Genomic DNA, 56283 nt, shown 5'->3' on the forward strand with positions numbered 1-56283 from the left:
CCCTTCCACGCCGAAGACACCCCGTCGTTCACGATCTTCGCCGGCCAGGATGGGATCGAGCGTTTCCAGTGCTTCGGCTGCGGCAGGAAAGGCGATGTCCTCGACTTGGTGCAGGAGGTCAGAGGCGTCGATCTTCAGGGAGCGATCCGCATTCTCGGCGGCCGCGACGACATCAGGCCGAACGTTCCCGCTCGGCATGTCCAGGCGGGGAACATCTATGAGGGGCTGGTGCCCCTTCCGCCGCCGGCCGGTCTGCTTCAGGCCGGCCGGCGCATCACGCTCTATAATCCGAAACGCCGGGGGACGCCCTCGGAATGGGGCACCTTCGCCCCATCGATGGTCTTTCCCTATCGAAAGGCCGATGGCTCGCTGTCAGGTTATGTCCTGCGCCGGGATCTGCCTGATGGCGGCAAGGAGACGCCGATGGTCATGTTCGTTCGCCTCCCCGATGGCAAAGAGACCTGGTCGCGCTTCCCCTTCCCGAAGCCGCGGCCGCTCTACGGGCTGGAAACGATCGGCGACGGCAAGCAGGTGGTGATCGTCGAGGGCGAGAAGTGCCGCGACCGGCTCAGCCAGGCGAGCGGGCGAACCGTCGTCTCCTGGCCGGGCGGAACCCAAGGCGCAAAGCACACGGACTGGTCGCCGCTCTCGGGTCGGCACGTGCTGATCTGGCCGGATTTCGACGGTCCGGGCCTGGCGGCTGCCGATGATATCGCCGCCCGCCTGACCGCGGTCGGCGCGCATGTCCAATGCGTCGCCTTCACGGATGCGGCGCACGGGTCCGATATCGAGCGCTACCGTTTCGACGATTGGCGGGCCGGCCGTTTTCCACGCCGCGGCTGGGACAGCGCCGATGCCGTCGATGCCGGATGGACGCAAAGCCAGCTCGACGCCTTCATGAGCGCCACGCTTCGCGACTGGAGGCCAGAGCCGCTTGCTGAGATGCCCGCTGCCGAGATGGAGCCCGTTTCTGAGATGGAGGAGCGGCGCGTCGTGCAGTTCAATCGGACAATTTCTGTGCAGGCCTCCATAAGCGCACGTCCCGAGCCGGTCCCGGATGCGTTCGCCCAAGACCCATATGCGTTCGAAGGCCCAGATGCGTTCGTCCAAGACGATGAGCCGACGCGGGCGATCACGCCTGCCGGGGATGCGCCCCGGAATTTCGGCCGCCTGATGGGCATCGCGCGCTTCGATATCGAACTCGAACAATGGTTGGTCGATCGCCAATGGTTCATCAAGCTCAACCTGCTTTCGGGCGAGTTGGAGATCCATCGTGACAGCGGCATCGTTCCCATGAGCGACGCGCGGCTGGCGGAAATTCGCTTCGAGCTCGCCCGCGCGGCCCGGGGCAGGGAGTCGTCCAAGGACAACATTGTCGATGCCCTGGTGCTGATCGGCGAGCGGCGAGCCTACCATCCGGTGCACGACTATCTCGCCCGTGTCAAATGGGATGGAAAGCCGCGCATCGACACCTGGCTCGTCGATTATTTCGGCGCTGAGGACTCGGCCCTCAACCGCGCCTTCGGCCGCAAGATCCTCTGCGCCGCCGTTCGCCGCGTCAGGCATCCGGGCTGCAAATTCGATCATATGCTTGTCGTCGAAGGCCCTCAGGACATCGGCAAATCCTCCGCCGTCCTGGCGCTCTGCCATGACGGCGACTGGTTCACCGACCAGCTCGAAATCGGCGCCGATGCCAAAGTGACCATCGAAAAAACTGCCGGCCACTGGATCCTGGAAATGCCCGAACTCGACGGCCTGAGCCGCCGCGACATCAACCGCGTCAAATCCTTCATCCCCGCGCGGAAAGATGTCGCCAGGCTCTCCTATGGCCGCTTTGCGACCAAACGCCCACGGCAATTCGTCCTCTTCGGCACCACCAACGAAAGCCGCTATCTGACCGACACCACCGGCAACCGCCGCTTCTGGATCGTCCGCGCCAAGGCTGCTGATCCCACGGGCATCGCGGCGGCGCGAGACCAGCTATGGGCGGAGGCTGCGGAGAGGGAGGCGGATGAGAACCTGTGGCTCGATGACCCGGCATTGCGGAATGCAGCGGCTGGTGTTGCGCATGAGGCATCGGATTTCGGGCCTTGGCTGGAAATCCTTCGCGAGCGCATTCCGGAAGGTCCGCTGAAGATCAAGGCCACGGATGCCTGGAAGCTCGTCGGCTTCGACGGGCCGGAGACCATCAATAAGCTGACGAAGGCTCATCACGCCCATATGCGTGCGGCGATGGTCGGCCTTGGGTTCGAGAAGAAGGATAAAGGCATCCGCTTTCGCGACGGCGAGAGAAAGACGGCCTATCTTCGCGGCGATCCGGACGACGCCCGGGAATGGAGCCCTCACAGTCACGCGCCGGCATATGGCGACGATCCTTTCTAACGCGCACCGACCCTGACAACCCGGCCATCGAGCCGGGTTTTTTGTTTCCCTGGGAATGCGAACCTCCGCCAGGCAACCTCCTCCAGGCATGGAACCTCCGCCAGCGAAGGCAGGTTTTGGCGGAGGTTCGTGGAGGTGGAGGAGGTTATGGAGGAGGTAACCTCCGCCGGGGTAAGTAATTGATCGTAAATTGTTATCACCTGCTGGAGGAGGTGGAGGAGGTTGTTTGCTGAAAGGTACCGCAAGCTGGGTTTTGCCGGCTTTATTGGGCGAAATATAGGGTGCTTCCGGCTACTCTTGGAAAACGCGCTTTAACCTACGCCACCTCCGCCGCGGATCGATGGCGCGGCTTGTCGGCCCACGCGGGGACATCTACAAGGGATAGAGAAACACATGGGTGAGCTTACACGATTGACTATCGAGGGGAAGGATTACGTTCTTCTCCCTGAACCGGACTATCAGGACATGATCGACATCAGGGACGCAGCCGCCGCACAAGCCAGGATCGCGGCCGGCGAGGAAACCTGGCCCGAAGAAGTCGTCGGCGCTCTCGTTGCCGGCAAGCATCCGGTCAAGGTCTTCCGCAAATATCGCGGCATGACGATGGCCGAGCTTGCGGCGGCGGCGACCCTATCGCAGCCCTATGTTTCCGAAATCGAAAGCGGCAAGAAGAGCGGATCGATCGACGCGATGAAGGCGATCGCGGTCGCGCTGAACGTCGACCTGAATGACCTAGTTTGATGCCGATCTTTGCGATCAGGAAGGGGAACCACCGCATCCGGCTACTCTTAGAACAATTCGTTCTCCGCCGCCGTTGCCTTTTCACGACGCAATCGCGGCTTTTGATGATCCGAGCCGATGTGTGTTCGAACGGCTGGATCGAAGGTGAGTTTTGGCCGCGTCGCCCCTATATCCCGCTTTATCCGAATCTCTTCTTTTGAGAGAATGTAGGAGTTGGGCACGGGGGCTATGCTGGGCGGCGGATCAAAATCCAGAGAACATCACTGGTGGCCTGTGGGGCTACAAAAATTTTGGGCAGATAAAAACGGCGATCTAGCTTGGATATCACCGCAAGGAAAGATCGACAGAAAGCGCGTTCGAAACCGCAAGATTGCCAAGAAGGCCCACGGGCACACCATCTTTCATGGTCAGGTTTGGGAAACCAATTTCGAGGGTGACTTTCAATCCGTCGATGATGCCGCGCCCCAAATTGTCGAGACGTTGCTGGGCTTCAAACCGTTCGGCCTAACACCTAGCGAAGCCCTGCATATGTTTCGGCTCCTATTCAAGCGTGATCGGCATCTTAGGGATACATGTCGATTTTACAACCTTGACGAAAATACAAACCGGAAGCTTTTGCTACTTATCCTATCGCTATTGATTAGGGGTCCAGGCAATCGTTTCCGATACGAAAACTACCCCCAGCTGGTCGGCTTGCCGCCTAATGAGAACGTTGGCAAGTTGAATATGCGGCAAGCCTATTCGCTTGCTAAGCGGCAGTGTGAGACTGGTTCCCTCTCAAATCGCTATTACGTTTTGCTCCATTCGCCTTGGAAGCGGTTTGTTTTCGGCGACGGACAATTTGATTGGCTATCTCAAGGGCTCAACGGCTATCGGATTGATGGCCGAGCGCTGATGCCGCTCACGCCTCATTTGTGCATATATGTTTGCACGCCCAGATCTATGCGGGTCACGCCGAATTGCGCCTCGTTCCTGGCCCCGCCATGGATGGTGGATGAGGTGAACGAGATGATCCAAGCCTGTTCGAAGGACGCAATTTACTTCATGGGATCGCAGCCAAAGTTGATGCCTGCCTTCATTGAAGGGCAATTTCTTCGGCACAATCGTCCGAACAATTACCTGATAGACCTCCTGGACGAAGTTGCCGGAAACACAAGGCCGCTGTCATCTTTGATAAGTTGGACGGCCTAGCCAAAACGGCCGCCAAGGGCAATCATCTGCAGGACCTGGCGGACCGCCGGTTCATAGACTTCATACTAGGCAGCCCGCCAAGGTCGCTTATCAGTTTCAGCTACCACTTTCTTATTTGTTCAGCGTGATGTAATTAAATCGACCATTCCCGTTTCGAGTGCAACGCTAATGGCAATTACATATCTTCTACCTCTTGCAACTTTTACCGCCGTTGCGTATTTAGGTTTCGGAGTTGCGGAACAAACGCCGCGCTCATTCAGGGGCCCGTGCTTTTCTAGGTGCGGGCTTCCGCGTTTATGATATTTGCCTATCTCGATGAGTTTGGCCACGCTGGGCCGTATTACGGGCGAAACCATCCTCGTTTCAACACCAGTCCTGTTTTTGGCCTCGGTGGATTTCTCCTTCCTGAGAATGCGATCCGCCCATTTGCAACGCGGTTCCTAAAACTGAAAACTGCACTGTTGGCGCCCGAAATAGAGAAATCAGACAAGCAAGCTTATGAGTGGGAAAAAAAGGGCTCAAATCTTTTTACCGCCAACTCGATCGTAAGATACCCACACATTCGCGCTGCAATGTTCCGGTTGATCAACGAGATAAGGAATTCATCCGGCAAAGTTTTCTACTCAGGTCGGGAGAAGATCCGCGACACTGAGGACGTCCGCGCAAATGGCCTTTATACTACGGTTTTTGCGAACGCCATCAGGCAGATCGATGCGTATTGCGAAAGCATTGACGAGAGCTTTGTTTTGATCGTGGACGAACACTCTTCGAGAAAAGAACTCCTGGAAACAGCGGCCAAGACAATGTTTGGTCACACACCGGTAAGGCGACTATTGAGCCCGCCTTTTGAGGTCGAGAGCTACCTCAATCAGAATATCCAAGCCGCTGATTGGGTTGCGACAATCGTGGGTCGCATGTGGAACCACAAGATTGACGCCGATTTCGACAACTATGCTCTTTACGAAAAGTACTTCTGGACACGTATCCATTCAGTGGCGACGCACAGCACCGTCATGCAGCGTCCCAAGAAGAATCCGCTCCCCGACACCTCGTCGGAGGGGGCGCTCGCTTCTGCACTAAAGAAAGCACTTAAAGAGAAAGCGGGATCTAAGGTCACTTCTGTTGAAGCCGATCTTGTCCACGTCTCAATCAAAACCGCAACGCTGGACTAGTATTTAGTCCTGATTCAAAGCGCCATTTATAAGTGATTATAAGAAGCTAGCGAGAGAAGAAATGGTGCCGCTTACGTGACTCGAACACGTGACCCCATCATTACGAATGATGTGCTCTACCGACTGAGCTAAAGCGGCAATCCGGCGGGAGAAGCTTGTCGCCCGCGATTTGCATGGGGCTGATACAGGCATTGTCTGAAGATTTCAAGCACCCTCTTAGGCCCCCGGGCAAAAAAGCTGAAGCTTGTGGAAAGGCCGGCGGTTAGAGCGCCAGCCGGGCGCGGGCGGCATGATATTCCGCTTCCAGCCGGTCGACCAGCTTTGCGACCGGCTCCACGGCCTTGATTGCGCCGATGCCCTGGCCGCTGCCCCAGATGTCCTTCCAGGCTTTTGCGCCGCCGGTTGCCTGTTCGAAATCCATCTTCGAAGGATCGGCTTCGGGAAGGTTATCAGGGTCGAGGCCGGCGGCGCGGATGGAGGGTTTCAGGTAGTTGCCGTGTACGCCGGTGAAATAGTTGGAATAGACGATATCGGCCGCCGCTCCTTCGACGATCGCCTGCTTGTAGGCATCGGCGGCGCGGGCCTCTTCGGTTGCGATGAAGGGGGTGCCGATATAGGCCATGTCGGCGCCCATCGCCTCTGCGGCCAGAATGGCGCCGCCGGTCGCAATCGAGCCTGCGAGCAGCAGCGGGCCGTCGAACCAGGAGCGGATCTCCTGCACCAATGCGAAGGGGGAAAGCGTGCCCGCATGACCGCCGGCGCCCGCCGCAACGGCGATCAGTCCGTCCGCACCCTTGCGGATCGCCGAATTGGCATGGCGGTTGTTGATGATGTCGTGCAGCACGATGCCGCCATAGGAATGCACCGCCGCATTCACCTCAGGCACCGCGCCGAGCGAGGAAATGACGATTGGCACCTTATATTTCACGCAGAGCATCAGATCGTGCTCCAGCCGCTTGTTCGACATATGGACGATCTGGTTGACCGCGAAGGGGGCGGCCGGCCGCTCCGGATGCCTGGCATTATAATGGGCGAGATCTTCTGACATCATCGCCAGCCACTCGTCGAGCTGGCTTTCCGGCCGCGCGTTGAGCGCCGGAAAGGCGCCGATCACGCCGGCCTTGCATTGCGCGAGCGTCAGCGCCGGATGGGAGACGATGAAAAGCGGCGAGCCGATAACAGGCAGTCTCAGATTGTCCTTGAGGATCGCGGGCAGGGCCATGCTTTCACCATTTTTTGACGTTTACGAAAACGTCAATTGATTATCAGAGCCAGCGCCCGAGGAAAAGGGAGCCCCAGGAAAAGAGCAAGAGGAAAAGAGCAAGAGGGGAACGCGCTCTCTTTTCCGTAATCCTGTCCAGTTTCAGATTATCTAATCCAGATCTGGAGCATTGCGTGGCGCCTATCCCCCGCCGATGCGCTCCGCAAGGGCTGCGAGGCTTGCGGTTTGCCGCACTTGCCGCTACCCAATTTCGATGGGCATTTTATCTTTTGCGGTGAATGTCGCTGGAAACGTGAAGGACTTGACGTGAGCGGACTAGAAACGGCCATCAGAACTGCCCTCGATAGTTCCGACCGCGACAATGCGGAAGTCCGCGCACGTATCTATCAGTCTGCGCGTCAGGCGCTGGAAGCTGGTCTGCGCAAGCAGGATATCACCGATGCCGATGTCGTGGCCTATCACCGCCATCGTTTGGAAACCACAATCCATACGATCGAGAGCGAGGAGCGCGCCCGTCTGCATCCGCGTCAGGGGCCTCCGGAGGTTCCGGTCCCGCCCATCGTCGAGATGCCCGAGCCCGCGCATCGCGCCGAAGAGCCCGCGCATCATAGAGAAGAGCCTGCCTTTCGCGCCGAAGAGCCCGCTTATCGCGAGCATGAGGATGACAATCTCGCCGTCGTCGGCGAAACCCGCGGCTACCATGCCGCTCATGTGGACGATGCACGCCTGGATGATGTGCATGCCAGAAGCGCCGATCACCTGGGGGCGGCGCCCGATCGAGAGATGCGCGGAGAGATGCGCGGGGCGCCGGACAGGCGCGGCGGCATGGATTTTCGCCCCGAACGGGCTGCTGTCCGCCGCAAGCCGCGCAAGTTCTTCTCGCGCCTGCTCGTCTGGTGCGTGTTGCTCGCCTTCATCGGCACGGGTGCCTGGTGGGTCTATAGTTCCGGTCTGCTGAAGACGGCGGCGGAGCGAGACACGAGCGTCGCCAACCCGCCCGCCAGCACCCAGCCGGAAGATTTCAACGGCGAGGAAAGTGCCGGCGACCGCGCGTCGCATAGTGATCAACCGGTCACCATCGATCCGCAGAATGGTTTCTCCGCGGACTGGATCGAGATCTTCAAGCCTTCCGATGCCGACAAGATCCAGGCCGGGCCGCGCGCCCGTGTGGAAAATGTCACCGAGACCGAAGGCCCGGCCGTCCGCCTGACCTCGCAGAGCGGCAATGCCGATGGCAATGTCTCGATCAGCATTCCCGCCAACGTGCTGCAGCAGCTCGCCGGTAAGTCCTCGACCGTGGCACTCACCCTGCAGTCGACCACGGACGAGCCCACGCAGATCACCGTCGAGTGCGATTTCCAGTCGCTCGGCAATTGTGCCCGCCATCGTTTCAATGTCACGCGCGAAAAATCCGACGCCCTGCTGCAGGTGCGCTTCGACCGCTCGCTGGCGCCGAATTCCCCCGGCAAGCTGATGATCAATGGCGATGTCGACGGCAAGGCCCGCGGCATCAATCTCTTTGCGGTGCGCATCCTGCCGGGCCAATAAGCGGTCCGGCTATTCGCGAGAGTCTATTTCAGGAAGCCGGGACCGGAGCCGATGATCTTGTCGTCGAGCGTGCCGATTGCCTCCTTGTTCTTGCCGTCATAGTCGATGGTCTTGAGCATGTGGCGGATGAGGTTGAGCCGCGCCCGGTGCTTGTCATTCGCATGGATCACCGTCCAGGGCGCAAATTCCGTGTGGGTCTCCTTCAGCATGCGGTCGCGCTTCTCGCTGTAATCGTCCCATTTGGTCAATGCGGCTATATCCATCGAGGAAAGCTTCCAGACGGCGAGCGGGTCATGCCGCCGGTCATGGAACCGCTTGATCTGCATTTCCCGGCCGATATCAAGATAGAATTTGAAGAAGAATATGCCTTCGTGAGCGATGATCTTTTCGAGCTGCGGCGCCTGGTGCAGGAAATCTTCATATTGCCTCAGTGTGCAGAAGCCCATGACCGGCTCGACCCCGGCGCGATTGTACCAGGAGCGGTCGAAGAGCACGAACTCGCCCGATGTCGGAAACTGCGCGATATAGCGCTGGAAATACCATTGGCCCTGTTCCCGGTCGGTCGGCTTGGCGAGCGCCACCACGCGGGCAAGGCGCGGGTTCATATGGGCTGAAGATGCCTGGATCGCGCCGCCCTTGCCGGCCGCATCGCGCCCTTCGAAGAGCGCCATCACCCGCTTGCCCGTCGCCTGCAGCCAGAACTGCACCTTCACGAGCTCGGCCTGCAACGTCTTGAGCTCGTCGAGATACTCGTCGTCCTTCAGCTTCTTCTTGTAGGGATAGCCGCCGGATTCCAGCGCATGCTCGTCCACCCAGTCGGGCAAGACGGGATCGTCGATATCGAAGACGCGCTTCTTGCCCCCGATCTCCAGTTCCACGGTTCTGCGTTCGACATCCTCGGCCATCGCTCCCTCCGGTGCTTGATCGTTTCGTTTTTCAGCAGGCGAACATATTTATCATTGAAAATCAAATCCGCTGGGTAAGCGAAGCGCAATCGCCATCGTGCGGCCGCGGCTTTTCGCGCAAGTTTCTCAAATGGAAAACTTCTGTCATGAAAGGCGGCTATCAGGCAGAGTTTGAATATAAAGAAAACGAATCGATGCCGTGAGGGGCGCTTTGGAAGACGAAAGATCGTGGACGAAAAGCCTGTTGGCGCGTATCCGGCGCGAGCGCCCGGTTCTGCTGGCGGCGCTGCTGAGCGCGCTGGTGGCGCTTGCCGCGGGCATGAACAAATGGATCGTGTTTGCCCTGCTGCTCGCCATGATCGTCACCGCGCTCTTCCACGAGGCGCCGGTTATCAAGCCCGATGTCGTCGAGCCGGCCGAGCCGGAGCCTGAAGAGCTCCCGAGCCGTCTGCCGGAGGTCTCCGCCACGCTGGCCGGTCTCGATATCCCCGTCATGGTGCTGTCGGAAGATGCCTCGGTGCTCTTTCAGAACCGTGCGGCTGAAAAAGCCTTCGGCGAGGTGACGCCCGGCTCGCATATATCGGCAAGGCTGCGTTCGCCCGGCGTGCTCGACATGGTGCGTGAAACCATTGCCACCAACGCCCCGAACCAGATCGAACATTCCGAGCGGCTTCCCTCCGAGCGTGTCTATATCGTTCGCAGCGCCCCGATCGAATTCGTGGAGGATGACGGCCGCCAAGAGCGCTATTACATCCTCTCCTTCCGCGATATTTCCGAGGTCCGCCGCATCGACCGCATGCGCTCGGATTTCGTCGCCAATGCCAGCCATGAGCTGCGCACGCCGCTTGCCTCGCTGCGCGGCTTCATCGAAACCATCCAGGGGCCGGCCAAGAACGATCCGAAGGCGCAGGCGCGCTTTCTCGGCATCATGTTCGACCAGACGACGCGCATGAGCAGGCTGGTCGACGATCTCCTGTCTCTGTCAAGGCTCGAGCTCAAGTCGCATATCGCCCCCGATGAAAAGGTGGATTTGGTGCCGCTCCTCGGCCATGTCAGGGATTCGCTCGTACCGCTTGCAAGGGATGTCGGCGTCTCGATCAACCTGCATCTGCCCGACGGCAAGGTCGAAGTGCTGGGAGACCGCGACGAACTCGTCCAGGTCTTCGAGAACCTGATGGAAAACGCCTGCAAATACGGCCAGGAAGGCGAGACCGTCGATGTCTGGCTGCGGAACGGGTCGGGCCAGCCGGTGGAAGTCAGCGTCATAGACAAAGGTCCCGGCATTCCGGCCGAACATGTGCCGCGCCTGACGGAGCGCTTTTATCGCGTCAGCATCGAAGACAGCCGTTCGAAGAAGGGCACCGGCCTCGGGCTTGCCATCGTCAAGCATATTCTCACACGCCATCGCGCACGCCTGATCGTCAAATCCGAGGTCGGCAAAGGAACCGAGTTTACGGTACGCTTCTGACGCAATATTTCGCACCTTATTTAACGGACAAAAATTTTTAGCTTAAGAATCAATAGTTTAAGCTGTCATAAATGTTTCACCGATCTGACATAAAAGGACGGTGCTTAAGGCGCTAAGAGAGTCCTGCCGATGAAAAAAGGCAATGCGGGGGCCTCTTCGAGGCCGCACTCACACAAGCCCAAATGCCCGGGAGATTCTAATGAACACCTTTAAACTCACTGTTGCCGCGCTCGCTGCAACCGCCGCTTTCGCTGGCGTTGCCGTCGCCCGCGACCAGATCCAGGTTGCTGGTTCCTCCACCGTCCTGCCCTACGCCAAGATCGTCGCTGAATCCTTCGGCGAGACCTTCACCAACTTCAAGACGCCGGTCGTCGAATCCGGCGGCACGGGCGCCGGCCTGAAGGAATTCTGCAAGGGCGTCGGTGAAGACACGATCGACGTCGCCAATGCTTCGCGTCCGATCAACAAGAGCGAGCTGGAAGCCTGCAAGGCAGCCGGCGTGACGGACATCCAGGAAGTCAAGATCGGCTACGACGGCATCGTCTTCGCAACCGACGCTTCCAACCCGGATGTCGCCTACGTTCCGGCCGACATCTACAAGGCCCTCGCTGCCCAGGTCGTCGTCGACGGCAAGCTCGTCGCCAATCCCTACAAGAAGTGGTCGGAAGTCAACCCGAAGCTCCCGGCTGTTGATATCGCTGCCTACATCCCCGGCGAAAAGCACGGCACCCGCGAAGTCTTCGAACAGAACGTTCTCGCCGCCGGCTGCAAGGCCTCCGGCGCTCTCGATGTCATCGCCAAGGAAATCACCGACAAGGCTGCCCAGACCAAGGCTTGCGTCGCAGTCCGCAAGGACGGCGCTGCAGTCGATATCGACGGCGACTATCCGGAAACCCTGGCACGCATCGCTGCCAACAAGACCGGCGTTGGCGTATTCGGCCTCTCCTTCTACGAAAACAATGCCGACAAGCTCAAGGTTGCGACCATGAGCGGCATCGTTCCGTCGACGGAAACCATCGCCAACGGCACCTACCCGGTTTCCCGTCCGCTGTTCTTCTACGTCAAGAAGGCGCATCTCGGCGCCGTTCCGGGCCTGAAGGAATATGTCAACTTCTTCGTATCCGACCAGATGATCGGCCCTGACGGCCCGCTCGCCGAATACGGCCTGGTTGCCGCTCCGGACGCAGAGCGCGACGCGATCCGCAAGGACGTCGAGGCTGGCAAGACCATGTAATGACTTTACCGGCGCGGCGCTTGGGGCGTCGCGCCGGTATCGCCTTATCCGCTCGGCGCACCTGGCGCCGGGCGGATCATTCTTCTCCATGATATCGAAGCCGACGGCACGCTCCCGGAGCTGCCGGGCTCTTTTGGGGCTGTGGGGCCTGGGGACGTAACGAATGAGCACATCCATGATACTCTTGTGCCTGCTGGTGATCGGCGCCGTTGCCTATGTGGCCGCGCGCAGCCGCGCCGGGGCACTTGCCGGCGGCAGGTCTTCCGTCCTGCATTCGCGGCCGGCCTATTACGGTTCCTACGCTGCGATCTGGGCCGTTCTGCCTTCCTTGATCGTCCTGTGCATCTGGTTGGCCGTCAGCCCGGGCATCATCTCGTCCTCCGTTCGCGGCGCCTTTCCCGACGACGTGAAGGCTCAGCCCGCCGCCCAGCAGGACCTCGCCTATGGCATGGTCGCCACGGTCGCCCGCGGCATGAACCTCCTGACCGCCGACGAGCTTTCGTCGCTGTCCGGCAATCCCGCCGGTCTGCAGGCAAAGCTCAATGAAAAGGGCGTGCCGCTCGCCGGCGAACCGCAGCCCTTCATGATCGATGCTGCCAAGACCCTGAATGCGAAAAGCATGACGAGCCGCATGATAATGACGGCCATCGTGCTGGTCCTGTCCGTTGCCGGCGCCTTCTACGCCCTGCGCTCGGTCGCACCCCGTTTCCGCGCCCGCAACCGTGTCGAACGCGTCATGCTCTGGGCGCTGCTCCTCGCCTCCTCCATCGCCATCCTGACGACGATCGGCATCGTGCTTTCGATGCTGTCGGAAGCAGCCCGCTTCTTCTCGGTCGTTCCCTTCGCCGACTTCTTTTTCGGAACGGTCTGGGATCCGCGCTTTGCAGGTGCAGGCGGCTCCTCCTTCGGCCAGTTCGGCCTAGTTCCCCTGCTGCTCGGCACGCTCTATATCGGCCTGGTCGCCATGCTGGTTGCCGTTCCCGTCGGCCTCTTCGCTGCCATTTATATGGCCGAATACGCTTCGCCCCGGGTTCGCTCGCTCGCCAAGCCGCTTCTCGAAGTGCTGGCCGGCATTCCGACCATCGTTTACGGCTTCTTCGCCCTCGTCACGGTCGGCCCGTTCCTGCGCGATTTCTCATCGCAGATCAATGGGTTGCTGACCGGCAACTACACCAACTTCATCCAGGCGCAGAGCGTGATCACCGCCGGTATCGTCATGGGCATCATGCTGATCCCCTACGTTTCCTCGCTCTCGGATGACATCATCACCGCCGTGCCGCGTGCGTTGCGCGACGGTTCCCTCGGTCTCGGTGCCACCCGTTCCGAAACCATCAAGAAAGTGGTCCTGCCAGCCGCACTTCCCGGCATCGTCGGTGCATTGCTCATGACGGCATCCCGCGCCATCGGCGAAACCATGATCGTGGTTCTCGCGGCCGGTGTCGCCGCCCGCATCCAGATCAACCCCTTCGAACCGATGACGACCGTGACCGTCAAGATCGTCAACCAGCTGACCGGCGACCTCGAGTTCACCTCGCCGCAGACGCTGGTGGCCTTCGCACTCGGCATCACACTGTTCTGCATCACGCTTTGCCTCAACATCTACGCACTTTATATCGTGCGCAAATACCGGGAGCAGTACGAATGACGAATATTGTTTCTCCCGTCGCCGGCGTCACCGTTTCCAAGGCGCCCGCGCGCCGCGATATCGGTATCAAGCGCCGCTATGCCGCCGAGCGCCGGTTCCAGGCCTATGGCATCGCCGCTATCGCCTTCGGCCTCGTCTTCCTCTTCATTCTGCTCTGGACCGTCATCAGCAACGGCTATACCGCCTTCCAGCAGACGGCGATCACGCTGCCGATCGAGTTCACCGAAAAGACCATCGACCCCGACAACAAGCGCGCGACCGATCCCTCGGTTCTGATCGCCGCCAATTATCCGGTCCTGCTGCGTGACGCGATCGTCAAGCAGCTCGGCATCAACCCCTCGAGCCGTTCGGATGTGCGTGACGCGTCCGCCATGATTTCGAAGGGTGCGCCGATCCAGCTGCGTGACATGGTCGTTGCAGATCCGTCGATCATCGGCAAAACCGTCAACGTCACCGTTCTCGCCGATGCGAATATCGACAGCGCCAACAAGGGCCAGATCGATCTGCGCGTCGATGAGAAGAACCGCAAGGTCAACGACAAGCAGGTCGGCTGGATGAACCAGCTGAAGGCGAGCGGCGCGCTGCACAAGCAGTTCAACACCGGCCTCTTCGTCAACGGCAACTCCAGCCGTCCCGAAGCGGCAGGCCTCGGCGTCGCCTTGATCGGCTCGCTCTACCTCATGCTGATCGTTCTCGCGCTTGCGTTGCCGATCGGCGTCGCCGCCTCGATCTACCTCGAGGAGTTTGCGCCGAAGAACAGGCTGACGGACCTGATCGAGGTCAACATCAACAACCTCGCAGCCGTTCCCTCGATCGTCTACGGTCTGCTCGGCCTCTCGGTCTTCATCAACTTCGCCGGCATGCCGCGTTCGGCATCGCTGGTCGGCGGCCTGGTGCTGACGCTCATGACGCTGCCGACGATCATCATCGCGACGCGTGCAGCACTTCGCGCCGTGCCGCCGTCGATCCGTTCGGCCGCTCTCGGCCTCGGCGCCTCGAAGATGCAGATGGTGTTCCACCACGTGCTGCCGCTCGCCATGCCGGGCATCCTCACCGGCACGATCATCGGCCTTGCCCACGCACTCGGCGAAACCGCGCCGCTGCTCTTGATCGGCATGGTCGCTTTCGTGGCCCAGGCGCCGGCCACGCCGCTCGATCCTTCCACCGCACTTCCGGTCCAGGTCTACATGTGGGCCAACGAAGCCGAGCGCGCATTCGTGGAAAGAACCTCGGGTGCCATCATCGTCCTGCTCCTGTTCCTGATCGTCATGAACATTGGGGCTATCCTCTTGCGTCGTCGCTTTGAGCGCCGCTGGTAAACGGAGTAGAGATCATGAATATGTTGACGGAAGCAGCAGTCGAGAAAGCGCTGGACCAGAAAATGAGCAATGTCCCGTTTAAGATGATCGGTCAGGACGTCTCCGTTTATTACGGCGAGAAGCGCGCGCTTTTCGATGTCAATCTGAACATCCGCGAAAACACCGTGACCGCGCTCATCGGTCCGTCCGGCTGCGGCAAGTCCACCTTCCTGCGTTCCCTGAACCGCATGAACGATACGATCGACGGCTGCCGCGTCACCGGCAAGATCACGCTCGACGGCGATGACATCTACGATCCCGATATCGACGTCGTGGAACTGCGCGCCCGCGTCGGCATGGTCTTCCAGAAGCCGAACCCGTTCCCGAAGTCGATCTACGAGAACGTCTCCTACGGACCGCGTATCCACGGCCTGGCCAAGTCGAAGGCAGACCTCGACCAGATCGTCGAGTCGAGCCTGCAGCGCGCCGGCCTCTGGAACGAGGTCAAGGATCGTGTGCATGAATCCGGCACCGGCCTTTCCGGCGGTCAGCAGCAGCGTCTGTGTATTGCGCGCGCCGTTGCCGTCAGCCCGGAAGTCATCCTGATGGACGAGCCGTGCTCGGCCCTCGACCCGATCGCGACCGCCAAGGTCGAAGAGCTGATCCACGAACTGCGTGAAAACTACACGATCGTCATCGTGACGCATTCCATGCAGCAGGCCGCCCGCGTCTCGCAGCGCACCGCCATGTTCCATCTCGGCAACCTTGTCGAGGAAAACGATACCGACAAGATGTTCACCAATCCCGACGATCCGCGCACCCAGGATTATATCATGGGCCGGTTCGGCTGATTTTGGCGTTGTGAACTTTCCCGTTTTGCAAGGACAAAGCCCCATGGCATCGACACATATTTTTTCCGCCTATGACGACGATCTGAAATTCCTGTCCCGGCGCATTTCCGAGATGGGCGGCCTTGCCGAACAGATGGGCGCCGACGCCGTCCGCGCGCTGGTCAATGGTGACACCGCGCTCGCCCAGAAGGTCATTTCCGACGACGTGATCCTCGATCACGCCGAACGCGAGATCAACGACAAGGCGATCGTCACGATCGCCCGCCGTCAGCCGATGGCCGCCGACCTTCGCGAGATCATGGGCTCGATCCGCATCGCCGCCGACCTCGAGCGCGTCGGCGATCTCGGCAAGAACACCGCAAAGCGCGTCATCGCCGTCCAAAGCACCGGCGTTCCGCGCAAGCTCGCCCGTGGTCTTGAGCATCTGTCCGAACTGGCGCTCGTCCAGCTCAAGGAAGTGCTCGACGTCTACACCAACCGGTCTGCCGACAAGGCCAAGTCCATCCGCGAGCGAGACGACGAGATCGACGCGATGTACACCTCGCTGTTCCGCGAGCTCCTGACCTACATGATGGAGGATCCGCGCAACATCACGAGCTGCACCCATCTTCTCTTCTGCGCCAAGAACATCGAGCGCATCGGCGACCATGCGACCAATATCGCCGAGACCATCTACTATATGGCGACCGGCGCCCAGCCGGAGGGCGAGCGTCCGAAGGACGACAGTTCCAACACCGTCGGCGCCGTGACGGAGTAATCCGGACCGGCCCATTGCATGCGCGCCCGCGCCGGGCGCGCAAGGTGCAGCCAATTCCGAATTCCTGCATGATCCCCTGCCTAAATCACCCCCGGTTTAAGGATCATGCATTAGGAGACTGACACGCATGATCCCAAGAGTTGCAGTTGTTGAAGATGAAGAGGCGCTGAGCGTGCTTCTCCGCTACAATCTCGAAGCCGAAGGTTTCGAGGTGGATACGATTCTGCGTGGCGACGAGGCCGAAATCCGGCTTCAGGAGCGCACGCCGGACCTGCTCATCCTGGACTGGATGTTGCCGGGCGTTTCTGGCATCGAGCTCTGCCGCAGGCTGCGCATGCGGCCGGAGACCGAGCGCCTGCCGATCATCATGCTGACGGCGCGCGGCGAAGAGAGCGAGCGCGTTCGCGGTCTCTCGACCGGCGCAGACGACTACGTCGTCAAGCCCTTCTCCACGCCGGAACTCGTCGCCCGCGTCAAGGCGATGCTGCGCCGCGCCCGCCCGGAGGTACTCTCCACCGTTCTGAAATGCGGCGATATCGAGCTCGATCGCGAAACCCATCGCGTCCACCGCAAGAGCCGCGAAGTCCGCCTCGGCCCGACCGAGTTCCGTCTGCTGGAATTCCTGATGTCGTCGCCCGGCAGGGTCTTCTCCCGCTCGCAGCTTCTCGACGGCGTCTGGGGCCACGATATCTATGTGGACGAACGTACCGTCGACGTCCATGTCGGTCGCCTCCGCAAGGCGCTGAACTTTTCCAACATGCAGGATGTCATCCGCACCGTCCGCGGCGCCGGATATTCCATGGAAGCTTAATCCGAGTGATCGGAGGTCCAGACGGGTCGCTCGCTTGCCGGGCGGCCCGTTTGCGTAACTGATCGGCAAGCTTCAATTTGCTTAGCTCGCTCGGGCAAGACGTTCTCAAGCAAGCTGTTATGCCGGCTAAAAATATTGCCCCTCCTCGCGTCGGCGAGGAGGGGCAACGGAATGCTGCATATTATGAAAAGCGCGGATCAGGCGACCCGGACAGCCTTGCGACGTTCGCTCACCGGCTGGTAGGCGAGGCGCTGGTGGTAGCTGCAGTAGGGCGACGAGTCCGACGAGTCGCAGCCGCAGAAGTAGAAGTCGTCCTTCAGCGGATCGCCGACCGGCCACTTGCAGGTGCGCTCCGTCAGCTCCGTCAGGCCGAGGCGGCGGGAGATCGGCACGACCACATTCTTGGCCGGCACGTATTCCATTTCCTCGGCGGTTTCGATCTCGATCTCTTCCTTCAGCATCGTTGCGCCCTGCTGGCGTGCCACGGTGCGAGTAGCGATACGAGATGCATAATTCGGGGCACGGGGCGCCGAAGTCGTGCGCTTCGGTGCGCGCGCCGCGGTTGCCGTGCCGCCGGCCTTGGCGCGACCGGGAAGACTGAGCCGGTGAACCTTGCCGATAACAGCGTTTCTGCTCACTCCGCCAAGCTGCGCAGCGATTTGGCTGGCGCTCAGCCCCTCCGACCAAAGCTTCTTGAGCTTCTCGACACGCTCGTCTGTCCAGTTCATTGCCCTGTCTCCACCTTTCGCGTTGGTGATGGCAGAATCCCTCACCGTTGCCTCGGAGGTCTCCGAAGCAAGAAACGCCTGATCAATTTTGGTGACTAGTTCCGCCGCATGCAGTCTAGTAATTGAACTTTAACCTAGTGTGAGGCTGACTCTGTGACAAGAGTCGCAGGAATCCGATGAATCCGAATTCGTAGTTTTCCCCAACTTGCTTCCCGGGAGAGTCATTTCTGCAACATTAGCTGTTGATAGACCTGTAAAGCCGATTACAGGCTTGACGCATGCGCTAAATCCTCAGTTTTGTTGACATTGCAGTGCGAAAAGTAAATAGTGCTCCAGGCCGCCGAAAGGCGGCATTTTTAATTTTTCGGACCTGGTTTTCTTAGCCGGAGTCCGGTGCCTCAGAATCTGATCAGGAGATCGCGCCATGGCTGAAGCCTCGCCGCTTTATGACACCTATTCTCGTGCCCCATTGCGGTTCGAGCGAGGTGAAGGCGTCTGGCTGATCACCGAAACCGGCGAGCGATATCTGGATTTTGGCGCAGGCGTTGCCGTCACGTCGGTGGGTCACGGCAACCCGCATGTCGTAGCGGCCCTCAAGGATCAGGCTGACAAGGTCTGGCACCTGTCCAACGTCTATGAGATCCCCGGCCAGGAAAAGCTTGCCAATCGTCTGACCGAAGCCACTTTCGCCGACAAGGTGTTCTTCACCAATTCCGGCGCCGAGGCTCTTGAGTGCGCTATCAAGACGGCGCGCCGCTACCAGTTCTCCAAGGGCCATCCGGAGCGCTTCCACATCATTACCTTCGAAGGCGCCTTCCATGGCCGCACGCTGGCGACGATCGCCGCCGGCGGCCAGGAGAAGTATCTCGAAGGTTTCGGCCCGAAGACCCCTGGTTTCGACCAGGTGCCCTTCGGCGATGTCGAGGCCGTGCGTGCCGCGATTACCGACAAGACGGCCGGCATTCTCATCGAGCCGGTGCAGGGTGAGGGCGGCGTCCGCCCGGCGACATCAGAATTCATGAAGGCGCTCCGTCAGCTTTGCGATGAGCACGGCCTGCTCCTCATCCTCGACGAAGTCCAGACCGGCGTCGGCCGTACCGGCAAACTCTTCGCCCATGAATGGTCGGGTATAACGCCCGATATCATGGCGGTTGCCAAGGGTATCGGCGGCGGCTTCCCGCTTGGCGCCTGCCTTGCAACGGCAGAAGCCGCCTCGGGCATGAAGGCCGGCACGCATGGCTCCACCTATGGCGGCAACCCGCTGGCCATGGCTGTCGGTAACGCGGTCCTCGACGTCATCCTGGCTGAAGGCTTCCTGCAGCATGTCCGCGATGTCGCCCTCGTCTTCCGCCAGGGCCTTGCCTCGCTCAAGGATCGTTATCCCGATGTGATCGAAGATATCAGGGGCGAAGGCCTGCTGCTCGGCATCAAGGCTGCCATTCCATCGGCTGAACTGCTGAAGGAAATCCGCGCAGCACACCTTCTGGCGATCCCCGCAGGCGACAACGTTATCCGCCTGCTGCCGCCGCTGGTCGTAACCGCCGAGGAGGCGCGCGAGGGTCTTTCCCGCCTCGAACGCGCTGCCGAAAGCATCCGTGCCGCCAAGGTAAAGAAGAGCGCTTGATAGAATATTGCCCCGCCCGCTGGCGGGCGTAGCAGGTAAAGAACAATGGCTTCCCCGAAACATTTCCTCGATCTCTCCGCAGTCACCGCATCCGACCTCAGAACCATCATGGACGATGCCAAGCTGCGAAAGCAGGCATTCAAGGCCGGCACCGCGGACAAGCCGCTCGCCGGCAAGATGCTTGCCATGATCTTCGAAAAGCCGTCCACCCGAACCCGTGTCTCCTTCGATGTCGGCATGCGCCAGCTCGGCGGCGAGACTTTGTTCCTGTCGGGCACCGAAATGCAGCTCGGCCGCGCCGAGACGATCGGTGATACGGCGAAGGTTCTGTCGCGTTATGTCGATGCGATCATGATCCGCACGACCGAGCACAGCCGTATGCTGGAACTCGCCGAACACGCGACCGTACCCGTCATCAACGCGCTGACGGACGACACCCATCCCTGCCAGATCATGGCCGATATCATGACCTTCGAAGAGCATCGCGGCCCGATCAAGGGAAAGACGATCGCCTGGACGGGCGACGGCAACAACGTGTTGCATTCGCTGGTGGAGGGGGCTGCCCGTTTCGGCTATCGTATGAACATGGCCGTACCCCTTGGTTCCGAGCCTAAGGATCACTATCTGAACTGGGCCCGCAATGAGGGCGCCGAAATCATGCTTTACCATGATGCTGACCGTGCGGTCGCCGGCGTCGATTGTGTGGTGACCGATACCTGGGTCTCCATGAATCAGGAACATCGGGCCCGCGGTCACAATGTCTTCCAGCCTTATCAGGTCAACGCGCATTTGATGGCGCAGGCCGGCAAAGACGCATTGTTCATGCACTGCCTTCCCGCTCATCGCGGTGAGGAGGTGACGGATGAGGTGATCGACGGCCCGCAATCCGTGGTCTTCGATGAAGCGGAAAACCGTCTTCATGCGCAGAAGTCGATTCTTGCTTGGTGCCTGGGCGCGATCTGAACCATAATCGGATGTCGCGAGTTCAAAACTCGCGGCTGCGCAAGCAGCCGGTGCGCTAGCCGGCTGCTCTGACAGAACAGGAGTGAAAGCCATGGCAGAAGCTGCCGCCGCCCTCGGCGAGTTCGATTTCGCCGGCGATGATCATGTCGTCCCCTTCCAGGTGGAAGGGCTGGATGTGCGCGGTCGCGCCGTCCAGCTCGGCCCGATGCTGGATTCTATCCTCGAGCGCCATCACTATCCGGCACCCGTCGCCCGCCTTCTGGCGGAAGTGGTGGTGCTCACGGTGCTGCTCGGCACTTCGCTGAAATTCGAGGGCAAATTCACGGTCCAGACCAAGAGCGACGGTCCTGTCGATCTCCTGGTTGCCGATTTCTCGACACCGGAAAATGTCCGGGCCTATGCCCGTTTCGACCGGGGGCTGCTCGATAAGGCGATCGCGGCAGGCGAAACCGAGCCCGAGCAGCTTCTCGGCAAGGGTATACTGGCCTTCACCATCGATCAGGGCAAGTTCAGCCAGCCCTATCAGGGCATTGTCGCGCTCGATGGTACCTCGCTCGAAGACATTGCCGGCGTCTATTTCCGCCAGTCGGAACAGATCCCGACGCGCGTGCGCCTCGCAGCCGCCGAGCTTTTTGATCGCGATGAGAATGGCAAGCCGCGTCATCGCTGGCGGGCAGGGGGCCTCGTCGCCCAGTTCCTGCCGGAAGCGCCGGAGCGCATGCGCCAGCCCGACCTTCATGGCGGTGATGGCGATACGGAGACCCGCGCCAATGTCGAGGACGATGCCTGGACCGAAGCCCGCTCGCTCGTCGAAACCGTAGATGCGGACGAACTGACCGATCCGCAGGTCGGAACGGAACGCCTGCTTTTCCGCCTTTTCCACGAGCGCGGTGTGCGCGTCTACGATCCGCGCGCCGTCTTCGACCGCTGCAGCTGTTCGCGCGAAAAGATCGGTGGCGTGCTGAAGGGCTTCAGCGCCGAGGAGATCGAGGCGAGCCAAGAAAACGGGGAGATCTCGGTTACCTGCGAGTTCTGCTCCACGACCTATCGCTTCCCGGTGCATGAGGTAGCACCGGCGGAGTGATCAGTTCAGCACTCTGAGCAGGCCGGGGGAATCCAGCGAGAAGGCGGGTATGTCGACATCGAACAGCTCGCCTTCGTCCGTCTCCATCTGGTAATGCCCGAACATCAGGCCGGATGGCGTATCGAGCGGGCAACCGGAAGAATATTCGTAAGTGTCGCCCGGCTGCAGCCGCGGCTGCTCGCCCACGACGCCGGGGCCGCTGACCTCGTCGATCTGCCCGTTCTGGTCGGTAATGTTCCAGTAGCGGTTGACGAGACGTACGGCGATCTTGGAATTGTTGCTGATGACCACACGATACCCCCAGACATAGCGGTCGTCGTCCGGATCGGATTGCTCCTCCAGATAAAAGGGTTCGACAACCACTTCGATGTCTCGTGTGAGGGCGCGATACATGCCTTACACCTTAGTCAAGATAAGTTACCCGTATCTTATAAGAGGCCCCATCCGTCAAGAAATGGTACAGTGATCACCGCCCTGCCACTCCCGGCTGGGCGGCCTTTCGTTCATTAAGCCTAACTCTCGGTGTTAATTTCAAGGCAAATGCCACGGTCGCGGGATGATCCCTCCCGCTCTACACTTGAAGCGCACGCATCGGCTCGAAAATCGATCCCGATCTTCAGAGCCGATACTGGAGAAGATCAGGCCGAAACCTTCGACAGCGCGCGGGCAAAATCCTCGACGAGATCATCCGTGTCTTCGATGCCGGCCGAGAAACGGACGGTTCCCGGCGAAATGCCGAGTTCGGCGCGGGCCTCGTCCGTCAGGTTCTTGTGCGTCGTCGTAGCCGGATGAGTGATCAGGCTCTTGGAGTCGCCGAGATTGTTGGAGATATTCACGATCTCGAGCGCATTCTGCAGAGCGAAGGCCGCTTCCTTGCCGCCCTTCAGTTCGAAGCACACGAGGGTGGAGCCGCCCGACATCTGCTTGGCGATGATATCGGCCTGCGGATGATCCTTGCGGCCGGGATAGATGACCTTGGCGACCTTGCCTTGATCGGCGAGGAAATCGGCGATCTTTGCGGCATTCTGCGTCTGCTGCTTGACGCGCAGCGGCAGCGTCTCGATGCCCTTCAGGAGCGTCCAGGCATTGAACGGCGACATGGCCGGGCCGGTATGGCGGAAATAGTCGTGCAGGTTCTCGTCGATCCATTCCTTGTCCGACAGCACCACGCCGCCGAGGCAGCGGCCCTGGCCGTCGATATGCTTAGTCGCGGAATAGACGACGATATGGGCGCCGAGCTCCAGCGGCTTCTGGAAGAGCGGCGTCGCAAACACATTGTCGACGACGACCTTTGCGCCGATCTGATTGGCGAGCTTGGCGACACCCGAGATATCGACGACTTCCAGCGTGGGGTTGGTCGGGCTTTCCAGGAAGAAGACCTTGGTCTTCGGTGTAACAGCCCTTTCCCAGTTCTCCAGATAGCGGCCGTCAACCAGCGTGCAGTCGATGCCGTATTTCGGCGCCAGCGTTTCGACCACCCAGCGGCAGGAGCCGAAGAGCGCACGCGCTGCAACGATATGATCGCCGGCCTTCAACTGGCAGAGGATGGCAGCGGTAACAGCGGCCATGCCGGAGGCGGTGGCGCGGGCATCTTCGGCGCCTTCCAGCATGCACATGCGCTTTTCGAACATGTCATTGGTGGGGCTGCCGTAGCGCGCGTAGATAAACCCGTCCGTTTCGCCCTTGAAGCGCGCTTCCGCTGCTTCTGAAGTATCGTAGACGAAGCCCTGCGTGAGATAGATTGCTTCCGAAGTCTCGCCATATTGCGAGCGCAGCGTACCACCGTGGACGAGTTGGGTTGCCGGGCGCCAAGTCTTGCTCATGCCATCACCACTTTCAAACAACAAAAAAACCGGCCGCAAATGCAGACCGGTTTCAACCCGGTCTTTTTAGCCACTTGTTTAACGTGGCTGCAAGCCGACCGGCCAAATCACCACGGGATAAAATTGCAATACTGCCGTTCTGCGCTTGCGTCAATTCCCCGACTTTGGTTTTGTCGGCAGCAAATTATGGATGGAGCATGATGGCTCGCGACACTGGAATTCTGGCCGACCGCGCGATAGCAGCGCTGTTTGAAACGGGGCGTCTTCAAAGCGAACGTGAGCTCGATCGCGATCAGATCCAGCCCGCAAGCCTGGACCTGCGGCTGGGCGCCAAGGCTTTCCGTGTGCGCGCCAGCTTCATGCCGGGCCCGTCCCATCTCGTTTCCGACAAGCTCGACCGGCTGAGCCTGCATGTCATCGATCTCGGCGAAGGCGCGGTGCTGGAAACCGGCTGCGTCTACATCGTGCCGCTGATGGAGCATCTCGACTTGCCGGCCGATATGTCGGCCTCGGCCAATCCGAAGAGCTCGACCGGCCGCCTCGATATTTTCACGCGTGTCATCACTGACTATGCACAGGAATTCGACAAGATCCCGGCGGGCTATTCCGGCCCGCTTTATCTCGAAATCAGCCCGCGCACCTTCCCGATCGTCGTGCGCCGCGGCTCTCGCCTGTCGCAGATCCGCTTCCGCGTCGGCCATTCGGTTCTCAGCGAACCGGATCTTCTGAAGCTGCACGAAGCGGAAACGCTGGTCGCTGCCAAGCAGCCGAATATCTCCGGCGGCGGCATCGCATTGTCCATCGATCTGACGGGCGACAAGGATGGCCTGATCGGCTATCGCGGCAAGCACCACACCGCCGTCGTCGATGTCGACAAGAAGGATCAGCACGATATCTACGATTTCTGGGAGCCGCTCTACAGCCGCGGCCGCAACGAGCTGATTCTCGATCCGGATGAGTTCTACATCCTCGTCTCACGCGAGGCGGTGCATGTCCCGCCCGACTACGCGGCCGAAATGACGCCCTTCGATCCGCTGGTCGGCGAATTCCGCGTCCACTACGCCGGCTTCTTCGACCCTGGCTTCGGCCATGCCCCGGCCGGCGGGCGCGGCAGCCGCGCGGTGCTTGAAGTGCGCAGCCACGAAGTCCCCTTCATCCTCGAAGACGGCCAGATCGTCGGCCGCCTGATCTATGAGCACATGCAGGAGCAACCGTCGAGCCTCTACGGCTCAGGCCTCGGTTCCAACTATCAGGCCCAGGGCCTGAAGCTCTCGAAGCATTTCCGCATCTGATATGCGGTGATGCCGCGACTTGACAGCGACGGCCATCTGTTGGAAGTCTCAAGTGGTTGGCGGGTGTAGCTCAATGGTAGAGCAGCAGCTTCCCAAGCTGAATACGAGGGTTCGATTCCCTTCACCCGCTCCAGCTACCTCTCAATCTCTTCCGAAAATATTGATCGGCCGGTACCGGCGATGAGCGATTGCCAGCGTGCGATCCGGGCGGATGATATAGATCTCCTCGACCTGGCGGCCATACTGATCGATGAAATCATGCGGGAAAGTCGAGCCGACAGGCGATTTCGTCAGTTTCGTGCGCGGCTGGCCATTATAGGTGATGCTGCCGGGGATGGGCTCGATGCCGGGCCCGGTATATTCGACAGTCGTGCAGCCGGCGAGCGTCAGCGCGCCAAAGAGGCCAAGTGCAATAAGTTTCATGTCCAGAGCCTTTCCTTCCGCTGCACGGTGGCATTGTACCGCAATTCGCGGAAAGCTCACGATGGAAACGGAGCGATCACTTCGATCTGATCTCGTCACCAGCTTTCTGTAGAGGCCGCCGGCGTCACGATGCCGCTCGATTGACCTGCGTTTGCCACTCGTGGTGCGATCTGCTAAATCGGCACTGTCGAAAAAGGCAGGACCGGATAAGGTAAGCCCGGTCCCTCCCATCATGGGAAGCTCTGCTCCGTGTTTCACACGAGAACCCGCGACGTGGCCCGCATGCGAATGCGGGGTCCCGGCGGCATGCGGAGCGTATAGGAACGCACTCCTCCGGGATTTCATTTTCGAAGGAGACTTTCATGCGCTTGAACCATTTTGATTTCTACGTCCCCGATATCGCCGCCACGGCCGATTTCTTCCTGCGTTATTTTGGCCTGTCATTGCAGGAGATGAACGAGCGGATCGGTCGGGCGATCCTTCATGACGGTGAGGGCGCCGAGATCGTCTTGAGTCGCCCGCACCCGAAATTCGGCGGTGCCGATCAGGTCGAACTGCAAAAGCAGACCTATCATATCGGCTTCATTCTTTCCGAAAGATCTGACGTCGACCGGCTCTATGGCCGCTTGGTGGCAGATGACGCCGTCCTCTCGGGACCGCCGGCCGCCATCCGCGGCGGTTGGCTGTTCTACTGCACGGCCCCCGGCAATATTCTTGTCGAGATTGGCTGGCGTCCGCCAGTCTGAATAGGGCTCGAAACGAGAATGGGCGGCCGAAGCCGCCCATTTGTCACTCACTTCGATCTCGAGCTCAGAATTCCGTCCAGTCCGCTTCCTGGCTGCTGGACGGGGCGGCGGCATTGCTCGCGCCAAAGGCGCTGGCGAGCTTCTGGCCAAGTGCGCGGGCCGGGGAAGCCTTCGGGCGTGCGGTGCTTTCGGCAACGCGAACCGGGGCTCTGGCGGCTGGGCGTGAGGCAGTGCGCTGCCCGGCCGGCGCCGTCGGGATCGGCGCGGCGGCAACGAAGCCGCCGGTGCCCGTCAGGCGGAACTGGCCGAGCAGGTTGTTGAGCGCCGTCGCCTCCGTGGCAAGGCCGTGGCTTGCCGCCGTCGATTCCTCGACCATGGCTGCATTCTGCTGCGTGCTCTGATCCATCGTATTGACGGCGGTGTTGATCTCCTGCAGTCCAATCGACTGCTCGCGCGCAGCTTCGGCGATCGCGTGGACGTGCTGGTTGATTTCCTGCACCTCGTGGACGATCGCATCGAGCGCTTTGCCCGTTTCGCCCACCAACGAGACGCCGGTTTGCACATGCGTGCCTGATGTGGTGATCAGCGCCTTGATCTCCTTGGCGGCGTTTGCAGAGCGCTGGGCAAGCTCACGCACTTCCTGCGCCACGACAGCAAAGCCCTTGCCGGCTTCACCGGCGCGCGCAGCTTCAACGCCGGCGTTGAGCGCCAAGAGGTTCGTCTGGAAGGCGATATCGTCGATGACGCCGATGATATTGCCAATCTCGACGGAAGACTGCTCGATCTGATGCATAGCAGCGACCGCCTTACGGACGATGTCACCGGATTTCTCTGCACCAAGACGAGTACGGGCAACGAGTTGGCTTGCCTCTTCGGCGCGCTTTGCTGCGTCTTTCACTGTCGTCGTGATCTCTTCAAGCGCTGCTGCCGTCTCTTCGACGGAGGCTGCCTGCTGTTCGGTACGCTTCGAAAGCTCGTCGGCAGACGACCGGATCTCGTTGGCGCCGGCGCCGATCGCCCGCGCATTCGAGCCGACCGTGTGCATGGTCTCGTTGAGCTTCTCGACCGAATTGTTGAAGTCCTGGCGCAGTGCATCGAGATGCGCGACGAAGGGCGTGTCGATATGCGAGACGAGGTCGCCGGCCGAGAGCCTGCGCAGGCCGTCGCCGAGCGCATTGACCGCACGTTCGAGATCGGCGGCTTCGGCGGCCTTCTGCGCTTCGCGTTCGCGGCGCTCGCTGTCGCTGAGGCTGCGATCGGCTTCGGCGCGGGCTTCGAGCTGCACGCGCGCGATTGCGTTGTCACGGAAGACGGAGACGGCCTCCGCCATCTTGCCGATTTCGTCGTGACGGTCGAGCCCGGCGATGTCACTGTCCGTGTCACCCTCGGCGAGACTCGTCATGCGCTCGCGCAGCTTTGCCATAGGGCTGGTGATGCCGATCTGGGCGACGACGATGCTGAGACCGATGGCACCGACGACGGCCAGGCCGATCAATGCGAAGCAGAGGTTGATGCGTTCGTTGACGGAAGCCGAAAGAGCGTCGCCGCCGTCATTGAGCATCGCCATCATCGCATCGTTGTTGGCGATCATCTTCGGCGTCAGCGCGTTGAGCTTGGCATTGATCAGGCCGACATTCGCCAGTGCGCCGGTGCTGTCTTTAGCTTTGCTCTGGTCGACGATCTTGTTCGCCAGGGCTTCGATTTCATCAATGGCAACCAGGATTTCTTCGATCGCCGCCTTGCGGCTGGGCACAAGCGCCAACGCCTGGTTCATGCGGTCGCGTGCCTGCGGCAGCTTGCTCGGTGTGGCAAGCGCCGTCTGGAATGCCGGCGTATCGGGCTTCATGTCGGCAAGCAGGCTCACCTGCAGCACCGAGGCGACGACTGAAGCGCTGGCGCGCGCGCTCTGCATCGAAGCCAGCGCCTCATGATCGATGAAGGCGCTGTAGGCGACGTCCGCGCGACGAAATTCGGAGATGACATAGATCAGTCCGGCTATCGTGATCAGCCCCAGCAGCGCCACGACCGATATGATTTTTGTGCGGATTTTCAGATGTTTCAGCATGAGCTCACCCGATTGCCCGGGCGTGTTGCAAACCCGGTGCTTTTGAAATCATTTGTTGCAGAACAATTCTTTGGTATTTGCGCCAGTGGGATACCCTAAGAGGCTCGACATGCGCGTCATGCAGTCGGCCGGTGAGGCCGATGTCGTCGCGTCAAATAAGACGGGATATTGCTTAATTCCGCGCTAACGGCCCGGCGATTGCCCATGAATTTTGGGGGCGCGGTTGCCGTTCGTGCCGGGCGCCAAAAAAATGCAACTTATGCGGAAGTCTCTGTGGCCGGCGCAAAGCCGCGTCTTCTGAAAGTGCCAAGGCCGGCGGCATGGATGGTATTCCGTTCGGTAGCCATCTACCACTCCACCATACCGTATTCCCCGATAGATATGATTCTGTTACATCTCGGCTGTGGCCGAGCGCCGCTCTCAATCCCGAGGCAGGTTATAATGGTGCGATCTAAACCGGCGTTTCCGGCTCCCGGAGGAATGTTCATCCTCTGCCTGTTTTCGGTTGTACTGCTGTCGGCCTTTTCCGTTTTTGCTCAGCAGGCAGGTCCGTCCCTGCCGTTGCTTTTCGATTCTCGCGAGCGCCTGGCAAAGCCTGATCTCTCCTCGCTCGTGCGCTTGCGCTTCCTGACTTCGGTGGATTTCCCGCCCTTCAATTTCACCGATCAGAACGGCAAGCTCGCAGGCTTCAACGTCGATCTCGCCCGCGAGATCTGCAGCGAGCTTGAGATTGCCGACAAATGCCAGATTCAGGCGCTGCCCTTTGCCGACCTGCAGAAGGCGCTTGCCGGCTCGCAGGGTGATGCGGTCATCGCCGGCCTTGCCGTCACGCCCGAGCTGCGCCGCGAATTCCTCTTCTCCCGCCCCTATTTGATGCTGCCGGCCCGCTTCGTCCGCAACGTGAGCGCGTCCGTGACCGGAACGACGGCTGCTGGCCTCGCCGGCCATTCCGTCGGTGTCGTCAAAGGTACTGTGCACGAGGCAATGCTGGCGGCCTTCTTCCCCGCCATCAAGGCTCAGTCCTTCGATACCAAGGACGCGCTGCTGACGGCCTTGAAGGAACGCAAGGTCGATGCCGCCTTTGCAGACGCGTTGCAACTTTCCTTCTGGGTAGCTTCGCCGGCTTCCGGCAAATGCTGCGCCTTATTCGACGGCCCCTATATGTCCGAGCATTTCCTGGGCGAGGGCATGACAATCATGCTGCGCCAGAACGACAGCGTGCTGACGGCAGCGATCGACCACGCGCTGGCAACACTCTCGCGCAACGGTCGCCTACAGGAAATCTATCTGCGTTATTTCCCTAACGGGCTCTACTAGCAAATCCAGCAAAAGTGCCTAACGGTTCTGCGTCCGGAATTGCGTAAAGAAAAGCTGAAACCTCAGCCCTTGCGGAAACGGGCAATCGCGCTGCGCTCGATGGCCGCACAGGTCAGCTTGTCGAGTCCGAGACGATCGCGCAGCAGGCTGAGCAGCCGCAATTCTTCCGCCTTGACGGAAAGGTCGGCCGAGGCGACTTCGACCGCCAGCGCATAGGCCGTGTCGTAGAGGCGGGCAGGCAATGTGTCGCGAACGGTCTCCAGCACCACGTCCAGTCCTTCCGGTCCGGCCAGCAGCGAGGCGCAGTCGCGGGCGATGGAAATCAGATTGTCGTCGTCGAAATCGCGAAACACCGGCAGGAATCCGATGAGCTGGCCAATCCTTTCCATTTCCCGGTCGTTCATAGTGCTGTCGACGGCGGATGCCATCACCATCACATAGATCAGCGCGTCATGGGCGGAAAGCGGCTTGTTCATGTCTGATTCCCTCTTCGATGAGCGGAGATTAGGAATTGGCGGTCTCAATTACAAGGGAGCGGCCGCTTCGGGCCGGCGCGTAGACGCCGGTCTGCGGCGCGGATCCTCGCCGTGAATGCCTTGTTTTGCCTGTTTTGCCTTTTCGCCGGCAGCGGCAAGCGGCGAGCCCGGCTGCGCCTCCACCCAGCCGTTTTCAACCAGCCATGTGCCGATATCCTGCTGCCCCAGCCGGCAGGCAGCCTTTGCCATATCCTCCCACGCATCGGAAGGCAGGTCGCAATCGATCGTGCGGTTGCGCAGGTAGAGCCGCAGTGCAGTTTTCGCCATCATGCCGCACGGCCACTGCTTGCCGCCCGAACCACAGCTCTTGTCGGCAGGCGTCTCGATGACATTGGCAATCTGCAGCCTGCGCTTGCCGAAGGAGAGAATGCCGGCGCTCTCCACCGCCGGCCGCAGCAGTTCCACGCTGCCCTTTCCGACGGGCGCAGCTGATGACGCCTCAGCCGGCGCAACCGCACCTGCATCCGCTGGTGCCTTTTCGGAAAGAGGGCCTGCAGCATTTTCGGATCGAGCCGCCGTTCCCTCTGCCGGCGCAGGCGCCGTTGCCCGTGCGATCAGTTCAGCATCTTCGTCCGTGAGCGGTGCAGGCGGTTCTGCCATATCGGGCGCCGCCGCGACGGCGTTTCCGGCATTAGCGTCAGATGACGGGCTTTCGCTTCCGTTGAGCCGCGCTTGTCCTGCCAAAAGCAGGCCGACCACCACCGCTACCCCCGCGATACCTGTGATAAAGGCTGCAGGGCGCATGATTATTTTCCTATTGGCTGGCCCAGATGATACGGGCAATCCATTCGACGTCTGAAAGCTCGATCGTCCGGTTAGGATGTTCGGGATTAAGCGACAAAAGTTCGATGGAGCGTGGGCTTTGGCGCAGGAGCACCTTGGCCATGACCTCACCCTCACGCGTCTTGACGACGACGCGGTCGTTGCGGCGCACCTGAGCGCCAGGCTCAACGATCAGCACATCGCCGTCGCGATAAAGCGGCATCATGCTTTCGCCCTGCACCTCAAGCGCATAGACACCGGCCTTCTGCGAGGGGCCGGCCGGAAATTCCACCACATCCCAGCCCTGGCCCGCAGGAAAGCCGCCATCGTCGAAAAAGCCGCCGGCGCCCGCCTGCGCAAAGCCGAGCAGTGGAATTGAACTCCGCTGCGAGGCAAAAATACCCTCCGGCAGGCTGGTGGCGGCAGCACCTACCGGCCGCATGAAGCCGAGGAACTGTTCCATGCTTGCGCCCGTCGCCTCCAGCACCTTGGCGATGGATTCCGTCGACGGCCAGCGCAGGCGCCCGTCTGCCGAGAGCCGCTTGGATTTGTTGAAGGAGGTCGGATCAAGCCCCGCCCGCCGCGCAAGACCAGACGGCGTCAGGTCATGCCCTTCGGCAAGCCTGTCAATCGCTCCCCAGATCTGATCATGTGACAGCATATGCGTCCGGTTCCGCGGTCCGTCCGGCCGCTTTCTATCGCCGGCAGATTAGCCGAGGCATTTTCCCGAGTAAAGCGCAAATGAGGAATAAAATCCTGTCTCTTTAGAGCGCCGTGCATCCATTCGGACGCACAAGGACGCTCTAACTTTCTAGATTTACATCATCGGCCCGAAAATCGATTCCGCAGGCTCAGGCGACCATCGCCATGTTGATCTTGCCAAGCTGGATGACCGCCTGCGTGCGGCTGTCGACGTCGAGCTTCAGGAGGATCGCCGAGACATGCGCCTTGATCGTCGCCTCGGAAACGCCGAGCTCATAGGCGATCTGCTTGTTCAGCAGCCCTTCGCCGAGCATGGTCAGCACACGACTCTGCTGCGGTGTCAGCGTATGCAGCCGGTGAATGAGGTCGGCGACATCGGGGTCCTGCTCCTGCCCGCCGCGATAGCTCTCAGGCGTTGCAATATCGCCCGCCAGCACCGTCTGGATGCTGCGGCGGATATCGTCGATACCTGAGGATTTAGAGATGAAGCCGGAGGCGCCAAGTTCCAGCGCCCGGCGGACCGTTGACGAATCGTCGGTCGCCGAAATGATGACGATCGGCAGGCTCACGAATTCCGAGCGCAGGGCCATCAATCCCGAAAAGCCGCTGACACCGGGCATAGCGAGGTCAAGCAGCATCAGGTCGGCATCCGGGTGGTCACCCGCTGCCGTTCTTGCCGCTGCAAAATCTCCGGCCTCGACGATTGCCTGCGTTCCTTCCATGCCGAGCACCGCCTGGCGCAGCGCGTCGCGGAAAAGCGGGTGGTCGTCAGCAATGATAATGGTTTGTTGCATCGAAAACTCCCTCCCAAGAGCTCGATCCCGTCAGCCCTGTCCGGCTCCCCTGCACGAACATGACTCTCTACTCATATGAATATAACCAGATCAACTCCGCTGCGGAAGGGGATTGGCCTCGCCCTCCGCTCGGAATTCCCGCACAATTCCCATGAAACTGCGCATCATCCGCTCCATGATGCCGATCGAGCGGTCGATTTCCGCATCCGTCGGTAAGGCGGGACGGGCGGCGGTATTCTTCTCCAGCGCGCTGACACGGTCGGCAAGCCGGTCGAGTTCGTCCTCGTAGGCGGCGCGTTCGTCGGCCGCCATGCGGCAGACCAAAGCACCATCCTTTTCGGTGCAGAGCGACATGGCGCCTGTCTGCCGGTCGAGGCGCACGAAATGATCGCCGCTGCGCTCCAGTTGAAAACGTGCCGCATCGGGCTCCGCCGCCAGCGCCGCAAGCGGCAGAAGACCGGCAGAAAGCAGGATTGCAAATGCCTTCATTGTCTCATCCTCCGCAAAGCGAGATACCGTCCGTTTTTGTGCCCGAGGCGTGGACATCGCCGTCTCTTTGGGGCAAAGCCCTCCTAACAGGCCAACCAACGAGATCATCATGACCGCGACACCGACCCTTTACAAGATCGTGCCGGAGGCGCTCTGGCAGGAAGCTAGACAAACCGGCGTTTTTCATGGCGCCGGCATCGATATCAAGGACGGCTTTATCCATTTCTCGACGGCAGAGCAGGTCAAGCAGACGGCGGCCTTGCATTTTGCCGGTCAGACCGGCCTTGTCCTCGTCGCCATTGATGGGCGCGGTTTCGGTGACAAGTTGGTCTTCGAAGCCTCGCGCGGCGGTGCGCTCTTCCCGCATCTTTATGCCGCACTGTCGCTTTCGGCTGTCCTCTGGGAGGCCGCCCTGCCGCTCGATGATGCCGGCCTTCATAGCTTCCCGGAGCTTGTACCGTGATCGATCCTTTCAAACGTATCGCCCGCCGTGGCCTCTTCCTCTTCGATCCCGAAACCGCGCACGGCATGTCAATTGCGGCACTGAAGTCAGGTGTCGTACCCGCCTGCCGCATCGCGCCGGATCCGCGCCTGCGCCAGACCGTTGCCGGCCTCGACTTTCCCAATCCGCTCGGCATGGCTGCGGGCTATGACAAGAATGCCGAAGTGCCGGAAGCCCTGCTGAAGCTCGGCTTCGGTTTCACCGAGATCGGCACCGTCACGCCGAAGCCACAGTCCGGCAATCCGCGCCCGCGCATCTTCCGCCTGGTGGAGGATGAAGGCGTCATCAACCGCCTCGGCTTCAACAATGAAGGCCATGAAGCGGCCTTCCGCCGCCTCTCGCAGATCGGTCGCGCCGGCATCGTCGGCGTCAATATCGGCGCCAACAAGGACAGCGAGGAGCGTATCGCCGATTATGTTGCCGGCATCCGTCGCTTCTATTCGGTTGCCCGCTATTTCACCGCCAATATTTCCTCGCCCAACACGCCGGGTCTGCGCGATCTGCAGGCGCGCGAAAGTCTCGCGACCCTGCTGACCGCCGTGCTGGCGGCGCGTGACGAGGAAGCAGAGAAGGCCGGCCGGAAAATCCCGGTCTTCCTCAAGATCGCCCCCGATCTGACCGAAGAGGGCATGGATGACATCGCCGCCGAGGCGCTCTCGCATGCGCTCGACGGTCTCATCGTTTCCAACACCACGCTTTCGCGTGACGGTCTGAAGGATCAGATTCAGGCGAAGGAGGCGGGCGGCCTTTCCGGCGCACCGCTCTTCGAGAAGTCGACGATCGTGCTTGCCAAGATGCGCAAGCGTGTCGGTTCAGCCCTTCCGATCGTTGGCGTCGGCGGCGTCTCCTCAGCCGAAACGGCGCTGGAAAAGGTCAGAGCAGGGGCCGATCTCGTCCAGCTCTATTCCTGCATGGTCTATCAAGGCCCGGGCCTTCCCGGCGCGATCGTGCGCGGCCTGTCGAAGCTGCTGGATCGCGAGAAGGTGGCATCGATCCGCGATCTCAGGGATATCAGCGTCGATTACTGGGCAGCGCGGAACGTCTGAGCCGCCCGCGGCTTGATCAGCACCACCAGGAAGAAGCCGCGAAACAGCAGGAAGGCGTTCATCGCCAACCACAGGCCATGATTCCCGAAGAGCGGCACGAAGACGGCAAGCATCGCAAGATAGCCTGCAAAGGACATCAGCATGCGGTTGCGCATGTCGACGGACCATGTCGCGCCGATGAAGACGCCGTCCATCAGGAAGGCAAGTGCGCCGGTCAGCCCCGTCACTGCCGCCCAGGGCAGATAGGTCCCCGCCGCCGCCTGCACCTCTGGCGAACTGGTCAGCCCGGAAATGAGAGCAGGGCCGGCGAAATAGAAGAAGGCGGAAATGATCGCCGCCAGCCCGAAGGACCACAGGGTCGTCAGCCTCAAGCCGCGGTCGAAGGCTGGCCGGTATTGTGCGCCGATCGCCCGCCCGGTGATCTGCTCGGCGGCATTGGCAAGGCCATCGAGATAGTAGCCTGACAGCAGGAAGAAGTTCATCAGCACGGCGTTAGCCGCAAGTGTGATCGCGCCGAAGCTCGTACCGATGCGGGTCATGATCGCAAAGGAGCCGATCAGGACGAAGGTGCGGATCAGAATGTCGCGGTTCAGGGCGAAGAGTTCGGCAAGCTTGCTCCGTGAAAACACCTCCGTCCGGTTCGGCCGATATGCTCTGTCGAAGCTGCGCAGCACGATGAAAAGACCGGCGAGCGCCCCTGCCGTCTCGCCCGCCATCGTGCCCCAGGCGACACCCGAGACACCCCAGTCGAGCGACAGGCCGAGATAGATGGAAAGCAGGATATTGATACCGTTGATCAGTGCCTGCAGCAGCAACCCCATTTGCCCCTGGCCGCGGCCGAGCACGAAGCCGAGAAGTGCGTAATTGGCAAGGGCTGCCGGTGCTGCGAGGATCCGGATCGAGAAATAGGTGCTGGTCGCCTCGGCAATCCGCCCTTCCGCGCCCATCAGCTTCAGTCCGACGAAGATCAAGAGCGGCGACAGGATGAGCAGCACTAGGCCGCAGCCGAGTGCCGAGACGATCGCTCGCCAAAAGACTGCCTGTTGCTCATGGGCGTCACGCCGGCCAAGCGCCTGCGCCGTTAGCCCCGTCGTCGAGGCACGCAGGAAGTTGAAGCTGCCCATGATGAGGTCGAACAGCATGGCGCCGATCGCCAACCCCGCCAGCGCTTCCGGATCGCCCATATGGCCGACGACGGCGGTGTTGGTAATGCCGAGCAGTGGCGTGGTCATGAAGCCAAGCGTCATGGGAATGGCAATCGACAGCACCAACCGGTGCGTCACGTCGAATGCCAATGTATTTCTGCTGCTGCCGGTATCCATATTCGCCTCGGGATAGCCGAGGCAGGATCGCCTCAGCTGGAAAGCACCATTGCCCAATAGGGCAGATTCTTAGAAGACGTATTATGTGCAACGGCAACGCCGATACCGCTATAGCGTCCGAGCATATTTTCCAAATGGTGGGGGGAATTGATCCAGGCGGCAACGACCGCGTCGACGCTCTGCTGGCCAGACGCGATGTTTTCGGCGGCCGGCAGAGCAACGCCGCTCGCCTTCACACGAGCACCGAAACTGTCGGTGATACCCATCAAATGCGCCATCCTGCCGGCACTTGCCATGCGCTTCGCCTGGAAAATCGCGGCGGCACTCGCATGCGGGTCGACGCTGAGCGGCGGCAGGCCCTTCTTGGCTCGAAGCTGATTGACGAGCGGCAGTGCTGACGCTGTCTCGTCCGAGGCATTGGAGGGCGTGGTCGCAAATTTCGGGGTGGTTGTGCAGCCGGCGATGCCGGCCACGACCGCGAGACCGGAAAGCTGCAGCATGCAGCGGCGTGAAAGGATGATAGGAGCCATGTTATTTTCGATAGCTGAAAAGACGGATGATGACGAAGATCGGGATGACGATAGTGGCACCTAGCATCAGATAGTCGCCGACGCGCCCAAGCGCCGAAAAACCCTGCCGCCACAGATGCACGACGAAATCGCGGAAGCTGTAGATGAGCTCCCAGGGAGTGAGCCCGAAGATGGCCATGACGAAACCGACGATCAGCGACACCACCAAGAGCTTGATGATCGTGCGGCCAATGGAATCGCCGAGAAACCTGTTCACCTGATCGGACATGCGCCATCTCCTGTTTGCCTTGAGATACGGCCGCGGCGATTCGCCCGCAAGCCTTTTCCGCCAAGACAGCACCGCCTCTGAAATAGGACTTGAGTTTTTTTGTGGCCGCCGCCAAATGCCGCGAAGTCACAGGGTCCGATCATGCAACCAAGCCAGCTTTCTTCCGGCGACGTCATCGCCGACCGCCGCGCCGATTATGCGAAAATGCTCGACGAGGGCGGCGAAGCGGAAGCGGCAGCCGAACTGATGGAGCAGGCACTGGAGCTGACGCCCGCTTGGGCGGCAGGCTGGTATCGCCTCGCCACTTACCGCGAAAAGGCAGGCAGGATGGACGCCGCCGTCGACGCCTATCGCCGCACGCTGAAGCTCGACCCGGAGGATATTTTTGGGGCCGGCCTGAAGCTCGCCCTGCTCGGCGACGCCGAAACGCCGGACCAGCCGCCGAGCCGCTATGTCGAGCGTCTTTTCGACGATTATGCCGATCGCTTTGAAACCTCGCTTGTCGAGAAACTGGATTATTCCGTCCCGCAGAAGCTTGCCGCACTCGTTGCTTCGACGGACCGACACTACCAGCGCGCCGTCGACCTCGGCTGCGGCACAGGTCTGCTTGGCCCCGAGATTCGTTCTCGGGTTGCACAACTCGAAGGTTTCGATCTTTCGCAGAACATGCTGGCAAAGGCTGCCGAAAAGGGTGTCTATGATCATCTGGCGCAGGCGGACCTGTCGCTGTCGCCCGAGGCCTCTGGCGTCTTGGCGGATGGCGAACGGCACCGCGCCGACCTCGTGACAGCTGCCGACGTCCTGATGTATCTCGGCAATCTCGAAAGTGTCTTCGCGATCGTCGATGCGCTTGCCGCACCCGGCGCCGATTTCGCGTTTTCGGTGGAAGACGGCGGTGAAGGAAACGGCTTTCATCTCGCGCCATCGTTGCGCTACGCCCACTCCGGGACCTATGTAAAAGGGCTTGCGGCTGCTCACGGCCTCGAAATCCGTGAGGTCGTCAAAACTATCATTCGCAAAGATGGCGGCGAACCGGTTTCGGGCATTCTGTTCCTTACGCGCAAGACTGTCTGAACGCATATTTCTTGCGATTTTCAAATAGGTCAGCATTGCTTACGTATTTCGCTTGTGCGCAAGCTTGATTAGCCTGATAATTCGGCCATTCAGCGAGAAAGCGGACCGCTCAAAAAATGCGGCACGCGCCCATCCAACCGTACATTTCCTCTTCCTCCGGCCTGACCGGAGCAGCCGCTATCGGAGATCGCGACATGAGCCAGCTCATCAGTGCCCTCGGTTTCTGGAATACCACCGCGACGCGCCATACGCCGGTCGAGGACGTGCAGGGCATATTCTCGGGCAGCCTCATTTCCGCGCTCGGCCTCTATGTTCTTGCCAGCGCTGGCCTTCTCACCGGCAGCACTGCCGGTATCGCCTTCTTGCTGCACTATGCTTTCGGCGTGAATTTCGGCCTTGCCTTCTTCCTGCTTAACCTGCCCTTCTTCTATCTCTCGTGGAAGCGTCTCGGCATGGCCTTTACGATCAAGACCTTCATCGCCATCGGCCTGACTTCGGCGCTGACCAGCCTGCAGCCGAAGGTCATGGCGATCGCAGCCATTCACCCGGCTTGGGCGGCACTTCTTGGCGGTCTGCTGCTCGGTTACGGCTTGCTTGCGCTCTATCGCCATCGCGCCAGCCTCGGCGGCGTTGGCATTCTCGGCATCTATATGCAGGAGCGTTTCGGCATTCGCGCAGGCCTCGTGCAGCTCGCCATCGACATGTGCGTTCTGGCAGCCGCCTTCTTCGTCACCACGCCGCCGGTTGTCTTCTATTCCGTGCTCGGCGCCGTCGTGCTCAACCTCTTCGTCGCCATCAACCACCGCGCCGACCGCTACATCGCTTTGTAAAGTTACAAAACCGTAAGCCGTTCTAAACAAAACGTAACTTGCCTATGATCACCCCGAGCGCGACACTTTTCCTTGCGCCGGATATGATGAGGTAAGCTATGTCAGATTTGGAAAAGCTTGTCAGACGCCGCATGCAGGAAGAATACGCCAAGGGCTCTTCCGCAAAGGAAATCGCGAATGTCGTCCGCGATATATTCAACGGCATCGACCCATCGGGCAGGTTGCCTGACGCCGTTGCTATCAAGGCCGCGACGGATCACGCGTGACCATAGTCAACCGACCCGAAGCTCTCGGGTCGGTCGCCGGGATGAATTCCCTCAAGCGGATATCCTGTCATGCAGCCTTCTGCGGCGCATCGATCGGATGCTGGGCGCGGAAGCCAACAGCAAGCCGGTTCCAGATATTGATCGTTCCGATCGCGACCGTGATCTTGGTCATTTCCTCTTCCGAGAAATGCGCCTTCAGGGCCTCGTAATCGGCATCCGGCGCACCGGTTTCCGCGATCTTTGTCACGGCGTCGACCCAGCCGAGCAGCGCGCGTTCGCGGGCGTCGTAGACCGGCGATTCCCGCCATACGCACATCAGATTGATCCACTGTTCGGAAAGCCCATGATGGCGAGCTTCCTTCGAGTGCATGTCGACGCAATAGGCGCAGCCGTTGATCTGCGAAGCGCGAAGCTTGATCAGGTGGATGAAGCGCTTATCCAGTCCGGATTCCTGCACATACTGCTCGAGTGCGACGACGGCTTTATAGGCATCTGGAGCGGCTTTGCCGAAGTTGAAACGTGCTTGCATGATATTTCTCCTTAGGTTTGGAATTGAGGTTGCGGTTTGTGTTGCGGCTCAGCGAGCCGCCTTTCTCTCGTGTATTTCCATGAAGGCGCATCCCCTGGCGGCGATCCCGCCATCATCCTCCGCGGAAAGTTCGGCCAGGATGTCGGCGACACTGGTGCTCGCGAGTTCGGCGCGATAGGCGCGTTCGGCTCTCAGCATTGCGGCCGTGATCTGGCAGGGTTTGGTGAAATAGCGCTGCGGCAGCGGGTTCGGGCCTCGCTGGCGGATTTCCGAACAGCGGAAGGCCGGCGCTGGCCCCTCGATCGCGAGCACGATATCGAGCAAAGAAATGTCGTCAGGTTTCTTTGCCAGCCGGTAACCGCCCTTCGGCCCCGGCACCGTCTCCAGAATGCCGGCTCCGGAAAGCGCCTGCAGGTGCTTCAACAGATAGCTGGTCGACACACCGTGGAATTCGGCAAGGGCCGCCGCCGAAAGCACGCCGCCAGCCGAGAGCCCTGATAGTACCGCCGTGCAATGAATGGCCTGTTCGACACCGTCACCAAGCTTCACAAGTGACCTCCTTAATCATGGATAAATTATATCCACGATTATAGCGGCGAGTCAATAGCGCTTCTATTCGTCAGCGTTTGAACTACATTTGCCCCGTGGATCAGATCGAAACCGACCTCAGTCTTGCCTTGCCCGCTCCCTTCCTCCGCTGGTTTGCGGAAAAAGGCTGGCGTCCCCGCGCCCACCAGCTCGAACTCCTGTCTCGCGCCGAAGCAGGCGAAAGCACGCTGCTGATCGCGCCAACCGGTGCCGGCAAGACCCTTGCCGGTTTCCTGCCGTCGCTGACCGATCTCACACGCCGCGGCGAGATCCCGCCCGGCTCGGCCTTTACCGGCATCCATACGCTCTATGTCTCGCCGTTGAAGGCGCTGGCCGTCGATATCGAGCGCAACCTCACGAAGCCAGTCACGGAAATGGGTCTGCCGATATCGATCGAGAACCGCACCGGCGATACGCCGAACGCCAAGCGTCAGCGCCAGAAGCTCAATCCCCCCGATATATTGTTGACGACGCCGGAACAGGTGGCGCTGCTCCTGGCAAACCGAGAAGCCGAGCGCTTCTTCAAGGATTTGAAATACGTCGTCTTCGATGAGCTGCACTCGCTCGTCACGTCGAAGCGCGGCCACATGCTCTCGCTCGGCCTTGCCCGGTTGCGGAGACTGGCACCCGATCTGAAGACGATCGGCCTCTCTGCCACAGTCGCCGATCCGCTGGATCTGCAGAAATGGCTGGTGGCGCAGGAAGATGGCAGGGAAAACCATGCCGGCCTCGTGCTCGTCGAGGGCGGCGCCAAGCCCGATATCTCCATTCTCGATACGGAAGAGCACATTCCCTGGGCGGGCCATTCCGCCAAATATGCGATCCCGGATGTCTACCGGCAGCTGCTTGAGCACAACACGACGCTACTCTTCGTCAATACCCGCTCGCAGGCCGAAATGCTCTTCCAGGAGCTCTGGACGGTCAACGAGGAGAACCTGCCGATTGCGCTCCACCACGGTTCGCTCGATGTTGCCCAGCGCCGCAAGGTCGAAGCCGCCATGGCCGCCAACCGGCTGCGGGCTGTCGTGGCCACCTCGACGCTCGATCTCGGTATCGATTGGGGCGACGTCGATCTCGTCATCCATGTCGGCGCGCCGAAGGGGGCCTCGCGCCTTGCCCAGCGCATCGGCCGCGCCAACCACCGCATGGACGAACCATCAAAGGCGATCCTCGTGCCCGCCAACCGCTTCGAGGTCATGGAATGCCAGGCAGCGCTCGACGCGAATTATATCGGCGCACAGGATACGCCGCCTGTCGGTCGCGGCGGGCTCGATGTGCTCGCCCAGCACGTGCTCGGCATGGCGTGCGCCGACCCCTTCGACATGCTGGAACTCTATGATGAGATCACCAGCGCCTCGCCCTATGCCGACCTCTCGTGGGAGACCTTCGAACGCGTCGTCGATTTCGTCGCGACCGGCGGTTACGCGCTGCGCACCTACGAGCGATATGCCCGCATCCGAAAGACCAAAGAAGGCCGCTGGCGCGTCTCCAATCCGCAGGTTGCCCAGCAATATCGCCTGAATCTCGGCACCATTGTTGAGGCCGCGATGCTGAATATCCGCGTGGCCAAGCGCGGCGAGGGCGGCAGGCTCGGTCGCCCTGGTGCCGTGCTTGGCAAGGTCGAGGAATATTTCCTCGAGCAGCTTGCGCCGGGTGATACGTTCATCTTCTCCGGCAAAGTGCTGCGTTTTGAGGGTATCAGGGAAAGCGAGGCGCTGGTCAGTCCGGCCTATTCCTTCGATCCGAAAATCCCCTCCTATAACGGCGGCAAATTTCCACTCTCGACCTATCTTGCCGATCAGGTCCGCTCGATGCTGGATGATCCTGACCGCTGGCACCGACTGCCGGACCAAGTGCGCGACTGGCTCTCCCTGCAGAAGGAAAAATCCCTGCTGCCAAAGCACGATGAGCTGCTGATCGAAACCTTTCCGCGCGGCAGCCGCGGCTACATGGTCATCTATCCCTTCGAGGGACGGCTGGCGCATCAGACGCTGGGGATGCTGTTGACCCGGCGTCTGGACAGGGCCGGAGCAAAACCGCTCGGCTTCGTCGCCACGGATTATTCTCTCGGCATCTGGGGGCTCGAGGACCTCGGCCTGATGATCGCCAATGGCCGCCTCAGCCTGTCCGATCTCTTCGACGAAGACATGCTCGGCGATGATCTGGAATCCTGGCTGAACGAATCCTTCCTTTTAAAGCGCACCTTCCGCAATTGCGCCGTGATTGCGGGATTGATCGAGCGGCGTCATCCGGGAAAGGAAAAGACCGGCCGGCAGATTACCGTCTCTGCCGATCTTATCTACGATGTGCTTCGAAGCCACGAGCCCGATCATATCCTGCTGCAGGCAACGCGGCAGGACGCCTCGACCGGCCTTTTGGATATTTCCCGTCTTGGCGATATGCTGAAGCGAATCAAGGGCCATATCACCCACCGGGCGCTGGATCATATTTCGCCGCTCGCCGTACCGGTCATGCTGGAAATCGGCAGGGAATCGGTGCCGGGTCAGGCCCATGATGCGCTGCTTGCCGAAGCCGCCGACGATCTGATCGCCGAGGCAATGGCCTGAAATGATTGGAATAACTGAAGTGATGAACCGCCTCGCCCTTGCGCGCGACATGACTGGCCTTGCCGCAATACCGGGCGTCGAAACCGCCATTCACGGTGTTGCCGCCGTCTGCGACCCGCTCGGCGCGCTCTATTTGCCGGATGCCGGCATACTCGTCGTTTCCGACCTGCATCTGGAAAAAGGCGCAGCTTTTGCCCGCCGCGGGATGATGCTGCCGCCCTACGATACGCTGGCGACACTGACAGTGCTCGCCGCCGTCGTCTCCCGCTACGACCCTCAGATCGTCATTTCGCTCGGCGACAATTTCCATGATCGCGTGGGCTCCCAACATCTGCCGGATGCCTTCCGCACGCTGATCGTCGAAATGGCGCGTGGCCGCGAATGGATCTGGATCAATGGCAACCACGATCCCGATGGCACCGTCGATCTGCCCGGTAGCTGCTCGGACGAGCTCTTCTATGCCGGTCTGACTTTTCGCCACGAGCCGCGCGACGGCCTTCAGAAAGGCGAGATCGCCGGCCACTTGCATCCGGCTGCCACCGTCCGCCGCCGCGAAAAATCCGTCCGCCGTCCCTGCTTTGCGACAGACGGCGCTCGACTGCTGATGCCCGCCTTCGGCGTCATGAGCGGCGGTCTCGACCTCGGTCACAGGGCGATGAAAGACCTGTTCGACAGGACCTCGCTGATCGCGCATCTCCTCGGCCGCGACCGGATCTATTCCGTCCGATACGACAATTTGCGCGGTTAATTGCATCCCTGCAATTGCTGCTGGTAGGTTCCTGCCATCCGGGCGAATTTCTGCGCCGTCTGCTGCAACTGTCCATTGTTACGCCAGTCGCCGCGCTTGTAGCCGGTCGGGCCGGAATAATAGGCGAGGTAGAGGTTGTAGGCGTCGTTGAGCGGAATGCCCGTCGCTTGAGCGTTGCTGTAGTGGTACCAGCCGATGAAATCGATCGCGTCGGCGAAGTTCGTGCGCCGCGCCGCCCAGTTGCCCGTTTCCGACTGGTAGTGGTCCCAGGTCCCGTCCAGCGCCTGCGAATAGCCATAGGCCGTCGAAGGCCGCGTCCAGGGAATGAAACCGAAGAGTTTGGTGCGCGGCGGACGCGCGTAGGGCTGGAAACCGGATTCGACATACATGGTCGCCATCAGGATCGGCACCGGCACGCCATATTTCTTCTCCGCACGCTCCGCAGCCCCCTGCCAGCTGGTGAAGAGGCCATCCTTTTGATCGAAGACGGCGCAGATATTGCGCGTCTGGCGGGGTGCTGTCGCGCAGCCGGCGAGCAAAGCCAACCCGAGGACCGCAAGCACGGTACGAGTACGCATGATACAAACCTCTCGTTTCCGAGAGATTACTAACTCGTAAACGTTAAAGAGCGGTTTTTATGCGAATACGAGATGTTCCGGCAGCTTTTGGGCCAGGGATTGGTGCCGTCCCGCAGCCAGCGCGGACAATGATCAGGCCGCCCTGACGGGCTCGTAGCGCAGGATCACTGCGCCGCTCTTCGTTACGGACGAGTCGAGCAGCTTCAGGGGCTGCCGTGCATCCGCAGGCTTGAAATGCGGATTGCCGCCACCGAGGATGACGGGAACGAGGCAGATGCGTATTTCATCCATCAGCCCCGCCTTCAGCACGGCATCGGAAAGCTCGGCGCTGCCGAAGATGAAGATCGTCTTGCCATCCTCTTCCTTCAGCCGCGCCAGTTCGGACACCGGATCGCTGACGACGCGCGTGTTATTCCAATCCGCTTTTTCCATGGTCCGCGAGACGGCGATCTTTGCGATGCCATTCATATAGGCCTTGATCTTGTCTTCACTTTCGGCGGTCGGCCAATAGGCGGCCATGCCCTCATAGGTCTTGCGGCCGAAGACCAGGAGATCGCCTTCCTCACCGAACTGTTCGGCATATTTTTCGAGCTCCGGCCCCCAGGCCAAATTGTGGAAATCGATATCCCACGGTTTCGATCCTTCGAAATAGCCATCCAGCGTCATCAGGTTCCAGACAACAAGCTTCCTCATCTCATCCTCCGCTTTCTGCACCAAGATTAAAACCGGTTGCGTTTTAGAACTAGTTAGGGATAACTCGACTGATAGCAAAACGCAAGCAGTTTTGAGAAGGGGTGGAAGGCCTGTCTGCTCCGGCTTTAATCGAACCACGAGAAGCGGCTGCCACCGAGAGCGTCATCTGCGCTCGGCCTCGGTTAGGAAGGTCATTTTAGAAGTCTCCGCCAGACGAAAGCGCGTCCGGTCAATCCTTGCGGAAGATGAAGCTGGCGCCCCATCCGGTCAGTACGGCCAGAAGCACCGCGAAGCAGCCGTAGAAAATCGGCTGCCGATGCGCCACATCGGTAATCGTCTGCTCAATGCCGGTCTTGATGACCCGCAGCGGCTGCGATTTCTGCGTTACGAACTTCCCGCTTTTGAACAGATAGGCGCGCACGGTATGCACGCCGTTCGGAATATTGGCCGGTAGCCGCAGGCTTGCCTTGAAGAGATTTGAAGAAACGAAGCGCACGCCGCTCGGATTGCGCTCGTAGAGCCCGCCTACCTGCTGTATGCGCCGGAACGCGGTGCGGAATTCGTTGAGACTGTTGAAGTTGCCGGCAAAATCGATCGGCCGCAGCGGGATATGGTCAATGCCGATGCCCTCTCCAGTCAGGTCGAGCGGAGTCGTAATGTCATCGATTGAGCGCGAACTCGACATTGAATAGGAATGCGGCACGTCGGCGAAAGTCATCGACGAGGCATTGACCCATATGCCGAAGATCCGTTCCTTCCGGCGCACCGTGGCGTCCTGGCGCGGGCCTTCCAGAACCACGATGACATCATACTGGCCGATGGCGAGCAACAATTCGTCGGTATTGGTCACTGCGCCGAAGATTGTCAGGTCGGCGCCGCGAAAATCGGAGGTGATGGCTATTTCGCTGGTGGAGGTGCCGATTTCCAGCCCCTCGCGCTCGGCCTGAGTTCCCTGTCCGGGTAGCAGCACCTGCGCCGAGGCGGCGGCAGGGATGAGAAGGGTAAGGACCACGAGGAGCCGAAACATCAGTTCCCCACTCCCATCACCACCGAAAAGATATCTTCAGGCGTCAGCACCAGCGCAACGGCCAGGCGCAGGCCGACCGCAAGCACCAGCAGGCCAAGCAGCGCGCGCAACTGTTCGCCGCGCAGCCGCTGACCAACACGCACGCCATACTGGGCGCCGATGACGCCGGCGAGCATCAGGACGAAGGCAAGTACGATATCGACCGAATAGTTGGTCGCGGCCTGCACAATCGTCGTATAGGCCGTCACAAAGATGATCTGGAAGAGCGAGGTCCCGACGACAACGTTGGTCGGGATGCGCAGCAGGTAAATCATGGCAGGCACCATGATAAAGCCACCGCCGACGCCCATGACAGAGGTGAGAATGCCGATCGCAAAGCCGAGTGTCACGATCGGAATGACAGACAGATAGATCTTCGATTTCTTGAACCGCACCTTCAGCGGCAGCTTGTGCACCCAGTGCTGATGGCCAGGCCTGCGCGGGACAGGCGCTTCGTTGCGCGCCGCACGGCGCATGGCGTTGATGCTTTCCCAGAGCATCAGCCCGCCGACCGTGCCGAGGAAGATGACGTAGAGCAGGGAGATGAAGAGGTCGAGCTGACCGATGGCGCGCAGCAGCGAGAAAATCCAGATGCCGACCGTCGCGCCCGAAAGACCGCCGACAAGCAGCACCGTGCCGAGCTTCACGTCCAGAGTGCCGCGCCTGAAATGTGTGATCGCGCCCGATATCGACGAAGCCACCACCTGGTTGGCGCCCGTGGCGACGGCAACGACCGGAGGAATGTTGTAGAAGATCAGGAGAGGCGTGATCAGGAAGCCGCCGCCGACGCCGAACATGCCGGACAGGAAGCCGACGGCAGCCCCCATGCCGAGAATGATGAAGATGTTCACCGACAATTCTGCGATGGGCAGATAGATTGTCACAGCCGACCCCAGTTATTGCCGCTCCCGCCAGGGCGGCCCTCTCACGTTCCCATTCGAATGGCGCATCCTACTGTGAAATCGTTGCCAGAGGCTTTCGAAGGAAAAAGCCATGATCAGCCGGATGCAGGCTCCGATATGTCCCGCATAATCCGGCTTTTTTCAGGTTTTGTGACAGTCGGTTCGAAAAGGCGAAAAGCCCCGCAGCATAGCGCCGCCGGGCTAACCTAGATTGCCTTGGCGCCTGGTTTGTTACGCTCCAGAAGCGCCTTCACCGTGTCGTCGTTAACCTTGCCGGTCGGTTCCTGTCCGATCGACTTCTGGAAGTTCTTGAGGGCGGCCACGGTCTTCGCGCCCATCTCGCCATCCGGCGGGCCGGCGTCGAAGCCGTTATTGTTGAGGATAGCCTGGATGTTGCGGATCGCCTTCTTCATGTCGACGGTCGCCGTCTTCGGTGCTGAGCCGCTTGCCCACGTGTCGGGGATCTCGATGCCGTTCGCCTTGTTGTCGAGCGGCTGCGGCTTCCAGATATCGGCCTTTGCGCGAGCACGTTCAAGCTGATCAGGCTTCATGGCATTCGCCACTTCCTCGCGCTTCTGGGCGGCATCCTTGTCGCCGGACTTGGCGGCGATCGCAAACCACTTGTAGGACTCTTCCAGATCCGCGGGCACGCCATTGCCGCGGGCGCAGAGGATGGCGAGGTTGAACTGGCTGTCGGTGACGCCGAGATCGGCGGCCTTCTTGAACCAGGTGGCCGCCGCCGCATAATCCTGTTGGCCCAGTGCACCCGAGGCGTAGAGAACGGCGAGATTGTGCATGGCGCTGGCATTGCCCTGACCTGCAGCCTGTTCGTAGAGGGCCTTGGCCCTCTGCACGTCGCGGTCGATGCCGTTGCCCTTCTCATACATGCTGCCGAGACGGTACTGCGCCGGCGCAAAGCCCTTGTCGGCAGAAAGCTGGTACCAGTTTGCCGCCTGTTTCTGGTCGGCGGCAAGGCCGTTGCGGCCGTCGGTATAGCGTGCACCGATCTCGAAGAGGGCCAGCGCATCGCCGTTGCGTGCCGCATCGGCAAGCGGCTGCGGCTGGATCGTATCGGGAACGATAATCGAAGCGGCCCCGGGGGCGGCAGGCACTGTTGCAGGCGCCGTGGGAGGGTTCGGATCGCCGGACGTATCTTGTGGCGGTGTCTGAATGAAATCCTCTGCACCTTCACCATCGAGCGGCGCGACATCGGTCATGTGATCGTGTGCTGCCGCCTGCGGCATTGCTGGAGCGGCTGTCTCCGGACTGGCAGGTTCCAGTGTCGTTGCGGGCGGCTGCGCAGTCGTTTCGGGCGCGATTGCTTCCGGCGCAACTGGTGCCGGGACTGTCATGTTGGCTTCCGGCGTTTCGGCCGCGCCGGTCAAGACTGAGACTTCAGCCGGGGGCGGCGCCTTTTCGCCCGTCGTCAACGTGCGGGCAAGCGGGAAAGCCATGATGGCAAGCAGCACGGCGCCGATCGCCAGCAGGATCGGCCGGCGAAAGCGCGAAAATGGGCCCCCTTTGCCGGCGTTCTCCGGCTTTGCAGCGCGACGTTCGGCGCGAGTCGCCGACTTTGCGCTGCTGTCGATCTCCATGGCGGCGGCCTGCGCAGCGCGACGCGCGGCGGCTATATAATCCGCACGATCGTTTTCGGTGGCCGGCTTTCCGCGCTGGGCATTCTGGCTGGCGCGCACGCGCTCCAGGATTTTCTTGACATCAGGCGCGCCCGAGCCGGGTTCCAACAGCTCGTTTGCCGCCTCAGTGGACACCACGTCGACGGGATCGATCGACGGAGCCGGATCGATGATCGTGCGATCGGTGGCGGCGGCCTTCGCTTCCGTCCTGCGCGCTGGCAGCAGCTTGCGGCCAAGACTTGCAAGCAGGCTTCCTTTGGCCGGAACGGCGGGCTTGTCCGGCTGACTGGTGGCTTCGATGGCGATTGCGCTGGTACTGTCGGCCAGCGCCGCTTCCGGCCTACGCGGTGCTTCTTCGGCGATGTCGGCAGGGCGCACCACAGGGGAAACCTTTGGCGCCTGCATCACCGCAGCCTTGGCCGGCTCCCGGCCTGCGTCTACCAGTGCGTAAGGATCGACGTTGAAATCGACCTCGGCCGCGGGTATCCGGGCAGCCGGGCGCACCCGCTCTTCCATCGTATCCAGCCGGTCGGCAATATGCACCAGCGTCTCGTGCAGGGCTTGGAAAGTCTTGTGGGTGCGCTCTTCGCTGTCGCGGCTCAGATCTTCGAGATGCCTCAGATCGTCAGCAAGTGCAACCAAGGCCGACATGTCGGCCGACTCGGGTGCAGCACCCTGTACTCCGCTATTGCGCGAATAGGCATCGACAACGGCTTCGGCCGCCTGCCGCGCCGCCTCGATGATATACTCGTCATTCGTTGCGATATAATCTTCGATGGCGCCCATGCGGCGATCGAGATCTGCCGAGAGTTCGGCGTTTTCGCGCGGCGCGTTCAGGAGCTCGGAGAGATTGGCGATCTGCTCCTCGAGGTTCTTCAGCGCGCGTGCATCGGTCGGCGCGGCCGCAGTGCTTTCTTCGAGCCGCGCGGCAATGTCGCCGAGACGCCCTTCGAGACGGCGGAAGGCGCTGTCGTCGATCACGGGTGCGGGAGCAGGGCGGATTTCCATCTCATCGATGCGGCGTGCCAGATAGTCGAGCCGCTTGGCGAGCGCATCGTTGACCGAGCCGCTTTCCAGCGCATCGATCTTACGGGAAATATCGGAAAGCGCGCCGGTCAGGTCTTGCTGCGGCGTCGCCTTCTGCGTGCGCTCAAGAAGGTAGGAAAGATGTTCCAGCCGCTCGTCGAGACGTGATGTCGCTTCGGCTTTGGCGAGGTCTTCGACGCGCGCCGTCAACGCTTCCAGCCGGCTCGCCATATCTTCAGCTGGGTTGGGTCGGCTCATGGCGGCCCGACCCATCAGCTCGATCTGCTCGCCAAGTGCGGAAAGGCGGTTTTCCAGCCGCTGTATCAGCGCCGGGTCGGTGCCGGCGGCAGTACGTCCACTGGCAGCGATCGCGCGGCTGATCTCGTCGAGCCGCGAGTCCATCGCCGCGAACTGCTCGGACATGATCCGGTCGTGCGGCTGGATCAAATTGCCGAATTGCTCCACAGCGGAGGCGATCGTGATGAGCTTGTCTTCCAGCGCCTGCACGGCCGGGCTTTCGCCCATGCCGCCGAGATGCCGCTTGATATCATCGAGCCGGTAGGCGAGCGAAACCAGCTCCTCCTGCAGCCCGGCTGTGTCGAGTTCCGCCAAGCGGCCTTCCACATTGTCCCAGCGCTGTTCCAAGTGACGCATCGAATCTTCGCGCGCCAAGCCGTCCATCAGCGAACGCAACTCTTCGAATTCGTTGCGCAGGCCGCTCGCTTCCGGGCCGGCCGAGCGGCTGGTGAGCTGCGCAATGCTCTGCGACAGGCGCCCCATATCGGCGCGGATGTCGTCGGCAAAATGCCGGTCCTGCGCGCTTGCCTTGATCTCGCGCAGTTCGGTGCGCAGCGCATTCATTTCGCGGGTTACGCCTTCGGAAATGTCACGCTTCAGATCCTGCCGCAGGTTGACCAGCGCCTGGGCGATTTCTGTCATTGTGTCGTCGGAGGCGCGGAAGGCTGGTGCCGCCTGATACGGCATCGAAGCACGCTGCGGGGAAGGGGTGGGTTCACGTGGCAGAATTTGCGCCGGTTCGCGCGTATAGGCGCGCTCGCGGCTGGCGTCGAGCGCGCGCTGGCGCTGGCGGATTTCTGCAAGCGGGTCGGCCGCCCGCGGCGCGTAAGAACCGGCGTAGGGATCGTGCTCCGGCACCGGACTGCGTGGCCGCTGCTCTCGTGCGCTGCCGATCAGGCCCTCGATCCGTGCTTCCAGGCCTTCAATGGTGCGGTTTAGCGCATCAAGCGAGGTCCTATCGGACTGCCGGGAAGAATGAGATCGCGATCCGTTCATGTTCTTGCTCGCTTCGATTGCCCGGTCTGGGCTCGATCATTGCCTTTTCCGACGCGTGCCGGGGCACGCATCGGAGAGCGCCATCCATAAGGAAATAATCAATTAGACTTTCCTCAGGCTGGACAGGTTGTTGGCGGCACTCCTGAAACGCGAGACAAATAAAAGGAATGCAGATCGCCAATGCTCACCGCGCACCTTTTACGAAACGTGGTAAAGAACTCGTTAACCGGAATGAGAATTTTTTAACTTTTGCTTCTTTCAACCCGGTTATGGGCGCTGAAGCCTTCAGAGCGGCCGCTTGTACTGCAACTCGATCTTCACGCCTTCAGGCCCGTAGATGAATACCTGTCCGAGATCGGTATCCGGGATATCGCGATATTCGTAGCGATAACCGCCGGCTTTGATGCGAGCGAGCGCCGGTTCGAACTCGAAGAGGCTGAAAGCCACATGATTGAAGATGCCGGGCGGAAAATCGACCGCCCGCTCCGTCAGGCTCAGATGGATCACCGGCTTGTCGTCGAGATAAAGCCAATGACCGCGCGAAGGAAAGGGTGGCCGATAGCCTTCCTTCACGCCAAGAATGTTCTCGAAAAAAGCGATCATGGCAGGCGCATCGCGTGTTTCGATCGTCACATGGTCCAGACGCAGCATCGTTCCCTCCCAGGCTGTCGAAGCTTGGTTGAATCCTATCGGGTTCGACATCTGCGGGAAAGAAGATATGCGTTATCGTGACCGGCTGGATCAGAAATTTTCCGTCCAAGGCCGCAATTCGATCTCTTGCGACCAGGCGCTGCGATGCTGCAGCAGCACGTCGACATAAGATTGTGCGATCGCATCGGGCGAAAGCGTACTGTCGGGCCTGTCTTCCCGATCGGGTCTCATCTGCGAACGCACGGCGCCATCGATGATGAAATGCGCCACATGGATCCCAAGCGGCCCAAGTTCGCGGGCGGCGCTTTGTGCCAAACCCCGCAGCGCGAATTTTCCCATGGCAAAGGGCGCCGACTGCGCATAGCCCTTGATGCTGGCCGTCGCCCCCGTCAGCAGGATTGCACCCCGCCCATGGGGGATCATCCGTCTTGCCGCCTGTTGCGTAACGAGGAAGCCGCCGAAGGCACTAGTTGCGATCGCCTGTTCCACTTCTGCGGGATCAAGCTCGGCAATCGGTCCGCGAACGCGACCGCTGGCATTATAGATTACGATATCGGGCTCGCCGATCTCGGCGTCGACGCGTTCGAACAGCGCCGAAACCGCCGTTGGCTGTGCAGCATCGGTGGCGAATGCCTTCGCTCCGGTTTCGTCGAGCAGAGGCCCGAGCTTGCCGATGTTGCGTGCTGCAAGGCCGACCGTCACGCCACGTTCTGAAAGCTTACGGGCGAGTGAACCACTGATGCCGGAACCTGCGCCGACGATCAGTGCGCTGCGATAGGGAAACTCGGCCATGACCTTCTCCTTGGATGAACCTTCTGGAGAGGTAGGCAGTCATGGCTCCCCAAAAAACCGGAGGATCGAAATATTTCACGCATCGGGAGCGTCGATCGAAAGCCCGCAGATGCGCGAGAGATAGGCAAGCGGCATCCCCGTTTCGGTGGCCCAGCGGTTGAATGTCTGCTGGATCAGCTGCTGATCCTTCTTGCCGGTTCCGGATGCCGAAAGCGGCACGCCCGCATTTCTCAGACAGGCGAGAACATCTGTCGTCATGATGAAGCCGTCGCGACCGATACCGCGCAGGAAATATTGACCCGTAGCGCCGCCCAGTCGGTTGCCGCGTTTGGTAAGCACTTCGAGCAGACCGATATGATCTTCACGCGGCCAGTTTGCGAAAAAGGCGCCGGCGCTGCCCGCCTCATTCGCCAGTTCGCGCACGAAGGCTGCGTTGGCGCGCACCGACATGATCTTCGCGCCGTTCTTGACGATGCGGTCATCGCTCGTCAGGTCATGCCAGAATTCGTCGGGAGCGATATTGAGGGCAGCAGGATCGAAACTGTCGAAGGCCTGCTCGAAACCCGGCCATTTATTATCGATGACCTTGTGCACGAAGCCGCTGTAGAAGATGCGCCGCGTCATCTGCGACAGGATACGATCGTCGGACAGAGCGCGCAATGCTTCGTGATCCGGCATGGCCGGCAGCATCGCCTTCAGCGCGTCGACACCGCCTTTTCTTTGCTCGGCGCGCTGACGGATAATATCGAAATCGCTCAAGGCTCGACCCCCGGAATAGACGTTGCTGACGCAAGCCTAGTCCGGGAGCGACCTTGTCTTCAAGCCGTTTGGCTTCGAGATCCTCGCTCAGGCGGCGACGGATTCACGCGCATCATCCAGCAGGAAATGCACGACCAGATAATCGGTCTTGTAGTGTCGTCCGCTGTCGGCGACTTTCTCCTCGGAGCCGCCGTCGGCGGGGTGCCAGGGATGGTAATGCGGGTTGGTGGCGATCAGCGTCACCGCCTTACCGGCATAGGGGCCTTCGGCCGGCCGGAAGCGCATTTCGGCGAGGGGCCAGATGCGTTCGTAGGTTTCCATGGGAATACGCACTCTCAGCGCCTTGCGCGGAGCAGGCGGCTCGTCATGCGTAACAAGTCTTTCGCCGTTGATCGGCTCGACCGTCACGGGTTCGATCGTCACTTCCTCTGCCGCATCGAAGATAGAATTGAACTCCGCAGGCCACGCTCTCTTCATGAACAGCTCCTCCCAGGCTTTTCCAAGGTCGCATCGCGAGTGTAGCGCGCTTAGCCGGAGAAGCAACGGACTATTCCCGGAGCAATATTGGCGGTGCTCCGTTTTTGCCGCGCTCCTCGCACCAGCTCACAAAATTGCGCGCATGCAGAATTTGACGTTTACGCAAACGTCAATATTTTGTAAGAGAGTCTCAAGGCCGAAGCGATCCGGCCGCCGAATTGGAGGAATTCGAACCATGCCCATCTACAAGGCCCCGGTGAACGACACGCTCTTCGTGCTCAACGACGTGCTGGGTCTCGAGCGCCACAACAATCTCCCCGGTTTTGCCGATGCCACGCCTGATATGGTGGAAGCCATTTTGGGTGAAGCGGCGAAGTTGGCCGAGGAGGTTGTGTTCCCTCTGAATTATTCCGGCGATCAGGAAGGCTGTAAGCGCCACGACGACGGCACGGTGTCGACCCCGAAGGGCTTCAGAGAGGCCTATCAGGCCTATCGGGACGGCGGCTGGATCGGGCTTGCCGTGCCACAGGAATTCGGCGGTCAGGGCCTGCCTTACATACTGCATACCGCTGTCGGCGAATATACATCGGCCGCCAATATGTCGCTGATGATGTATCCGGGCCTGACGCAGGGTGCCATCGCCGCGATCCTCGTCCATGGAACCGATGAGCAGAAGCAGACCTATCTGCCGAAGATGGTCGACGGTACCTGGTCCGGCACCATGAACCTCACCGAGCCGCATTGCGGCACCGATCTCGGCATGTTGCGCACCAAGGCCGTGCCGCAGGCCGATGGCAGCTACAGGATCTCCGGCCAGAAGATCTTCATATCCGCCGGCGAGCATGACCTGACCGACAATATCGTCCACTTGGTCCTCGCCCGCATCGAGGGTGCGCCTGAGGGCACTAAGGGCATCTCGCTCTTCATCGTTCCGAAATTCCTCGTTGGCAAGGACGGCGCGCTCGGCGCTCGCAACGGCGTTTCCTGCGGCGCGATCGAGCACAAGATGGGTATCCACGGCAATGCCACCTGCGTCATGAATTATGATGAGGCGGTCGGCTATCTGATCGGCGCGGAAAACCGAGGCCTCAACGCCATGTTCGTGATGATGAACGAGGCTCGCCTGATGGTCGGCCTGCAGGGCATTGCCATTTCCGAAATCGCCTATCAGAACGCCGCCAATTACGCCCGTGATCGGATCCAGGGCCGCTCGCTGTCAGGCGTGAAGGCACCCGACAAGAAGGCCGATCCGATCATCGTCCATCCTGATATCCGCCGCGCGTTGATGACCATCCGGTCGTTCAATGAGGCCGGCCGCGCCTTTTTGCTCTGGACTGCGTTGAAATCCGATATTGCTCATCGCGCCAGTAACGAGAAGGAACGCCAGACAGCGGACGATATTCTCGGCCTAGTCACGCCGATTCTGAAAGGCGTGATGACCGACAAGGGCTTCGATCATGCCGTCATGGCTCAGCAGGTCTTCGGCGGCCACGGCTACATCGAAGAGCATGGCATGAGCCAGTATGTGCGCGATGCCCGCATCGCCATGATCTACGAGGGCGCGAACGGCATTCAGGCGCTCGATCTCGTCGGCCGTAAATTGGCGCTGAACGGCGGGCGCGCCGCCATGGCGCTCTTCAAGGAGATTGGCGACTTCTGCGAGGAAAACCGCAACGACGAGCAGCTGACCTTCTTCACCAAGCACCTGAAGAAGGGCTTGAACGATGTGCAGGGCGCGACCATGTGGTTCATGCAGAATGCCATGGCCAAGCCCGACAATGCCGGTGCCGGCTCGACCGATTACATGCACCTCTTTGGCCTCGTCGTTCTCGGCTATATGTGGGCGCGCATGGCGAAAGCCGCCAATGAACGCCTTGCCTCGGGCGATGCGCGCGAGGATTATCTGAAGAACAAGCTGATCACGGCGAAATTTTTCATGGAGCGCATCATGCCTGAAACCGCATTGCGCAAGGCCCGCATCGAAACCGGCGCCGACACGATGATGGAATTGGCCGCTGAAGCGTTTTGATCGGAATCTCCTTCTCCCCAGCGGGGGTCCGAAGGACGGGTCGAGACCCGTGGCTCGACCCCGGTCAGGTGGACCGAAGGGTCGGAAAAAATGGAATTCACCGGCGCCTTTGCGCCGCCAGGGAGATGAGATAATGACCGAGGTTTTCATTTACGATCACGTCCGCACGCCCCGCGGCCGCGGCAAGAAGGATGGCGCGCTGCACGAAGTGCCCTCCGTGCGTCTCGCGGCAAAGACGCTGGAGGCGATCCGCGACCGCAACGGACTGAATACAGAAACGGTCGACGACATCATCATGGGCTGTGTCGATCCGGTCATGGATGCCGGTGCCGTCATCCCCAAGGCCGCTGCTTTCGAAGCCGGTTATTCTACGAGGGCGCCCGGCATGCAGATCTCCCGCTTCTGCGCGTCAGGCCTGGATGCGGTGAATTTCGGCGCCGGCAAGATCGCGCAGGGCGCCGATGACATAGTGATTGCCGGTGGCGTCGAGAGCATGTCCCGCGTCGGTCTCGGCATGTCCGGCGGCGCCTGGTTCATGGACCCTTCGGTGAATTTCCCGGCCTATTTCATGCCCCAGGGTGTCTCGGCCGATCTCATCGCCACCAAATATGGGTTTTCCCGTGATGATGTCGATGCCTATGCCGTCGAAAGCCAAAAGCGGGCGGCGAATGCATGGAACAACGGCTGGTTCAAGAATTCCGTCATTCCCGTCAAGGACCAGAATGGCCTGACCATCCTTGCCCATGACGAGCATATGCGACCCGGCACCGATATGCAGGCGCTCGCCTCCCTCAATCCCTCCTTCCAGATGCCGGGCGAAATGGGTGGCTTCGAAGCCGTTGCCATTCAGGCCCATCCGGAAGTCGAACGTGTCAATTATGTCCATCATGCCGGCAATTCCTCCGGCATCGTCGATGGCGCGGCTGCGGTTCTGCTAGGCTCGAAGGCCGGGGGGGCAAGCATGGGCCTGAAACCACGTGCCCGCATCAGGGCCTTCGCCAATATCGGCTCCGATCCAGCCCTGATGCTGACCGGCCCCGTCGATGTCACCGAAAAGCTGTTGAAGCGAACGGGCATAACGCTTGCCGATATCGATCTTTTCGAGCTGAACGAGGCCTTCGCCGCAGTCGTCCTGCGCTACATGCAGGCCTTCGATATCGCGCACGACAAGATCAACGTCAATGGCGGCGCGATCGCTATGGGCCACCCGCTCGGTGCCACCGGCGCCATGATCCTCGGCACCGTTCTGGATGAGCTGGAGCGCCGCGATCTCAACACCGCGCTGGTCACTCTCTGCATCGGCGCCGGCATGGGCACGGCAACCGTCATCGAACGCGTCTAAGGGAGAGAGACGATGAGCTACACCAATTTCACCGTCGAGACCGATGCGGATGGTATTGCCCTGGTCACCTGGGACATGCCCGGCAAATCGATGAACGTCTTCACCGAGGAAGTGATGAACGAGCTCGATGCCATCATCGATGCCACGGTTACCGACAGCGCCGTCAAGGGTGTGGTCATCACCTCAGGCAAGTCCTCT

General features: G+C 60.6%; 55 protein-coding genes, 2 tRNA genes and 1 riboswitch (2 of these 58 cut by a window edge). Of the genes, 30 read left to right on the forward strand and 27 right to left on the reverse strand.

The features are described from left to right. From FHX15_RS06530 to FHX15_RS06545, 4 genes are all read left to right on the forward strand, one after another. A protein-coding gene (locus FHX15_RS06530) for a VapE domain-containing protein (protein ID WP_184394749.1) crosses the window boundary here: on the forward strand, window positions 1-2382 show its 3' portion. 150 nt of this gene lie to the left of the window's left edge; only the last 2382 of its 2532 coding nucleotides appear in the window; its start codon lies off the left edge, out of view; the stop codon is at window positions 2380-2382. A gap of 393 nt (window positions 2383-2775) precedes the next feature. Continuing rightward, window positions 2776-3123: a helix-turn-helix domain-containing protein gene (locus FHX15_RS06535; RefSeq protein ID WP_184394751.1), complete on the forward strand. Its 348-nt coding sequence runs from the start codon at window positions 2776-2778 to the stop codon at window positions 3121-3123. A gap of 228 nt (window positions 3124-3351) precedes the next feature. After that, window positions 3352-4314: a hypothetical protein gene (locus tag FHX15_RS06540; RefSeq protein ID WP_210290607.1), complete on the forward strand. Its 963-nt coding sequence runs from the start codon at window positions 3352-3354 to the stop codon at window positions 4312-4314. Between the two features lie 296 nt (window positions 4315-4610). After that, the gene (locus FHX15_RS06545) at window positions 4611-5486 is read left to right on the forward strand and encodes a DUF3800 domain-containing protein (RefSeq protein ID WP_184394755.1); all 876 of its coding nucleotides are present in this window, start codon (window positions 4611-4613) and stop codon (window positions 5484-5486) included. Window positions 5487-5548: 62 nt separating this feature from the next. On the opposite strand, the gene FHX15_RS06550 is transcribed toward FHX15_RS06545, so the two are convergent. Then, window positions 5549-5624 (reverse strand) — tRNA-Thr (locus FHX15_RS06550). Between the two features lie 124 nt (window positions 5625-5748). Continuing rightward, window positions 5749-6708, reverse strand: coding sequence for an NAD(P)H-dependent flavin oxidoreductase (locus FHX15_RS06555; RefSeq protein WP_184394757.1), 960 nt, complete (start codon window positions 6706-6708; stop codon window positions 5749-5751). Window positions 6709-7014: 306 nt separating this feature from the next. Between FHX15_RS06555 and FHX15_RS06560 the strand changes: the two genes are divergently transcribed. Beyond that, the gene (locus FHX15_RS06560) at window positions 7015-8256 is read left to right on the forward strand and encodes a hypothetical protein (RefSeq protein ID WP_184394759.1); all 1242 of its coding nucleotides are present in this window, start codon (window positions 7015-7017) and stop codon (window positions 8254-8256) included. A 23-nt stretch (window positions 8257-8279) separates the two neighbouring features. Here the strand turns inward: FHX15_RS06560 and ppk2 are convergent, their stop codons facing one another. After that, the gene (gene ppk2, locus FHX15_RS06565) at window positions 8280-9161 is read right to left on the reverse strand and encodes a polyphosphate kinase 2 (protein ID WP_184394761.1); all 882 of its coding nucleotides are present in this window, start codon (window positions 9159-9161) and stop codon (window positions 8280-8282) included. Between the two features lie 11 nt (window positions 9162-9172). On the opposite strand from ppk2, the gene FHX15_RS06570 reads away from it, so the two are divergent. From FHX15_RS06570 to phoB, 8 genes are all read left to right on the forward strand, one after another. Then, the gene (locus FHX15_RS06570) at window positions 9173-9364 is read left to right on the forward strand and encodes a hypothetical protein (RefSeq protein WP_184394763.1); all 192 of its coding nucleotides are present in this window, start codon (window positions 9173-9175) and stop codon (window positions 9362-9364) included. Between the two features lie 41 nt (window positions 9365-9405). After that, window positions 9406-10629, forward strand: a complete 1224-nt coding sequence (gene phoR / locus FHX15_RS06575) for a phosphate regulon sensor histidine kinase PhoR (protein ID WP_184394765.1) — start codon at window positions 9406-9408, stop codon at window positions 10627-10629. A 199-nt stretch (window positions 10630-10828) separates the two neighbouring features. Further along, on the forward strand, window positions 10829-11863 hold the full coding sequence (locus FHX15_RS06580) for a substrate-binding domain-containing protein (RefSeq protein WP_184394766.1): 1035 nt from the start codon (window positions 10829-10831) through the stop codon (window positions 11861-11863). A gap of 163 nt (window positions 11864-12026) precedes the next feature. Beyond that, the gene (gene pstC, locus FHX15_RS06585) at window positions 12027-13508 is read left to right on the forward strand and encodes a phosphate ABC transporter permease subunit PstC (protein ID WP_184394768.1); all 1482 of its coding nucleotides are present in this window, start codon (window positions 12027-12029) and stop codon (window positions 13506-13508) included. After that, window positions 13505-14827, forward strand: coding sequence for a phosphate ABC transporter permease PstA (pstA, locus tag FHX15_RS06590; RefSeq protein ID WP_184394770.1), 1323 nt, complete (start codon window positions 13505-13507; stop codon window positions 14825-14827). Before pstC ends, pstA begins: the two co-directional genes overlap by 4 nt. A 14-nt stretch (window positions 14828-14841) precedes the next feature. Next, entirely contained in the window at window positions 14842-15657 is an 816-nt protein-coding gene (gene pstB / locus FHX15_RS06595) for a phosphate ABC transporter ATP-binding protein PstB (RefSeq protein WP_184394772.1), read from the forward strand. A 43-nt stretch (window positions 15658-15700) separates the two neighbouring features. Then, window positions 15701-16414, forward strand: coding sequence for a phosphate signaling complex protein PhoU (phoU, locus tag FHX15_RS06600; protein ID WP_184394774.1), 714 nt, complete (start codon window positions 15701-15703; stop codon window positions 16412-16414). Between the two features lie 127 nt (window positions 16415-16541). After that, window positions 16542-17225 carry a phosphate regulon transcriptional regulator PhoB gene (gene phoB / locus FHX15_RS06605; protein WP_003570612.1) on the forward strand — a complete coding sequence of 228 codons (684 nt, stop codon included), beginning with the start codon at window positions 16542-16544 and terminating at the stop codon, window positions 17223-17225. Window positions 17226-17422: 197 nt separating this feature from the next. Here phoB and FHX15_RS06610 read toward each other — a convergent pair whose 3' ends face one another. After that, window positions 17423-17953: a GcrA family cell cycle regulator gene (locus FHX15_RS06610; RefSeq protein ID WP_184394776.1), complete on the reverse strand. Its 531-nt coding sequence runs from the start codon at window positions 17951-17953 to the stop codon at window positions 17423-17425. Window positions 17954-18377: 424 nt separating this feature from the next. On the opposite strand from FHX15_RS06610, the gene FHX15_RS06615 reads away from it, so the two are divergent. The 3 genes from FHX15_RS06615 to FHX15_RS06625 all read left to right on the forward strand — a co-directional run bounded on the left by FHX15_RS06615 (window position 18378) and on the right by FHX15_RS06625 (window position 21624). Then, window positions 18378-19577 (forward strand): aspartate aminotransferase family protein, encoded by a 1200-nt coding sequence (locus tag FHX15_RS06615; protein WP_184394778.1) that lies wholly within the window; start codon window positions 18378-18380, stop codon window positions 19575-19577. Between the two features lie 45 nt (window positions 19578-19622). Further along, window positions 19623-20540, forward strand: coding sequence for an ornithine carbamoyltransferase (gene argF, locus FHX15_RS06620; protein ID WP_184394780.1), 918 nt, complete (start codon window positions 19623-19625; stop codon window positions 20538-20540). Window positions 20541-20631: 91 nt separating this feature from the next. After that, window positions 20632-21624, forward strand: coding sequence for an Hsp33 family molecular chaperone (locus FHX15_RS06625; protein WP_184394782.1), 993 nt, complete (start codon window positions 20632-20634; stop codon window positions 21622-21624). Here FHX15_RS06625 and apaG read toward each other — a convergent pair whose 3' ends face one another. Together apaG and FHX15_RS06635 are read right to left on the reverse strand one after the other, a co-directional pair. Next, window positions 21625-22017 (reverse strand): Co2+/Mg2+ efflux protein ApaG, encoded by a 393-nt coding sequence (apaG, locus tag FHX15_RS06630; RefSeq protein WP_184394784.1) that lies wholly within the window; start codon window positions 22015-22017, stop codon window positions 21625-21627. A gap of 245 nt (window positions 22018-22262) precedes the next feature. Continuing rightward, window positions 22263-23447, reverse strand: a complete 1185-nt coding sequence (locus FHX15_RS06635) for an O-succinylhomoserine sulfhydrylase (RefSeq protein ID WP_184394786.1) — start codon at window positions 23445-23447, stop codon at window positions 22263-22265. Window positions 23448-23492: 45 nt separating this feature from the next. Further along, window positions 23493-23571, reverse strand: a riboswitch (SAM riboswitch). Between the two features lie 73 nt (window positions 23572-23644). On the opposite strand from FHX15_RS06635, the gene FHX15_RS06640 reads away from it, so the two are divergent. Beyond that, window positions 23645-24739 (forward strand): 2'-deoxycytidine 5'-triphosphate deaminase, encoded by a 1095-nt coding sequence (locus FHX15_RS06640; RefSeq protein WP_184394788.1) that lies wholly within the window; start codon window positions 23645-23647, stop codon window positions 24737-24739. 59 nt (window positions 24740-24798) lie between these two features. Then, window positions 24799-24872, forward strand: a tRNA-Gly gene (locus tag FHX15_RS06645). Window positions 24873-24880: 8 nt separating this feature from the next. Here the strand turns inward: FHX15_RS06645 and FHX15_RS06650 are convergent. After that, window positions 24881-25162 carry a hypothetical protein gene (locus FHX15_RS06650; RefSeq protein ID WP_184394790.1) on the reverse strand — a complete coding sequence of 94 codons (282 nt, stop codon included), beginning with the start codon at window positions 25160-25162 and terminating at the stop codon, window positions 24881-24883. A 362-nt stretch (window positions 25163-25524) separates the two neighbouring features. Here FHX15_RS06650 and FHX15_RS06655 point away from each other — a divergent pair, with 362 nt between their 5' ends. Next, window positions 25525-25908, forward strand: coding sequence for a VOC family protein (locus FHX15_RS06655; protein ID WP_184394792.1), 384 nt, complete (start codon window positions 25525-25527; stop codon window positions 25906-25908). A gap of 64 nt (window positions 25909-25972) precedes the next feature. On the opposite strand, the gene FHX15_RS06660 is transcribed toward FHX15_RS06655, so the two are convergent. Next, a complete protein-coding gene (locus FHX15_RS06660; RefSeq protein ID WP_184394794.1) occupies window positions 25973-27973 on the reverse strand; it encodes a methyl-accepting chemotaxis protein in 2001 nt (666 codons plus the stop codon). 441 nt (window positions 27974-28414) lie between these two features. Between FHX15_RS06660 and FHX15_RS06665 the strand changes: the two genes are divergently transcribed. Next, the gene (locus FHX15_RS06665; protein ID WP_184394796.1) at window positions 28415-29290 is read left to right on the forward strand and encodes a transporter substrate-binding domain-containing protein; all 876 of its coding nucleotides are present in this window, start codon (window positions 28415-28417) and stop codon (window positions 29288-29290) included. A 62-nt stretch (window positions 29291-29352) separates the two neighbouring features. Here FHX15_RS06665 and FHX15_RS06670 read toward each other — a convergent pair whose 3' ends face one another. The 5 genes from FHX15_RS06670 to FHX15_RS06690 form a co-directional block, all read right to left on the reverse strand. Next, a complete protein-coding gene (locus FHX15_RS06670) occupies window positions 29353-29766 on the reverse strand; it encodes a tellurite resistance TerB family protein (protein ID WP_007821246.1) in 414 nt (137 codons plus the stop codon). 48 nt (window positions 29767-29814) lie between these two features. Beyond that, on the reverse strand, window positions 29815-30570 hold the full coding sequence (locus tag FHX15_RS06675) for a thermonuclease family protein (RefSeq protein WP_184394798.1): 756 nt from the start codon (window positions 30568-30570) through the stop codon (window positions 29815-29817). A 10-nt stretch (window positions 30571-30580) separates the two neighbouring features. Further along, window positions 30581-31249 carry a helix-turn-helix transcriptional regulator gene (locus FHX15_RS06680; RefSeq protein WP_184394800.1) on the reverse strand — a complete coding sequence of 223 codons (669 nt, stop codon included), beginning with the start codon at window positions 31247-31249 and terminating at the stop codon, window positions 30581-30583. Window positions 31250-31439: 190 nt separating this feature from the next. Continuing rightward, window positions 31440-32084 (reverse strand): response regulator, encoded by a 645-nt coding sequence (locus FHX15_RS06685; RefSeq protein WP_184394802.1) that lies wholly within the window; start codon window positions 32082-32084, stop codon window positions 31440-31442. Window positions 32085-32174: 90 nt separating this feature from the next. Beyond that, window positions 32175-32573 (reverse strand): hypothetical protein, encoded by a 399-nt coding sequence (locus FHX15_RS06690; RefSeq protein WP_184394805.1) that lies wholly within the window; start codon window positions 32571-32573, stop codon window positions 32175-32177. A 109-nt stretch (window positions 32574-32682) separates the two neighbouring features. Here FHX15_RS06690 and FHX15_RS06695 point away from each other — a divergent pair, with 109 nt between their 5' ends. Both FHX15_RS06695 and FHX15_RS06700 read left to right on the forward strand, forming a co-directional pair. Further along, window positions 32683-33036 carry a DUF952 domain-containing protein gene (locus FHX15_RS06695; RefSeq protein ID WP_184394807.1) on the forward strand — a complete coding sequence of 118 codons (354 nt, stop codon included), beginning with the start codon at window positions 32683-32685 and terminating at the stop codon, window positions 33034-33036. Next, window positions 33033-34121 (forward strand): quinone-dependent dihydroorotate dehydrogenase, encoded by a 1089-nt coding sequence (locus FHX15_RS06700; RefSeq protein ID WP_184394809.1) that lies wholly within the window; start codon window positions 33033-33035, stop codon window positions 34119-34121. The genes FHX15_RS06695 and FHX15_RS06700 overlap by 4 nt, the downstream gene beginning before the upstream one ends. Here FHX15_RS06700 and FHX15_RS06705 read toward each other — a convergent pair. Genes FHX15_RS06705 through FHX15_RS06715 form a run of 3 tightly spaced genes read right to left on the reverse strand, consistent with a single transcriptional unit; the run spans window position 34097 to window position 36241 of the window. Next, window positions 34097-35443: an MATE family efflux transporter gene (locus FHX15_RS06705; RefSeq protein WP_184394811.1), complete on the reverse strand. Its 1347-nt coding sequence runs from the start codon at window positions 35441-35443 to the stop codon at window positions 34097-34099. The genes FHX15_RS06700 and FHX15_RS06705 overlap by 25 nt on opposite strands. A gap of 32 nt (window positions 35444-35475) precedes the next feature. Further along, complete coding sequence (locus tag FHX15_RS06710; protein ID WP_184394813.1) at window positions 35476-35973, reverse strand: CAP domain-containing protein; 498 nt, start codon at window positions 35971-35973, stop codon at window positions 35476-35478. A 1-nt stretch (window position 35974) separates the two neighbouring features. Beyond that, window positions 35975-36241: a DUF6460 domain-containing protein gene (locus FHX15_RS06715; protein ID WP_184394815.1), complete on the reverse strand. Its 267-nt coding sequence runs from the start codon at window positions 36239-36241 to the stop codon at window positions 35975-35977. A gap of 141 nt (window positions 36242-36382) precedes the next feature. Between FHX15_RS06715 and FHX15_RS06720 the strand changes: the two genes are divergently transcribed. The 3 genes from FHX15_RS06720 to FHX15_RS06730 all read left to right on the forward strand — a co-directional run bounded on the left by FHX15_RS06720 (window position 36383) and on the right by FHX15_RS06730 (window position 38411). Further along, window positions 36383-37315 carry a class I SAM-dependent methyltransferase gene (locus FHX15_RS06720; RefSeq protein WP_184394817.1) on the forward strand — a complete coding sequence of 311 codons (933 nt, stop codon included), beginning with the start codon at window positions 36383-36385 and terminating at the stop codon, window positions 37313-37315. A 194-nt stretch (window positions 37316-37509) separates the two neighbouring features. Further along, window positions 37510-38145, forward strand: coding sequence for a YitT family protein (locus FHX15_RS06725; RefSeq protein WP_184394819.1), 636 nt, complete (start codon window positions 37510-37512; stop codon window positions 38143-38145). 98 nt (window positions 38146-38243) lie between these two features. After that, window positions 38244-38411 (forward strand): hypothetical protein, encoded by a 168-nt coding sequence (locus FHX15_RS06730; RefSeq protein ID WP_184395377.1) that lies wholly within the window; start codon window positions 38244-38246, stop codon window positions 38409-38411. 67 nt (window positions 38412-38478) lie between these two features. Here the strand turns inward: FHX15_RS06730 and FHX15_RS06735 are convergent, their stop codons facing one another. Beyond that, on the reverse strand, window positions 38479-38940 hold the full coding sequence (locus tag FHX15_RS06735) for a carboxymuconolactone decarboxylase family protein (RefSeq protein ID WP_184394821.1): 462 nt from the start codon (window positions 38938-38940) through the stop codon (window positions 38479-38481). Window positions 38941-38988: 48 nt separating this feature from the next. Further along, entirely contained in the window at window positions 38989-39489 is a 501-nt protein-coding gene (locus FHX15_RS06740; RefSeq protein WP_184394823.1) for an Rrf2 family transcriptional regulator, read from the reverse strand. Between the two features lie 95 nt (window positions 39490-39584). Between FHX15_RS06740 and FHX15_RS06745 the strand changes: the two genes are divergently transcribed. Then, complete coding sequence (locus tag FHX15_RS06745) at window positions 39585-42095, forward strand: ligase-associated DNA damage response DEXH box helicase (RefSeq protein WP_184394826.1); 2511 nt, start codon at window positions 39585-39587, stop codon at window positions 42093-42095. Between the two features lie 22 nt (window positions 42096-42117). Beyond that, window positions 42118-42843, forward strand: coding sequence for a ligase-associated DNA damage response endonuclease PdeM (gene pdeM / locus FHX15_RS06750; RefSeq protein WP_184395357.1), 726 nt, complete (start codon window positions 42118-42120; stop codon window positions 42841-42843). Here pdeM and FHX15_RS06755 read toward each other — a convergent pair. From FHX15_RS06755 to FHX15_RS06795, 9 genes are all read right to left on the reverse strand, one after another. Next, a complete protein-coding gene (locus FHX15_RS06755; RefSeq protein WP_184394828.1) occupies window positions 42840-43421 on the reverse strand; it encodes a transglycosylase SLT domain-containing protein in 582 nt (193 codons plus the stop codon). The genes pdeM and FHX15_RS06755 overlap by 4 nt on opposite strands. A 132-nt stretch (window positions 43422-43553) precedes the next feature. Beyond that, complete coding sequence (locus tag FHX15_RS06760) at window positions 43554-44114, reverse strand: dihydrofolate reductase family protein (protein WP_184394830.1); 561 nt, start codon at window positions 44112-44114, stop codon at window positions 43554-43556. A 229-nt stretch (window positions 44115-44343) separates the two neighbouring features. Further along, on the reverse strand, window positions 44344-45141 hold the full coding sequence (locus tag FHX15_RS06765; RefSeq protein ID WP_184394832.1) for a TIGR02186 family protein: 798 nt from the start codon (window positions 45139-45141) through the stop codon (window positions 44344-44346). Then, window positions 45141-46064, reverse strand: coding sequence for a sulfite exporter TauE/SafE family protein (locus FHX15_RS06770; RefSeq protein WP_184394835.1), 924 nt, complete (start codon window positions 46062-46064; stop codon window positions 45141-45143). The genes FHX15_RS06765 and FHX15_RS06770 overlap by 1 nt, the downstream gene beginning before the upstream one ends. 224 nt (window positions 46065-46288) lie before the next feature. Next, on the reverse strand, window positions 46289-50035 hold the full coding sequence (locus FHX15_RS06775; RefSeq protein ID WP_184394836.1) for a peptidoglycan-binding protein: 3747 nt from the start codon (window positions 50033-50035) through the stop codon (window positions 46289-46291). Between the two features lie 285 nt (window positions 50036-50320). Next, window positions 50321-50686, reverse strand: coding sequence for a VOC family protein (locus tag FHX15_RS06780; RefSeq protein WP_184394838.1), 366 nt, complete (start codon window positions 50684-50686; stop codon window positions 50321-50323). 90 nt (window positions 50687-50776) lie between these two features. Then, window positions 50777-51478 carry an SDR family NAD(P)-dependent oxidoreductase gene (locus FHX15_RS06785; protein ID WP_184394841.1) on the reverse strand — a complete coding sequence of 234 codons (702 nt, stop codon included), beginning with the start codon at window positions 51476-51478 and terminating at the stop codon, window positions 50777-50779. 75 nt (window positions 51479-51553) lie between these two features. Continuing rightward, on the reverse strand, window positions 51554-52237 hold the full coding sequence (locus FHX15_RS06790) for a DNA-3-methyladenine glycosylase I (RefSeq protein WP_184394843.1): 684 nt from the start codon (window positions 52235-52237) through the stop codon (window positions 51554-51556). An 87-nt stretch (window positions 52238-52324) separates the two neighbouring features. Beyond that, window positions 52325-52714, reverse strand: a complete 390-nt coding sequence (locus tag FHX15_RS06795) for a hypothetical protein (protein WP_184394844.1) — start codon at window positions 52712-52714, stop codon at window positions 52325-52327. A 235-nt stretch (window positions 52715-52949) separates the two neighbouring features. On the opposite strand from FHX15_RS06795, the gene FHX15_RS06800 reads away from it, so the two are divergent. The 3 genes from FHX15_RS06800 to FHX15_RS06810 form a co-directional block, all read left to right on the forward strand. Next, the gene (locus FHX15_RS06800; RefSeq protein ID WP_184394847.1) at window positions 52950-54743 is read left to right on the forward strand and encodes an acyl-CoA dehydrogenase C-terminal domain-containing protein; all 1794 of its coding nucleotides are present in this window, start codon (window positions 52950-52952) and stop codon (window positions 54741-54743) included. Between the two features lie 133 nt (window positions 54744-54876). After that, a complete protein-coding gene (locus FHX15_RS06805) occupies window positions 54877-56085 on the forward strand; it encodes an acetyl-CoA C-acetyltransferase (RefSeq protein WP_184394849.1) in 1209 nt (402 codons plus the stop codon). A gap of 12 nt (window positions 56086-56097) precedes the next feature. Then, window positions 56098-56283 carry the beginning of an FAD-dependent oxidoreductase gene (locus tag FHX15_RS06810; RefSeq protein ID WP_184394851.1) on the forward strand. It continues 2028 nt past the right edge of the window, so the window shows 186 of its 2214 coding nt (coding positions 1-186); it begins with the start codon at window positions 56098-56100; the stop codon falls past the right edge of the window.

The organism is Rhizobium sp. BK650 (assembly GCF_014195325.1).
Lineage (GTDB): Bacteria > Pseudomonadota > Alphaproteobacteria > Rhizobiales > Rhizobiaceae > Rhizobium.

What these genes read in the sequence shown, in the direction of transcription:
- FHX15_RS06710 (WP_184394813.1), bottom strand. Translation starts at nt 35,973, where the DNA reads ATGGCTCCTATCATCCTTTCACGCCGCTGCATGCTGCAGCTTTCCGGT.
- FHX15_RS06705 (WP_184394811.1), bottom strand. Translation starts at nt 35,443, where the DNA reads ATGGATACCGGCAGCAGCAGAAATACATTGGCATTCGACGTGACGCAC.
- FHX15_RS06775 (WP_184394836.1), bottom strand. Translation starts at nt 50,035, where the DNA reads ATGAACGGATCGCGATCTCATTCTTCCCGGCAGTCCGATAGGACCTCG.
- FHX15_RS06720 (WP_184394817.1), top strand. Translation starts at nt 36,383, where the DNA reads ATGCAACCAAGCCAGCTTTCTTCCGGCGACGTCATCGCCGACCGCCGC.
- FHX15_RS06680 (WP_184394800.1), bottom strand. Translation starts at nt 31,249, where the DNA reads ATGCTGTCACATGATCAGATCTGGGGAGCGATTGACAGGCTTGCCGAA.
- FHX15_RS06540 (WP_210290607.1), top strand. Translation starts at nt 3,352, where the DNA reads ATGCTGGGCGGCGGATCAAAATCCAGAGAACATCACTGGTGGCCTGTG.
- FHX15_RS06805 (WP_184394849.1), top strand. Translation starts at nt 54,877, where the DNA reads ATGACCGAGGTTTTCATTTACGATCACGTCCGCACGCCCCGCGGCCGC.
- FHX15_RS06580 (WP_184394766.1), top strand. Translation starts at nt 10,829, where the DNA reads ATGAACACCTTTAAACTCACTGTTGCCGCGCTCGCTGCAACCGCCGCT.
- pstA (WP_184394770.1), top strand. Translation starts at nt 13,505, where the DNA reads ATGACGAATATTGTTTCTCCCGTCGCCGGCGTCACCGTTTCCAAGGCG.
- FHX15_RS06555 (WP_184394757.1), bottom strand. Translation starts at nt 6,708, where the DNA reads ATGGCCCTGCCCGCGATCCTCAAGGACAATCTGAGACTGCCTGTTATC.
- FHX15_RS06535 (WP_184394751.1), top strand. Translation starts at nt 2,776, where the DNA reads ATGGGTGAGCTTACACGATTGACTATCGAGGGGAAGGATTACGTTCTT.
- FHX15_RS06655 (WP_184394792.1), top strand. Translation starts at nt 25,525, where the DNA reads ATGCGCTTGAACCATTTTGATTTCTACGTCCCCGATATCGCCGCCACG.
- FHX15_RS06625 (WP_184394782.1), top strand. Translation starts at nt 20,632, where the DNA reads ATGGCAGAAGCTGCCGCCGCCCTCGGCGAGTTCGATTTCGCCGGCGAT.
- FHX15_RS06675 (WP_184394798.1), bottom strand. Translation starts at nt 30,570, where the DNA reads ATGCGCCCTGCAGCCTTTATCACAGGTATCGCGGGGGTAGCGGTGGTG.
- FHX15_RS06665 (WP_184394796.1), top strand. Translation starts at nt 28,415, where the DNA reads ATGGTGCGATCTAAACCGGCGTTTCCGGCTCCCGGAGGAATGTTCATC.
- FHX15_RS06765 (WP_184394832.1), bottom strand. Translation starts at nt 45,141, where the DNA reads ATGTTTCGGCTCCTCGTGGTCCTTACCCTTCTCATCCCTGCCGCCGCC.
- FHX15_RS06715 (WP_184394815.1), bottom strand. Translation starts at nt 36,241, where the DNA reads ATGTCCGATCAGGTGAACAGGTTTCTCGGCGATTCCATTGGCCGCACG.
- FHX15_RS06760 (WP_184394830.1), bottom strand. Translation starts at nt 44,114, where the DNA reads ATGAGGAAGCTTGTTGTCTGGAACCTGATGACGCTGGATGGCTATTTC.
- FHX15_RS06545 (WP_184394755.1), top strand. Translation starts at nt 4,611, where the DNA reads ATGATATTTGCCTATCTCGATGAGTTTGGCCACGCTGGGCCGTATTAC.
- FHX15_RS06685 (WP_184394802.1), bottom strand. Translation starts at nt 32,084, where the DNA reads ATGCAACAAACCATTATCATTGCTGACGACCACCCGCTTTTCCGCGAC.
- FHX15_RS06650 (WP_184394790.1), bottom strand. Translation starts at nt 25,162, where the DNA reads ATGAAACTTATTGCACTTGGCCTCTTTGGCGCGCTGACGCTCGCCGGC.
- FHX15_RS06695 (WP_184394807.1), top strand. Translation starts at nt 32,683, where the DNA reads ATGACCGCGACACCGACCCTTTACAAGATCGTGCCGGAGGCGCTCTGG.
- FHX15_RS06795 (WP_184394844.1), bottom strand. Translation starts at nt 52,714, where the DNA reads ATGAAGAGAGCGTGGCCTGCGGAGTTCAATTCTATCTTCGATGCGGCA.
- FHX15_RS06785 (WP_184394841.1), bottom strand. Translation starts at nt 51,478, where the DNA reads ATGGCCGAGTTTCCCTATCGCAGCGCACTGATCGTCGGCGCAGGTTCC.
- phoB (WP_003570612.1), top strand. Translation starts at nt 16,542, where the DNA reads ATGATCCCAAGAGTTGCAGTTGTTGAAGATGAAGAGGCGCTGAGCGTG.
- FHX15_RS06800 (WP_184394847.1), top strand. Translation starts at nt 52,950, where the DNA reads ATGCCCATCTACAAGGCCCCGGTGAACGACACGCTCTTCGTGCTCAAC.
- FHX15_RS06735 (WP_184394821.1), bottom strand. Translation starts at nt 38,940, where the DNA reads ATGCAAGCACGTTTCAACTTCGGCAAAGCCGCTCCAGATGCCTATAAA.
- phoU (WP_184394774.1), top strand. Translation starts at nt 15,701, where the DNA reads ATGGCATCGACACATATTTTTTCCGCCTATGACGACGATCTGAAATTC.
- pstB (WP_184394772.1), top strand. Translation starts at nt 14,842, where the DNA reads ATGAATATGTTGACGGAAGCAGCAGTCGAGAAAGCGCTGGACCAGAAA.
- FHX15_RS06660 (WP_184394794.1), bottom strand. Translation starts at nt 27,973, where the DNA reads ATGCTGAAACATCTGAAAATCCGCACAAAAATCATATCGGTCGTGGCG.
- FHX15_RS06635 (WP_184394786.1), bottom strand. Translation starts at nt 23,447, where the DNA reads ATGAGCAAGACTTGGCGCCCGGCAACCCAACTCGTCCACGGTGGTACG.
- apaG (WP_184394784.1), bottom strand. Translation starts at nt 22,017, where the DNA reads ATGTATCGCGCCCTCACACGAGACATCGAAGTGGTTGTCGAACCCTTT.
- ppk2 (WP_184394761.1), bottom strand. Translation starts at nt 9,161, where the DNA reads ATGGCCGAGGATGTCGAACGCAGAACCGTGGAACTGGAGATCGGGGGC.
- FHX15_RS06670 (WP_007821246.1), bottom strand. Translation starts at nt 29,766, where the DNA reads ATGAACAAGCCGCTTTCCGCCCATGACGCGCTGATCTATGTGATGGTG.
- FHX15_RS06780 (WP_184394838.1), bottom strand. Translation starts at nt 50,686, where the DNA reads ATGCTGCGTCTGGACCATGTGACGATCGAAACACGCGATGCGCCTGCC.
- FHX15_RS06615 (WP_184394778.1), top strand. Translation starts at nt 18,378, where the DNA reads ATGGCTGAAGCCTCGCCGCTTTATGACACCTATTCTCGTGCCCCATTG.
- FHX15_RS06755 (WP_184394828.1), bottom strand. Translation starts at nt 43,421, where the DNA reads ATGCGTACTCGTACCGTGCTTGCGGTCCTCGGGTTGGCTTTGCTCGCC.
- FHX15_RS06610 (WP_184394776.1), bottom strand. Translation starts at nt 17,953, where the DNA reads ATGAACTGGACAGACGAGCGTGTCGAGAAGCTCAAGAAGCTTTGGTCG.
- FHX15_RS06640 (WP_184394788.1), top strand. Translation starts at nt 23,645, where the DNA reads ATGATGGCTCGCGACACTGGAATTCTGGCCGACCGCGCGATAGCAGCG.
- pdeM (WP_184395357.1), top strand. Translation starts at nt 42,118, where the DNA reads ATGAACCGCCTCGCCCTTGCGCGCGACATGACTGGCCTTGCCGCAATA.
- FHX15_RS06690 (WP_184394805.1), bottom strand. Translation starts at nt 32,573, where the DNA reads ATGAAGGCATTTGCAATCCTGCTTTCTGCCGGTCTTCTGCCGCTTGCG.
- FHX15_RS06725 (WP_184394819.1), top strand. Translation starts at nt 37,510, where the DNA reads ATGAGCCAGCTCATCAGTGCCCTCGGTTTCTGGAATACCACCGCGACG.
- argF (WP_184394780.1), top strand. Translation starts at nt 19,623, where the DNA reads ATGGCTTCCCCGAAACATTTCCTCGATCTCTCCGCAGTCACCGCATCC.
- pstC (WP_184394768.1), top strand. Translation starts at nt 12,027, where the DNA reads ATGAGCACATCCATGATACTCTTGTGCCTGCTGGTGATCGGCGCCGTT.
- FHX15_RS06730 (WP_184395377.1), top strand. Translation starts at nt 38,244, where the DNA reads ATGTCAGATTTGGAAAAGCTTGTCAGACGCCGCATGCAGGAAGAATAC.